The sequence below is a fragment of the Stenotrophomonas nematodicola genome (assembly GCF_009467805.1).
Taxonomy (GTDB): domain Bacteria; phylum Pseudomonadota; class Gammaproteobacteria; order Xanthomonadales; family Xanthomonadaceae; genus Stenotrophomonas; species Stenotrophomonas nematodicola.
In genome coordinates this window covers 1-57,180 of record NZ_WIAY01000008.1, presented here as the reverse complement: position 1 = coordinate 57,180, position 57,180 = coordinate 1, and the positions used below count along the sequence as shown (strand labels likewise).

General features: G+C 67.7%; 49 protein-coding genes (1 of these 49 only partly in view). 22 read left to right on the top strand and 27 right to left on the bottom strand.

Features of this window, described 5'->3' with window-relative positions:
• The 8 genes from GDJ08_RS18025 to GDJ08_RS17995 form a co-directional block, all read left to right on the top strand.
• Positions 1-374, top strand: partial view of a hypothetical protein gene (locus tag GDJ08_RS18025; protein WP_165699843.1) — the 3' portion only. Its footprint begins 1,249 nt before the window's first position; 374 of the gene's 1,623 nt are visible here — the last part of the coding sequence; its start codon lies beyond the left edge, outside the window; the stop codon is at positions 372-374.
• Positions 371-499 carry a hypothetical protein gene (locus GDJ08_RS20345; RefSeq protein ID WP_017355205.1) on the top strand — a complete coding sequence of 43 codons (129 nt, stop codon included), beginning with the start codon at positions 371-373 and terminating at the stop codon, positions 497-499. Before GDJ08_RS18025 ends, GDJ08_RS20345 begins: the two co-directional genes overlap by 4 nt.
• A gap of 18 nt (positions 500-517) precedes the next feature.
• The gene (locus GDJ08_RS18020) at positions 518-5,203 is read left to right on the top strand and encodes an RHS repeat-associated core domain-containing protein (protein WP_153165425.1); all 4,686 of its coding nucleotides are present in this window, start codon (positions 518-520) and stop codon (positions 5,201-5,203) included.
• 25 nt (positions 5,204-5,228) lie between these two features.
• Entirely contained in the window at positions 5,229-5,774 is a 546-nt protein-coding gene (locus tag GDJ08_RS18015) for a DUF4303 domain-containing protein (protein ID WP_165699842.1), read from the top strand.
• A 333-nt stretch (positions 5,775-6,107) separates the two neighbouring features.
• On the top strand, positions 6,108-6,581 hold the full coding sequence (locus GDJ08_RS18010; protein ID WP_324616689.1) for an SMI1/KNR4 family protein: 474 nt from the start codon (positions 6,108-6,110) through the stop codon (positions 6,579-6,581).
• A gap of 363 nt (positions 6,582-6,944) precedes the next feature.
• On the top strand, positions 6,945-7,394 hold the full coding sequence (locus GDJ08_RS18005; RefSeq protein ID WP_165699840.1) for an SMI1/KNR4 family protein: 450 nt from the start codon (positions 6,945-6,947) through the stop codon (positions 7,392-7,394).
• Positions 7,395-7,636: 242 nt separating this feature from the next.
• Positions 7,637-7,834: a hypothetical protein gene (locus tag GDJ08_RS18000; RefSeq protein ID WP_153165421.1), complete on the top strand. Its 198-nt coding sequence runs from the start codon at positions 7,637-7,639 to the stop codon at positions 7,832-7,834.
• Between the two features lie 202 nt (positions 7,835-8,036).
• Positions 8,037-8,609, top strand: coding sequence for an OmpO family porin (locus tag GDJ08_RS17995; protein WP_017355199.1), 573 nt, complete (start codon positions 8,037-8,039; stop codon positions 8,607-8,609).
• A 114-nt stretch (positions 8,610-8,723) separates the two neighbouring features.
• Here the strand turns inward: GDJ08_RS17995 and GDJ08_RS17990 are convergent, their stop codons facing one another.
• The 3 genes from GDJ08_RS17990 to GDJ08_RS17980 are packed head-to-tail and all read right to left on the bottom strand — an operon-like array spanning position 8,724 to position 11,601.
• A complete protein-coding gene (locus GDJ08_RS17990; RefSeq protein ID WP_153165420.1) occupies positions 8,724-9,656 on the bottom strand; it encodes an alpha/beta hydrolase in 933 nt (310 codons plus the stop codon).
• The gene (locus GDJ08_RS17985; protein WP_153165419.1) at positions 9,653-10,546 is read right to left on the bottom strand and encodes an alpha/beta fold hydrolase; all 894 of its coding nucleotides are present in this window, start codon (positions 10,544-10,546) and stop codon (positions 9,653-9,655) included. Before GDJ08_RS17985 ends, GDJ08_RS17990 begins: the two co-directional genes overlap by 4 nt.
• Positions 10,546-11,601 (bottom strand): sugar phosphate isomerase/epimerase family protein, encoded by a 1,056-nt coding sequence (locus GDJ08_RS17980; RefSeq protein ID WP_017355196.1) that lies wholly within the window; start codon positions 11,599-11,601, stop codon positions 10,546-10,548. Before GDJ08_RS17980 ends, GDJ08_RS17985 begins: the two co-directional genes overlap by 1 nt.
• A 112-nt stretch (positions 11,602-11,713) precedes the next feature.
• Between GDJ08_RS17980 and GDJ08_RS17975 the strand changes: the two genes are divergently transcribed.
• On the top strand, positions 11,714-12,310 hold the full coding sequence (locus tag GDJ08_RS17975) for a TetR/AcrR family transcriptional regulator (protein WP_136006780.1): 597 nt from the start codon (positions 11,714-11,716) through the stop codon (positions 12,308-12,310).
• A 15-nt stretch (positions 12,311-12,325) separates the two neighbouring features.
• Here the strand turns inward: GDJ08_RS17975 and GDJ08_RS17970 are convergent, their stop codons facing one another.
• From GDJ08_RS17970 to GDJ08_RS17945, 6 genes are read right to left on the bottom strand one after another with little or no spacing between them, the layout of a single operon-like run.
• On the bottom strand, positions 12,326-13,429 hold the full coding sequence (locus tag GDJ08_RS17970; RefSeq protein ID WP_153165418.1) for a sugar kinase: 1,104 nt from the start codon (positions 13,427-13,429) through the stop codon (positions 12,326-12,328).
• Positions 13,426-14,607 carry a GDSL-type esterase/lipase family protein gene (locus GDJ08_RS17965; RefSeq protein WP_153165417.1) on the bottom strand — a complete coding sequence of 394 codons (1,182 nt, stop codon included), beginning with the start codon at positions 14,605-14,607 and terminating at the stop codon, positions 13,426-13,428. Before GDJ08_RS17965 ends, GDJ08_RS17970 begins: the two co-directional genes overlap by 4 nt.
• Before the next feature lie 35 nt (positions 14,608-14,642).
• Positions 14,643-15,398: an SDR family NAD(P)-dependent oxidoreductase gene (locus GDJ08_RS17960; protein WP_017356893.1), complete on the bottom strand. Its 756-nt coding sequence runs from the start codon at positions 15,396-15,398 to the stop codon at positions 14,643-14,645.
• Positions 15,399-15,443: 45 nt separating this feature from the next.
• Positions 15,444-16,736, bottom strand: coding sequence for an MFS transporter (locus GDJ08_RS17955; RefSeq protein ID WP_153165416.1), 1,293 nt, complete (start codon positions 16,734-16,736; stop codon positions 15,444-15,446).
• Positions 16,733-18,973: an oligoalginate lyase gene (locus GDJ08_RS17950; protein WP_153165415.1), complete on the bottom strand. Its 2,241-nt coding sequence runs from the start codon at positions 18,971-18,973 to the stop codon at positions 16,733-16,735. Before GDJ08_RS17950 ends, GDJ08_RS17955 begins: the two co-directional genes overlap by 4 nt.
• Entirely contained in the window at positions 18,970-21,195 is a 2,226-nt protein-coding gene (locus GDJ08_RS17945) for a polysaccharide lyase 6 family protein (RefSeq protein WP_229296572.1), read from the bottom strand. Before GDJ08_RS17945 ends, GDJ08_RS17950 begins: the two co-directional genes overlap by 4 nt.
• Before the next feature lie 281 nt (positions 21,196-21,476).
• Here GDJ08_RS17945 and GDJ08_RS17940 point away from each other — a divergent pair, with 281 nt between their 5' ends.
• Both GDJ08_RS17940 and GDJ08_RS17935 read left to right on the top strand, forming a co-directional pair.
• Positions 21,477-24,368 (top strand): TonB-dependent receptor, encoded by a 2,892-nt coding sequence (locus tag GDJ08_RS17940; protein WP_153165414.1) that lies wholly within the window; start codon positions 21,477-21,479, stop codon positions 24,366-24,368.
• Positions 24,369-24,458: 90 nt separating this feature from the next.
• On the top strand, positions 24,459-25,202 hold the full coding sequence (locus tag GDJ08_RS17935; protein WP_136006792.1) for a FadR/GntR family transcriptional regulator: 744 nt from the start codon (positions 24,459-24,461) through the stop codon (positions 25,200-25,202).
• A 21-nt stretch (positions 25,203-25,223) separates the two neighbouring features.
• On the opposite strand, the gene GDJ08_RS17930 is transcribed toward GDJ08_RS17935, so the two are convergent.
• Entirely contained in the window at positions 25,224-25,613 is a 390-nt protein-coding gene (locus GDJ08_RS17930; protein ID WP_017357038.1) for a DUF6165 family protein, read from the bottom strand.
• A 174-nt stretch (positions 25,614-25,787) separates the two neighbouring features.
• Between GDJ08_RS17930 and GDJ08_RS17925 the strand changes: the two genes are divergently transcribed.
• Positions 25,788-26,492 (top strand): TorF family putative porin, encoded by a 705-nt coding sequence (locus GDJ08_RS17925; protein WP_423670052.1) that lies wholly within the window; start codon positions 25,788-25,790, stop codon positions 26,490-26,492.
• Between the two features lie 46 nt (positions 26,493-26,538).
• Here GDJ08_RS17925 and GDJ08_RS17920 read toward each other — a convergent pair whose 3' ends face one another.
• Positions 26,539-27,714, bottom strand: coding sequence for an MFS transporter (locus GDJ08_RS17920; RefSeq protein ID WP_017357040.1), 1,176 nt, complete (start codon positions 27,712-27,714; stop codon positions 26,539-26,541).
• Between the two features lie 112 nt (positions 27,715-27,826).
• Between GDJ08_RS17920 and GDJ08_RS17915 the strand changes: the two genes are divergently transcribed.
• Positions 27,827-28,762 carry a LysR family transcriptional regulator gene (locus GDJ08_RS17915; protein WP_136006796.1) on the top strand — a complete coding sequence of 312 codons (936 nt, stop codon included), beginning with the start codon at positions 27,827-27,829 and terminating at the stop codon, positions 28,760-28,762.
• Here GDJ08_RS17915 and GDJ08_RS17910 read toward each other — a convergent pair.
• Positions 28,728-29,198 (bottom strand): YehS family protein, encoded by a 471-nt coding sequence (locus GDJ08_RS17910; protein ID WP_017357042.1) that lies wholly within the window; start codon positions 29,196-29,198, stop codon positions 28,728-28,730. The two genes, GDJ08_RS17915 and GDJ08_RS17910, sit on opposite strands and share 35 nt — an antisense overlap.
• Before the next feature lie 102 nt (positions 29,199-29,300).
• On the opposite strand from GDJ08_RS17910, the gene GDJ08_RS17905 reads away from it, so the two are divergent.
• Together GDJ08_RS17905 and GDJ08_RS17900 are read left to right on the top strand one after the other, a co-directional pair.
• A complete protein-coding gene (locus GDJ08_RS17905) occupies positions 29,301-29,840 on the top strand; it encodes a hypothetical protein (RefSeq protein WP_229296571.1) in 540 nt (179 codons plus the stop codon).
• Positions 29,841-29,879: 39 nt separating this feature from the next.
• Positions 29,880-30,629, top strand: a complete 750-nt coding sequence (locus GDJ08_RS17900) for an SDR family NAD(P)-dependent oxidoreductase (RefSeq protein WP_153165413.1) — start codon at positions 29,880-29,882, stop codon at positions 30,627-30,629.
• Positions 30,630-30,701: 72 nt separating this feature from the next.
• On the opposite strand, the gene GDJ08_RS17895 is transcribed toward GDJ08_RS17900, so the two are convergent.
• The 5 genes from GDJ08_RS17895 to radC form a co-directional block, all read right to left on the bottom strand.
• On the bottom strand, positions 30,702-31,058 hold the full coding sequence (locus GDJ08_RS17895) for a VOC family protein (RefSeq protein ID WP_017357045.1): 357 nt from the start codon (positions 31,056-31,058) through the stop codon (positions 30,702-30,704).
• Between the two features lie 71 nt (positions 31,059-31,129).
• Positions 31,130-31,912 carry a helix-turn-helix domain-containing protein gene (locus GDJ08_RS17890; protein WP_153165412.1) on the bottom strand — a complete coding sequence of 261 codons (783 nt, stop codon included), beginning with the start codon at positions 31,910-31,912 and terminating at the stop codon, positions 31,130-31,132.
• Positions 31,913-32,021: 109 nt separating this feature from the next.
• Positions 32,022-32,903 (bottom strand): SPOR domain-containing protein, encoded by an 882-nt coding sequence (locus GDJ08_RS17885; RefSeq protein WP_136006801.1) that lies wholly within the window; start codon positions 32,901-32,903, stop codon positions 32,022-32,024.
• Between the two features lie 18 nt (positions 32,904-32,921).
• Complete coding sequence (argS, locus tag GDJ08_RS17880; protein WP_153165411.1) at positions 32,922-34,610, bottom strand: arginine--tRNA ligase; 1,689 nt, start codon at positions 34,608-34,610, stop codon at positions 32,922-32,924.
• Positions 34,611-34,757: 147 nt separating this feature from the next.
• Entirely contained in the window at positions 34,758-35,456 is a 699-nt protein-coding gene (gene radC / locus GDJ08_RS17875; protein WP_037591786.1) for a RadC family protein, read from the bottom strand.
• A gap of 342 nt (positions 35,457-35,798) precedes the next feature.
• On the opposite strand from radC, the gene coaBC reads away from it, so the two are divergent.
• From coaBC to GDJ08_RS20255, 3 genes are read left to right on the top strand one after another with little or no spacing between them, the layout of a single operon-like run.
• Positions 35,799-37,055 carry a bifunctional phosphopantothenoylcysteine decarboxylase/phosphopantothenate--cysteine ligase CoaBC gene (gene coaBC, locus GDJ08_RS17870; RefSeq protein WP_153165410.1) on the top strand — a complete coding sequence of 419 codons (1,257 nt, stop codon included), beginning with the start codon at positions 35,799-35,801 and terminating at the stop codon, positions 37,053-37,055.
• Positions 37,052-37,525: a dUTP diphosphatase gene (gene dut, locus GDJ08_RS17865; RefSeq protein WP_017357444.1), complete on the top strand. Its 474-nt coding sequence runs from the start codon at positions 37,052-37,054 to the stop codon at positions 37,523-37,525. Before coaBC ends, dut begins: the two co-directional genes overlap by 4 nt.
• 15 nt (positions 37,526-37,540) lie before the next feature.
• Positions 37,541-39,883, top strand: a complete 2,343-nt coding sequence (locus GDJ08_RS20255) for a phosphomannomutase/phosphoglucomutase (RefSeq protein WP_153165409.1) — start codon at positions 37,541-37,543, stop codon at positions 39,881-39,883.
• A 58-nt stretch (positions 39,884-39,941) separates the two neighbouring features.
• Here GDJ08_RS20255 and GDJ08_RS17855 read toward each other — a convergent pair whose 3' ends face one another.
• The 8 genes from GDJ08_RS17855 to pyrE all read right to left on the bottom strand — a co-directional run bounded on the left by GDJ08_RS17855 (position 39,942) and on the right by pyrE (position 49,510).
• The gene (locus GDJ08_RS17855; RefSeq protein WP_082316455.1) at positions 39,942-40,661 is read right to left on the bottom strand and encodes a response regulator transcription factor; all 720 of its coding nucleotides are present in this window, start codon (positions 40,659-40,661) and stop codon (positions 39,942-39,944) included.
• On the bottom strand, positions 40,642-43,302 hold the full coding sequence (locus tag GDJ08_RS17850) for a sensor histidine kinase (RefSeq protein ID WP_136006808.1): 2,661 nt from the start codon (positions 43,300-43,302) through the stop codon (positions 40,642-40,644). The genes GDJ08_RS17855 and GDJ08_RS17850 overlap by 20 nt, the downstream gene beginning before the upstream one ends.
• A gap of 37 nt (positions 43,303-43,339) precedes the next feature.
• A complete protein-coding gene (kdpC, locus tag GDJ08_RS17845; protein WP_017355705.1) occupies positions 43,340-43,990 on the bottom strand; it encodes a potassium-transporting ATPase subunit KdpC in 651 nt (216 codons plus the stop codon).
• Positions 43,987-46,038 (bottom strand): potassium-transporting ATPase subunit KdpB, encoded by a 2,052-nt coding sequence (gene kdpB / locus GDJ08_RS17840; RefSeq protein ID WP_153165408.1) that lies wholly within the window; start codon positions 46,036-46,038, stop codon positions 43,987-43,989. The genes kdpC and kdpB overlap by 4 nt, the downstream gene beginning before the upstream one ends.
• A gap of 11 nt (positions 46,039-46,049) precedes the next feature.
• A complete protein-coding gene (gene kdpA, locus GDJ08_RS17835; protein WP_017355707.1) occupies positions 46,050-47,768 on the bottom strand; it encodes a potassium-transporting ATPase subunit KdpA in 1,719 nt (572 codons plus the stop codon).
• A gap of 12 nt (positions 47,769-47,780) precedes the next feature.
• Positions 47,781-47,873, bottom strand: coding sequence for a potassium-transporting ATPase subunit F (locus GDJ08_RS17830; protein WP_017355708.1), 93 nt, complete (start codon positions 47,871-47,873; stop codon positions 47,781-47,783).
• A gap of 289 nt (positions 47,874-48,162) precedes the next feature.
• The gene (locus GDJ08_RS17825) at positions 48,163-48,831 is read right to left on the bottom strand and encodes a hypothetical protein (RefSeq protein WP_017355709.1); all 669 of its coding nucleotides are present in this window, start codon (positions 48,829-48,831) and stop codon (positions 48,163-48,165) included.
• Between the two features lie 19 nt (positions 48,832-48,850).
• Positions 48,851-49,510 (bottom strand): orotate phosphoribosyltransferase, encoded by a 660-nt coding sequence (gene pyrE, locus GDJ08_RS17820; RefSeq protein WP_017355710.1) that lies wholly within the window; start codon positions 49,508-49,510, stop codon positions 48,851-48,853.
• Positions 49,511-49,672: 162 nt separating this feature from the next.
• Here pyrE and GDJ08_RS17815 point away from each other — a divergent pair, with 162 nt between their 5' ends.
• From GDJ08_RS17815 to GDJ08_RS17805, 3 genes are all read left to right on the top strand, one after another.
• A complete protein-coding gene (locus GDJ08_RS17815) occupies positions 49,673-50,473 on the top strand; it encodes an exodeoxyribonuclease III (RefSeq protein WP_153165407.1) in 801 nt (266 codons plus the stop codon).
• A complete protein-coding gene (locus tag GDJ08_RS17810) occupies positions 50,470-52,002 on the top strand; it encodes an AmpG family muropeptide MFS transporter (RefSeq protein ID WP_017355712.1) in 1,533 nt (510 codons plus the stop codon). The genes GDJ08_RS17815 and GDJ08_RS17810 overlap by 4 nt, the downstream gene beginning before the upstream one ends.
• A gap of 102 nt (positions 52,003-52,104) precedes the next feature.
• A complete protein-coding gene (locus tag GDJ08_RS17805; RefSeq protein WP_017355713.1) occupies positions 52,105-52,329 on the top strand; it encodes a hypothetical protein in 225 nt (74 codons plus the stop codon).
• Positions 52,330-52,657: 328 nt separating this feature from the next.
• Here the strand turns inward: GDJ08_RS17805 and GDJ08_RS17800 are convergent, their stop codons facing one another.
• Together GDJ08_RS17800 and GDJ08_RS17795 are read right to left on the bottom strand one after the other, a co-directional pair.
• On the bottom strand, positions 52,658-53,782 hold the full coding sequence (locus GDJ08_RS17800) for an anhydro-N-acetylmuramic acid kinase (protein ID WP_136006815.1): 1,125 nt from the start codon (positions 53,780-53,782) through the stop codon (positions 52,658-52,660).
• Between the two features lie 96 nt (positions 53,783-53,878).
• Entirely contained in the window at positions 53,879-55,342 is a 1,464-nt protein-coding gene (locus GDJ08_RS17795; RefSeq protein WP_017356091.1) for a M23 family metallopeptidase, read from the bottom strand.
• A 168-nt stretch (positions 55,343-55,510) separates the two neighbouring features.
• Here GDJ08_RS17795 and tyrS point away from each other — a divergent pair, with 168 nt between their 5' ends.
• The gene (gene tyrS, locus GDJ08_RS17790; protein WP_017356090.1) at positions 55,511-56,722 is read left to right on the top strand and encodes a tyrosine--tRNA ligase; all 1,212 of its coding nucleotides are present in this window, start codon (positions 55,511-55,513) and stop codon (positions 56,720-56,722) included.
• The last annotated feature ends 458 nt before the right edge of the window (positions 56,723-57,180 follow it).

Here is a 57,180-nt window from a genome sequence, read left to right as displayed (position 1 = left end):
CCGCGCTGCACGGGCAGGCCGAGGATGCCGCCGCCCGCCTCGGCACGCAGCCGGCGCGACCGCCGCTGGACGTCATCCAGGCCCAGCTGCACAGCGCGCTGGAGCAGACCTTCCACCGCGTGCAGCGTGAGCGCGAGCGCCTGATCCAGGGCGGCGACGAGTTCTTCCGCCGCATCGTCGCGGTCGGCCGCGACTTCCTCGACCCGGGCTGGAACGGTCTGCCGGCGATCCAGCACCCGCTGGACCACGACATCCCGGTATGGAGCGAACCGCCGGCCATGCAGCCTCTGCCCGATCCCGCCCCGCTGCTGGATCCCCAGCATGCTCCCACCGTCGCTTCCGCTGCGGCACCCAACGGAGTTGTCGCCGCATGAATGCCAACAAGACCCTGCTGATGACCGTCGCTGTGCTGCTGGGCATGGCCATCGTGGTCTGGCTCGGCGTGGAGTACCGCGACGAGGTCAAGGCGTTCCTGCGCGCGCTGCTGCGCGCGCTGTAAAGGCCACGGAGGGCCGCCATGAGCATCGCCGCCAAACATTTCGATCCGCAGCTGGGCATCGACATCCATATGTACGCGGTGCCGCCGTGCCCGCTGCCCACCCCGCACATCGGCCTGGTGCTGGACCCGTTCGACTACATCCCCTTCATCGGCTCCACGGTCAAGGTCAACGGCGTTCACCGCGGCACTGCCGGGACCGGTGGCCTGGACATCCACATCCCGCTGGGCGTGTGGGGCCCGCCGCTGGCCGCGCCGATGGGCCCGCAGTTCGACGGCGAGGAGATCTTCATGGGCAGCCGCACCGTGTCGGCCGATGGCGAGCCGTTCTCGCGCCTGGCCATGCCCGTGCTGGACTGCAACCTGGCCGGCATGATCAACCCGTTCCGGGCCAAGAAGCCGAAGAAGCCGCTGCGCGCGATGTCGCTGCCCACCGGCTTGAACGTGGCCATTCCCACCAGCGTCAAGATCGGTGGCCCGCCCACCGTATCGTGGACCGCGCTGGCCTTCCGCGCCGCCTTTGCCGGTCTCGGCAAGCTGCGCAAAAGCGATTTCTTCCGCAAGAAGATGGATGCCTTCGCGCAATGGCGCCGTGCCCGTTGGGGGCACCTGCCCTCGGGCACGCTCAAGTGCAAGGTGCTGCGCGCCGAGCCGGTGGACATCCGCGACGGCAGTGTTTCGGTCACCCACGACGACTTCAGCATCCCCGGCCGCCTGCCGCTGGCCTGGCGGCGCGTCTACGCCTCGCGCCACGCACAGCGCCCCGGGGCCTGTGGCTTTGGCTGGCAGACCCCGGCCGACATCGCGCTGGCACTGGCCCCGGATGGCAGCGCCTGGCTGTCCGGCCCGGACCAGGTGGCCTTCTTCCCCGAGCTGCCGCGCCGCGACGGCGCCGACGTGGCGGTCCTGGACTTCGTCGATGGCGCGCGCCTGTGGCGGCAGCAGGGCCAGTGGATCGTGCGGTTCAAGGGCGGCCTGCACTACCGCTTCGACGGCGCTGCCGCGCCCGGCGTGGCCCAGCTGCCGCAGGAGCAGCACCTGCCGATCGAGCGCATCGAAGACAGCTGCGGCAACTTCTGGCGCTTCGAGCGCCGCGACGGCCATCTGGTGCGCATCGTCGAACGCGGCGTGGACGACCAGCAGGGCCGCTACATCGCCGTCACCGCGCGCCACGGGCGGATCGACGACCTGCAGCTGCACGATCCCGCCACCGGTCTCAACCACCCGCTGGTGAGCTACCGCTACGCCGACGGCGACCTGATCGCCGCCGTGGACCCGCTGGGCGCCCCGCGCACCTTCGGCTACACCCAGCACCACATGGTGCGCCACACCGACCGCGTCGGCCTGTCCTTCTACTACGCCTTCGACGCACACTGGCGTGTCGTGCATTCCTGGGGCGACGGTGGCCTGTACGACTACCACTTCGACTACGACGCGCTGCTGCGCGAAACCCGCATCACCGACTCGCTGGGCCACGTATCGCTGGTCAAGTTCGACGACAACCGCCTGCCGCTGTGCGAGATCGACCCGCTGGATGGCGTGACCATCTTCGAGTACGACGATGTTGGCCGCACCGTGGCGGTGACCGACCCGGAGGGACTGCGCACCGGCTTCGAGTACGACGAACGCGGGAACCTGGTGGTGCTGGTGCGGGCGGATGGAACCACGCTGCAGCAGCAGTTCGATGACCAGGACCAGCTGCTCGCCGTCACCGATCCGGAGGGCAACACCTGGCAGCAGCACTACGACACCCGCGGCCTGCTCATCGAGCAGACCGACCCACTGCAGGCCGCCACCCGCTACACGTACGATGCCTACGGCCTGCTGCAGGCCCAGACCAGCCCCCGCGGCGCCGTCACCGCCGTCGGCTACGACCGCCACGGCCTGGTGACCAGTGTGCTGGACCCGCTTGGCCACCAAAGCCGGTACCAGCACGACCCGCTGGGGCGTCTGCTGTACCAGACCGACCCGCTTGGCCAGACCACGGCCTACGAGTACGACGCCAAGGGCCGCCTGCTGGGCGTGCAGGCGCCCGACAGCAGCGGCGTGCGCTGTGAGTACGACGCCGAAGACCAGCTCATCACCTACCTGGACGAAGCGGGCGCGCGCACCCGCCTGCAGTACGTGGGCATCGGCCAGATCGGCAAGCGCGTGCAGGCCGATGGGCACGTGGTCGAGTACCGCTACGACACCGAAGAGCAGCTGATCGGCGTGGTCAACCAGCGCGGCGAGCACTACCTGCTCAACCGCGATCCGCTCGGCCGGATCGTCGAGGAAATCGACTACTGGGGCCAGTCGCGCCATTACAGCTACGATGCCGCTGGACGCCTCACCACCACCGTGGACCCGCTTGGCCAACGCATCGTCTTCGCCACCGACAAGCTCGGGCGCATCACCGCCAAGACCCTGCCGGACATCCGCCAGCCGGGTCGCCAGGTCAAGGAAACCTTCCAGTACGACGCGCGCGGCCAGCTTGTCGACCTGCGCAACGCGCACCGCCACGTCACCCGCCGCTTCGACCCGCTGGGCCAGTTGCTGGAGGAGATCCAGGATGGCTTCCGTGTCGGCTACGCCTACGACGAGGCCGGCAACCGCACCCAGCGACAGACCAGCGCCGGCAATGCCATCGCGTTCGCCTACGATCTGTGCGACCAGGTCAGCGAGATCGGCATCAACGACGAAGTGCCGATCACCCTCGAGCGCGACGCGCTGGGACGCACCACGCGCGAGCAGCTGAGCCCGCACCTTGAGCGACGCTTCGACTACGACGCGCGCAACCTGCTCACCGCGCAGACCGTACTGCGTGACGCCGCCCCGCTGTTCGACACCCGCTACGACTACGATCGCACCGGCAACCTCACCCGCCGCCAGGACAGTGCGCAAGGCGTGGACGAGTACCGCTACGACGCCATAGGGCGACTGCTCGCGCATACCGATCCGAAGGGCGTGCTGCACCCGTACTACAACGACCCGGCCGGCGATCGCCTGCGCACCGACATCCGCGAAGTGCGTATGCGCAAGGTGGCTGGCGGCGATGACCAGGCCGAGGTGCTGTGGACGCGCGAGGGCACCTACCAGGGCGTGCACTACGTGTTCGACCGCGCCGGCGACATGGTACGCAAGGGCAGCCCGGGGGGCGGGGATGCGAGCGACCTGGAGCTGATCTGGGATGCCAACCATCGTTTGGCCGAGAGCCGGCGGGACGGCAAGAGCACGTACTACGGCTACGACCCGCTGGGCCGCCGTGTGTTCAAGCGCAACCCGACGGAGACCACGTGGTTCTTCTGGGACGGCGATGCACTGCTGGGCGAGGTGAAGCAGGCCAACGACGCCGAGGACGCTGCACCGGTGTGGGTGGACAACGTGGCCAGCCTGATCGAAGTGAAGCGGCGGCAACGACGGTTGGAGAAGTTGCATGAGGGGGTGCGGGAGTATGTGTACTACCCGCGAAGCTTTGTGCCGTTGGCGATGCTGGAGAGGCGAGGTGATTCATCTGCCGGCACTGGTAGTGAACTGGAGTCAGAACCTTACTATCGAGTTGACACTGTTGGGCGTGACGCGCAGTCCCCGTCTGTTTCGCTTTCTAGCGTCGTAACGACAGCCGACGGCTCCGGTCAGCGTCCAGAACGTGACAGCTCTCCGCCTGGAAGACTACGCTCAGCGGACTACAGCGCAAACGGATTGGGTACGCTTGGCAACCTCTCGCTTGCGAATCAAGACGCGGCGATTGGCTTGCCTGTCGAAAGAGCTGGGCAAGCCAGTTTGCAGCCCGAGAGTGCTTGGGGTACCAGGCTGGGGGCTACTGGTCTTGGACCCGATAGAACGGTGGCATCGAACCCCAAAGATGCGGTTAAGCCTCTTGGGCACCAGACTCCTACGACTCACCGTAATCCGGCTCGTCCATTGTCCGAAAGCGGCACGGCACCCGATGAGTTGGTGCATACCGAATCAGATGGGCGACTACTAGATGTGGTCCATGCATCTACGGAGACGCTAAACGGAGCGAGCAATAGATTTTTCCTGTACCAGTGTGATCCCAATGGGTGCCCCAATCGAATTTTTACAGCTCAAGGCAGGGTAGCTTGGGTTGCTCCGTCTGAAGACACGCGTGATGACGGTTGCGATGACGAACTGAGCTGCGTTCGTTCGCTCGGTCAGTATCACGATGTGGAAACCGGATTGGTTTACAACCTTGCGCGCTACTTTGACCGGGAGTCGAGTCAGTTCTGTTCGGCCGATCCGATTGGGCTCAGTGGAGGAACAAATCTTTACGCTTACGGACTCAATTACATAAATTGGACAGATCCTTTGGGTCTGACTGGCGGCCGAACGACCGGGGAAAACGCCGACATCCTTCGCCGAAACATGAACCGAGAAGGGAGAGCGGTCGCTCCTGGGCAAGCCGCAGGTCACATCGTTGCGTCAACAGGATCCAAGGGACACTGGGCTGCAGCCGCAGACTCGAGAGATATCCTTTCGGCATATGACATTGAGATCAATGATGCCGCTAATGGTGTTCCAGTGGATCATCCGCGGCCGCACAATAAAATGCACACGAGGAAATTCCACATGGATGTGAAGGCGCGACTGACTGCGGTCGTCGACAGGATGTCTGCAGCTGGATATGGTCATCGTGCGACGAGGAGTGCCCTCCGAAGAGAGTTGCGGCAAATTGGTAGAGAGTTCACGGCTTCGTGCCGAGGTTAGCAAGACGACTCGCGGAGATTTGAGAATGGAAGATGTCAATATTTTGGTGAACTTGGTCGTCAAGGCATTTCGGCCTGCGTTACTCCACTTGTTTAGAAGTGGTGAGAACTTCTACTACTGCACCTTCGTCATGACGGAGGAAGGCCACGCGCCATTTCTTTCGGCGTGGTCTGAAGAGGCACTTGCAAGGGCAGTGGACGAAAGCGGCGAAGGCCCGGAAGTAGCTGCGGAACTGAAATGGTCGTATGCAGATTCTCCATACGTTGACTTTGGAAGCGAACACACTGAAGAGCTTCGCGCGCCCTTCCTCGCCAGGCCGAACCTACAAGACCTCAGTATCGATGAGTGGGAAAGGGAGATTGAGTTCCGCATGGCTGCTGTAGAGCAGGCCGCACGCCAGTTGGATGAAGAGGGTACATTCGGCACAGGGCAGCGTCGCAGCAAGCTACTTGTCGCAGTGGAGATCATGCCTCCAGTGCCTTCCAACGTAGACCGCGTGGCGCGGCTGAACGACACTGACTCGCAAATCTTCAAGCAGTGGTTGGAGGAGGCTGCAGAAGTGGACGATTGAGTTCGTTTGCATATTCCTTCTTGCTTTGGAGTGCGCATGAAGAGGCTCTAAGGAACCCGCCACTTCGACGGCGCTACCGGCGACCTCACCAGGAAAAGGGCGTTGTGCGTCGACACATGAACAAAGGAAATGCCGTGCTGATGGAAGTGATCACTGATTGCTAGGGTGATGAACTAGTTCCAAGGTCAGTAACTATGTACGTCATAGATGCTTGGGAAAATATTCTTGTGGATGCGACTGCTACGAATGGGTCTCGACACGTCAAGCAAAGCTGCAGGATTTGGGGTCTGAGATGGACGAAAGAATACTCAAACAATTGATCCTTCAAGTTCAGTGGCTGCTAGAAGCTCACTTGACCTAATTCGCGTGGAAGGTTTGAGGCTCCCGGGATCCTACTGCGAATTTGCAGCGACGTTCGGTTATGGCCGCTTTGGCGGCTTGGCCATCATCTATTCGGGCGTGCCCGAACACCAAGATTCAATTCTAGTTCAGGGCGCACGCGCCAAAGGGTTCATAAATGATGCTGTCGCCGATGACTACTTCGAGTTCGAGCCGGACGGAGATAATGAAATCGCCGCTCGCCTGTATCCCTTTGCAGCCAGCGAGAACGGTGAGTGCTTTGTTTGGGATCTCAATGAGAAACGCGCGGACGAGTATCCGATCTACTGTGTTGGCGCTCGAATGGCGGGTCTTCGGTATGCGGCAAAGTCACTGGACCAACTGCTTGAGAAGCTTTGTAGTGGATCCATCAAGGATGTGATGGGGCCTGGATACGCTCCTCTGCTTCCTACGTTTGAAGGCTTGTGATTGTTTAAATTCATGGGTGATTTTTGCCGGGCATCGACGTCTAGCGCTGGATGCCAGCGGCTGAGGTGGCGAAGAAGATCAAGTTTTCGGCTGGTGACGTGTCTATGATTCCGGACAACATTGGACGGCTTGATCGGGAGAGCTCATGGAGTGTCGTGTCGATGGCTTGATGCCATGAACTACAGCGGTAGCGATGGTGCGTATCTGACCAGCCACACGAGTGCGTGGTTTGTCGCAGGGAAAATCCCTGTCAGGATTGCGGTGAAGTGATGCCAGTTCGCAACATAGTTGCGTTGCGTATTGAGGAAGGTGCGTGCTGCGTTCTGACGCGTGGCGTGTCCATTGATGTTCGGGAGCGTGGCAATGTTCGATGTCATTGATGACGTGGTAGCCAAGTCTGCCCGGTTGAACGTGTTCCCAGGGCAGGGCGTGCCCCACGCCCTGATTGAGGATGCGGAGCGTGAGCTCGGCATCCCGTTGCCCGATACGTATAAGGCGTGGCTGCTCAGGTACGGGAATCTGAGTGTTGGCGACACGCAGGTGTTTACACTTGCGCCCATAGAGGACCGGGATATCGCCGATGATGATCTGGTGTACAACACCCGCCTTGCCGTGGAAAATGGATTTCCTCCGCTTGGTCTTCTCCCAGTTTTTATTCCGGGGTCAGATGAAGCGTTCTATTTTGATACAAGGGGAGGGTTGAAGGAGGGGGAGTACCCTGTCGTCAGGTTTGATCATGATGAAGGTGTGTTTCACTTTTTCTCTCCGTCCTTCCTCGAGTTCATGATCACGTTGGTGCACGTGTACCGATAGGGTCTTGCGCGGCGCCTTGCCCGCTATCCTGTGCACTTCTCAGTCCGGCAGGAGCCGATGATGGGAAGCGACAGATACTTTGATCTTGTTCCCGGGGGTGCGGGCAGTTCCAGGGTAGGCGGATGTTCGCCTGATGCGCTGGTGAAGTCCGGGCAGGCACGTCCCGGTGCACGGTTCTTCGTGTGCCTCGCGGGGTCCGACTTCCCGCAACCGGGGGCGGTGACATCGACGGGGCATGGTTCGTGAAGGTTGGCAGTGGGCGCCGACTGATCCAGGAAGAGGATTACTACGTACGCGCCTTGATTCGCGATGGCTGCGAGTTCCTCCTTCAGGTGGACGAGAACGGATTTCCGGAGGGGTTCGTGCTTGGCGACTATCCATTCGGTTATGGCGCTCTATGCGTGTATGGGAAGCGCGGCATCGGCGGTGAGGTGGTGTAGGTGGCAGCGGGCTTCACCCAGTTCTAGGGCGCCAGCAACGCACCTGCGCAGGCGCGCGTATGCCAGAGCGCGCCTGAACCGCCGCAGAAAATTCACGGTTCGCGCAGCGGCCGCTTTCAGGGCGGGTTCGGGCGAATAACGGAGAATTTACATTTCCAAGGCGGCACGCAGTGCGCCGCTGCAAGAACAGAGGTGTACCCCCATGAAGACTTCCCTGATTGCTCTGGCGCTCGCCGCCGCCCTGCCGTTCGCCGCGTCCGCTGCCGAAGGCCTGTCCTACAACTACGCTGAAGGCGATTACGTCAAGACCGACGCCGACGGCGGCAAGGCCGACGGTTGGGGCGTGAAGGGTTCCTACGGGTTCCTGCCGAACTTCCACGCCTTTGGCGAGTACAACCAGCAGAAGACCGACATCGGCAACTTCAAGGTTGATCAGTGGCGCGTGGGCGTGGGCTACAACCAGGAAATCGGCAACAGCACCGACTTCGTGGGCCGCGTGGCCTACAACAAGTTCGACCCGAAGGAAGGCCTGGACTTCAACGGCTACAGCGCTGAAGCCGGTATCCGTACCGCGTTCGGCCAGCACGCCGAAGTCTACGCAATGGCGGGCTACGAGGACTACAGCAAGAAGCACGGCATCAATCCGGATGGCCAGTTCTACGGCCGCCTGGGTGGCCAGGTGAAGCTGAACCAGAACTGGGGCATCAACGGCGATATCAAGATGGATCGCCACGGTGACAAGGAATGGTCGGTCGGCCCGCGCTTCAGCTGGTAAGCGCTGTCTGACGGCATCGCCACGCGCCGTACTGGTGTGGCAGAAAAGGCCCGGCACTGCCGGGCCTTTTTCGTGGGCGCTACCACCACGCCTGTGCGCACGCCGCAGGACCGCCTACATCACCTCGGCCAGCAGGGCCGCACTGCGGTCCAGCAGGATGCGCGATGCCGGTGCGGCGCCCAGCAGGTGCAGGCACGCATGCACCATGCCCGGCAACCGCTCGCACCGTACCGGTACCCCGGCCAGCTGCAGGCGGCGCGCGTAGTGCTCGCCCTCATCGCGCAGCGGGTCGTGGTCGCAGACCAGGATGCTGGCGGCGGGCAGCCCGGTCAGGTCCTGCGCGCGTGCAGGCACCGCGTACGGGCTGGCCAGGCTGTGGGCGCCCACATAGGCCTCCCAGCAGCGCTGCATCAGTGCGGTGGTGAGAAAGTGGCCTTCGCCGTAGCGGCGGTGGCTGTCGGTGTCCACCGCCGTATCCAGTGCCGGGTACAGCAGCAGCTGGTGATGGATGGGCGGGCCGCCGCGGTCGCGCGCCAGCAGCGCCACGCCGGCGGCGAGGTTGCCGCCGGCGCTGTCACCGCCGACCAGCAGGCGGGAAGGATCGACATCTAGGGCGGCGGCGGTGCGGTGGCTCCAGTCCAGCACCGCATACACGTCTTCCAGCGGCACCGGGAAGGGGTGCTCCGGTGCCAACCGGTAGGCCATCGCGATCACCACGCAGCCGCTCGCATTGGCCAAGGCACGGCACGGGTTGTCGTACACCGCCAGCGAGCCCTGGAACCAGCCACCGCCATGCGCGAACACCAGGCCTGGCCGCGCGCGGCCAGGCCTGTGTCCGGCGGGCCAGTACACCCGTACGCCGATGGCGTGGCCATCGGTGGCGGCCACGAGGACGTCGCGGACTGCCGCGACGTCCTCGAGTGGGCCCTGCAGTGCCGGCAGTGCCGTCTCGCTGGCCGCGCGGAGGTCCAGCAGCGATGCCTCGGCCACTGCCGACGGCGGTGGCAGTGCAGCCAGGAAGCGCGCGATATCCGGGTCCAGGCTCATGCCTGGCACGCCGGCAGCAGGAACGGCAGCAGCTGGGCCAGGAAGGCCTCGGGCGCTTCTTCCATGACGAAGTGGCCGCAGTCGGCAATCATCGCCCCGCGCAGGTCCCTGGCATGGGCGCGCATGGTGTCCATCGGCATGTCGGCGGTGGCGTGCTCGGCCCCGATCGCCAGGACCGGCATCGCCAGCGGGGTGAGCGCACGTTGACGGTTCTGGCGGATCGTTTCGGGAATGGCGCGGTAGTAGCCGAAGCCACCGCTGAGCCCGCCCGGTGCCGAGTACGCGCGGATGTACACCTCGCAGGCCACCGCTTCGCGGCGATGCGCCCAGCGGTCGAACATGAAGGTCAGGTACGCACGCTCGCGGCCGGCGATCAGCGCCTCGGGCAGGTCGCGTACCTGGTTGAACATGAAGTGCCACAGGAAGATGTTGTCTTCCGGTGCCACGAACACCGGCGGCGCCTCGGCCAGGCCGGGAATCACCGCTTCGGTGATCGCCAGCCGCTGCACGGCGTCGGGCTGGTCGCTGGCCAGCGCATAGGCCACCCACATGCCTACATCGTGGCCCACCACCTGGTAGCGCGCGTGGCCGAGCTGCTGCATCAGCACGTGCAGGGTGGCGGCGGTGGCGCCGGTGTCGTAGCCGTGCGCCGGCGTGTCCGAATCGCCGGTGCCAGGCGGGTCCACGGCAATCGCCTGGAACCCTTGTGCGGCGAGCGCCTGCATGATGTGCCGCCAGGCATACCAGGTCTGCGGCCAGCTGGGGATCAGCAGCACCGGCCGCCCCTGGCCGAGGATCGCGCAGTGCACGCTGCGCCCCTCGATGCGGACATGGCGGTGCACCACGCCGTCCAGCGCGGCGGAGGTGGAATGGTCGTGTACGGTCTTCATCAGTGGATCCCCAGCATGCCGTGGATCTGCGCACGGCTGACCGGGGCACCGGCGAAGTCGTCGAAGATGCGATCGGTGACCTTGATGATGTGTGCATTGATGAACGCCACGCCCTCGCGCGCGCCGTCCTCCTGGTTTTTCAGGCAGCACTCCCATTCCAGCGTGGCCCAGCCGTCGTAGTCGTACTGGGCCAGCTTGGAGAAGATGCCCTTGAAGTCCACCTGGCCGTCGCCGAGGGAGCGGAAACGTCCGGCGCGTTCGGTCCAGCCGCTGTAGCCGCCGTAGATGCCCTGGCGCCCGCTCGGATTGAATTCGGCATCCTTGATGTGGACCATGCCGATGAAATCGCGGTAGATGTCCAGGAAGCTCAGGTAGTCCAGCTGCTGCAGGACGAAGTGGCTGGGATCGAACAGGATACGGCAGCGACGGTGCATGCCCACGGCGGCATGGAAGCGCTCGAAGCTGGTGCCGTCGTGCAGGTCTTCGCTGGGATGGATCTCGTAGCAGAGGTCGATGCCGTGCGCGTCGCAGACATCCAGGATCGGCAACCAGCGCCGCGCCAGTTCCTCGAACGCGGCGTCGATGAGCCCTTCCGGCCGCTGCGGGAACGGGAACAGGTACGGCCAGGCGAAGGCGCCGGAGAAGGTGCCCATGCGGTCCAGGCCCAGCCGCTGCGAGGCTTTCGCGGCCAGTTTGAGCCGTTCCACCGCCCACGCGGTGCGTGCGGCCGGGTCGCCGTGCAGGGCGGCCGGCGCGAAGCTGTCGCAGAGCGCGTCATAGGCAGGGTGCACCGCCACCAGCTGGCCGAAGATGTGGGTGGTGAGTTCGCTGATCACCAGCCCGTGGCTGGCCAGCATCGCGATCAGGTCGTCGCAGTACTGCTGGCTGTGCGCGGCCTGTTCCACATCGAACAGACGTTCGTCCCACGCCGGAATCTGCAGGGCCTTGAAGCCCTGGCCGGCGGCCCACGCGGCGATGGAAGGCAGGTCATTGAAGGGAGCCTGATCGGCGCTGAACTGGGCCAGATGCAGGCTGGGGCCTTTAAGGGTACGCATGAAGGTGTTGCCTTATTATTTGTCTAGCGACAAAGAATAGGCCGCAGATTCGTTCCGGTCAACGCCCGGTTTGGATAGAATCGCCGCACCGCTTCAATCCGTAGTGATGCTCATGGCCGGCCGCCCCCGCGAATTCGACAAGGACCACGCCCTCAAGCAGGCGATGCTGCTGTTCTGGGAGCGCGGGTATGAGGGCACCTCGATGTCGGCGCTGGTGGAGGCGCTGGGCATCGCCTCGGCGCGTATCTATGCGGCCTTCGGCAGCAAGGAGCAGTTGTTCCGCGAGGCGGTGGCGCTTTACGAAGCGGGCGATGGCGGCTTTGCCGACCGGGCACTGCGCGAGCAGGCGGTGCGCCCGGCGATCGAGCGCATGCTGCACGATGCCGTGCTGACCTACACGCGGCGCGGCCGCGCGCAGGGCTGCCTGGTGGTGTCGGCGGCCACCAGCACGGCACCCGAGAACGAGGCGGTGATGGACTGGCTGGCCGAGCACCGCCGCCAGCGCACCGCGCAGATCATCACGCGCCTGCGGCAGGCGGCCAGCGCCGGCGAACTGCCCGACGGCAGCGACGTACAGGCGCTGGGTGACTACTACGCCACCGTACTGCACGGCATTTCCACCCAGGCACGCGATGGCGCCAGCCGCGCGCGCCTGCTGGCCGCCGTGAGCGTGGCGATGCAGGCGTTGCCGGTGCGGCCAACGGCCTGATGAACCCGGCGCGGCTCAGCGCCGCGCCGCCGCGCCGTCGCCGCGGGCCACCGCCTCCACTTCCTGCAGGCTGGCGCACGCGGTGTCACCCGGCGTGGACATGGCCAGTGCGCCATGCGCCGCGCCCAGGTCCACGGCGGCCTGTTCGCCCTTGCCGCTGATCAGGGCGTGGACCACGCCGGCCACGAATGCATCGCCGCCGCCCACCCGGTCCAACAGGTCCACCTCGCGCGTGCGCGAGAGGAACAGCCGCTCGCGGGTGCGCAGCGCACCGGCCCAGCCGTGGCGCGCGGCCGTGGCGGCATCGCGCAGGGTGAACGCCACCGCCTGCAGATTCGGGAAGCGCGTCAGCGCCCGCAGCGCGGCGGCATCGGCCGGGCCCACGTCCATCGGTGTGGTCCGCTTGCCCAGGTCGTCCAGGTCCATGCCCAGGCACGCGGCAAAGGAATACTCGTCGCCCACCAGCAGGTCGCACTCGGCGGCGATCGCGCAGTTGGCATGGCGCGCCGCGTCCGGATCGGGATGGCTTTCCCACAGGCTGGCGCGGTAGTTGAGGTCGTAGGACACTGCTACCCCGTGCCGGCGCGCGGCCCGCACGGCGGTGATCGCGGTCTGCGCGCTGTGTTCGGAGAGGGCCGCGAAGATGCCGCCGGTATGCAGCCAACGTGCGCCATCGCGACCGAACACCGTCTCCCAGTCGATCTCGTGCGGCTGCAGCTGCGCGGCAGCCGAACCCGCGCGGTCGGATACCCCCAGCGGCGCGCGCACGCCGAAGCCGCGTTCGGTGAAGTTGAGCCCCATGCGCGTGTTGCGGCCGATGCCGTCGTAATCGCGCCAGAGGATCTGGCTGGCATCCACGCCACCGGCCTGGATCAACTGCCGGGCCAATTCGCCCAGCTCGTTGCGCGGCAACGCGGTCAGGACCGCACTGCGATGGCCGAAGGTGCTGCACAGGCCGCGCGCCACGTTGTACTCGCCGCCGCCTTCCCACACGCTGAACTGGCGCGCGTTGCGCACGCGGCCTTCGCCCGGATCGAAGCGCAGCATCACCTCGCCCAGTGCCAGGGCATCCCAGCGCTGGCCGGTCGATGCCGCCACCGCGAACTGCTGCGCGCTCATCGTGCCTTGCACCCGAGCAGGCCCAGGTCGATGCCGGCAGCCATGCGCCGGTAGCCCTCGTCGTTGGGGTGCAGGTGATCGCGGGTGATGTCCTCGGGCAGGTTCTCCGGGGTGGACGGATCGCGCAGGACCGCATCGAAGTCGATCAGCGCGTCGTAGCCGCTGCGGCCGCCGCGCATCCAGGTGTTGAGCGTGGTGCGGGTCGCCGCCGACAGCGGTTCGTAGCGGTCCGAGCCGCCGAACGGGGTGATGGTGGCGGCGATCGCGCCGATGCCGTTGCCGTGCAGGCGCTCGGCGATCTGGCGGTAGCCCAGCACCATGTCCTCGGCGTTGCGGCCGGCCTTGGGCGGGGTGCCGCCATCGTGGCGGATGTCGTTGATGCCTTCGAACACGATCACCTTGCTCACGTTGGGCAGGGCGATCACATCGCGGTCCAGCCGCGCCAGCGCGCTGTGGCTGCGGCCGTGGTCCATGACCTTGTTGCCGCTGATGCCGGCGTTGACCACCACCACCTGGTCCGGGCAGGCCTGCTGCAGGCGGGTGGCCAGCAGTGCCGGCCAGTCGCCGTTGCTGCCGCGCGTGGCGGTGGCGCCTTCGGTGATCGAATCGCCCAGGGCGACCACCACCACCGGCCTGGTGGCGCGCTCGGCCAGCACCGCCGATACGACGTTCTGCCGGTAGGCCAGTTTCACCTTGTCGCCCACCTCGGCCTGGCGGCCGTCGGCGATGCGCAGCGCGGTGCGCCGCACCGCAGGCCGGGTCGGCTCGGGGAAGTACACGGTCAGCGATACATCGGCCAAGGCCGGCACCGTCATCGCGACCGGGTCACTGAGCAGCGCGGCACCCACCGGCACCACCACTGCGTTGCGACCGTTGAAGGTGACCAGTTTGGCCGGCGTGGCCGTGCCGGTACGGTGCGCGGTGACCCCGCCGATGGCCAGCGGCGCATCGCCGAGTTCGTTGCTGATGCGGAAGCGCAGTGCGGTGGCGGAACTGGCCAGGCGCATGTCCTGGCGTACGGTCTGGTTGGCGAACTGTACGGGTGCGTCGGGCGTACCGTCCTTTCGGTCGGGTGCCGGAGAGGCAGTCCACGCCGGCACCCAGACCTGGGCATGGGCGGGCAGCGCAGCGGCGCTGGTGGCAAGTGCAATCGACAATGCAGTGATCCAGCGCAGCATGGCGGCCCTCCCAGGCGGTCAGCGGAACGTGTCTATCAGGAGAAGTAGGTGCCGCCGTTGACGTCGACGTTGGCACCGGTGATGAAGCCGGCGGCGTCCGAGGCCAGGTACACGGCGGTATCGGCCGCTTCCTGCGGGCGACCCTGGCGGCGCAGCGGGGTGTTGCCGGCCACGGCGGTACGCACTTCCGGCTTGGTGAATTCATCGTGGAAGCGGGTGGCGATCATGCCGCAGCACAGCGCGTTGACGCGGATGCCGCGCGGGCCGAGTTCCTTGGCCATCGCACGGGTGAAGGTCATCACTGCCGCCTTGGCGGTGGCGTAGATCGACGCACCCGGGCCACCGCCATCACGGCCTGCCTGCGACGCGAAGTTCACGATCGCGCCGCCCTCGGGCATGTGCGGCACCACCGCGTGGGTGGTGAGGAAGACCGAGCTCATGTTGAGGTCCATCACCTTGTGGAAGAACGCTTCGTCGATCTCGGCCAGCGGGCGGCGCTGCACCATGCCGCCGGCAACGTTGACCAGCACGTCGATGCGCTCGCCGAACGCGGCCTGGGTGGCCGCGACCATGCCGGCAACGGCGGCGGCGTCGGTAACGTCGGCGCGGTGCACGATCGCGGTGCCGCCAGCGGCCTGGATCTGCGCCAGGGTGTCCTGCGCGCTGGCTTCGTCGTTGGCGTAGTTGATGCAGACCTTGGCGCCGGCAGCGGCCAGCTTGAGCGAGATCTCGCGGCCGATGTCGCGGCCGCCACCGGTGACGATGGCCACCTTGTCGTTGAATTGGGTCATGGAAAAGCTCCAGTAGTGCGTTGGGGGAAAAGGAAGGGGTGGGGCTCAGCGCGGCGTGGCCGGCCCATCGAGTTTTTCGACGCGGCCGGTGACCAGCCACAGCGCCAGCAGCGAGGCCGGCACCAGCGCCGCCACCAGGATGAAAATGGGGGCATAGGACTGGTGGGTCATGGCCGGTACCAGCCAGGTGGTGATCAGCGTGCCGGCCACCGCGGCCATGCCGCCCAGGCCGGCCACCGAGCCGACGGACTTGCCGCTGAAGATGTCGCCCGGCAGGGTCTGGATGTTGCCGATGGCGATCTGGAAGCCGAACAGCACGAAGGCGATGGTCACCACGGCCCACACCGGGTCGGTGGCGAGCACGGCGCCGAGCAGCGCCGGGGCCATGATCGCGCCCCCCAGGGTGATGACCACTTTGCGCGCCTTGTCCACGCCCCAGCCGGCGCCGATCAGGCGGCCGGACAACCAGCCGCCACCCAGGCTGCCGATCATCGCGCCCACATAGGGCACCCAGGCGAAGATGCCGATCTGCTTGATGTCGAAGCCGAAGGTGTCGGCCAGGTAGATCGGCAGCCACGATACGAACAGCCACCAGATCGGGTCCAGGAAGAACCGCGAGATCAGGATGCCCCAGGTCTGCCGATGGCCCAGCAGCTGGCGCACGTTGGGCACGTACTCCGCCTTGGGCACGGCCGGCGTTTCGGTGGGGGCATCCAGGATCAGCGCACGCTCGGCCGCGCTCACCCACGGGTGCTTGTCGGGGCCGGCGCGGTAGATGATCAGCCAGGGCAGCAGCCACACAAAGCCGATCGCGCCGATCAGGATGAAGGTGCCGCGCCAGCCCAGCCACAGGAACAGCACGGCAATCAGCGGTGCCGACACGATTGCGCCGATCGACGCGCCGGCATTGAACACGCCCTGCGCCAGCGCCCGCTCACGTGCCGGGAACCACTCTGCGTTGGCTTTCACCGCACCCGGCCATGCGCCGGCTTCGCTGATGCCGAGCAGGGCGCGGACCAGGCTGAAGGACAGGATCGAATGGGTCACCGAATGCAGGGCGATGGAGATCGACCACACCGCGATCGACAGGGCGAAGCCCAGCCGGGTACCGATGATGTCGAACAGCCGCCCGAACACGAACTGCCCGGCCGCGTAGAACAGCATGAACACGGTGACCAGCAGCGCGTAGTCTTCCTTGGTCGCGCCGACGTCCTTGGAGATCTGCGGCCACATCACGGCCAGGGCATTGCGGTCGATGTAGTTGATCACCGTGGCCACGGCGATCAAACCCACGATCAGCCAGCGGACGTAGGTACGGGCCTGCGTGGTGACCTTCATTTGCTGTCCTTGCCGGTAGCGGTGCCGGTGTCGAAGCGCTTCCAGCCGCCCTCCCAGCGCCAGCGCTGTCCGTCGCCGCTGACCTCATGGCTGCCGGCCTTGCCCGGTTCGTCGGCGATGCCCAGCGCGATGCGCTGGCCGCCGGCCAGGTCGAGCACCAGCACGTCGGCATCCTTGCCGCGGTAGTGGGCGATACGGTCGATGCGGCTGTTGGCGCCGCGCACGGTTTCGGCGGTGCCGTCGTACCTGCCGTGCGGTTCCAGCACGCCGTAGAAGGTGGTGGCGGCCTGGCCGTCCACGCGCTGCAGCAGCATCGGTTCGCGGCGCAGGTTGAACGCGGGGTCGTTGGCGCCGCTCTCGCCGATCAGCGCACGCGAGGGCGCGGTGCTGGCGAAGCGGTAGGTGTAGAAGCGGCCGCCAAGCAGCCAGGTGAGGCTGCGCGCCTCGCTCGTGGGCTCGCTGGCCGCATCGATCCAAACATGCTGGTAACCGTTGGCCTTGCCCAGCACCGGCCGCGCCGTCACTGCGGACTGGGTCTTGAACCCGACCTCCATGATGTGGCCATTGAAATGCAGCGGCAGGTCGTAGCGTGCCGCCTTGCTGCCGGTGACACGCAGCAGGTCCAGCACCACCGGTTCGCCCAGTGCCGGGTGCGACAGCAGCGCTTGTGTGCGGGTGAAGGCGACGCCGTCGTAGGCACCCACCATGCGCGCCGAGGCGATCTGCGTATCGTGGCCGGTGGCGAACAGCAGCGGCGTCGGTGCCAGCGCCTGGCCCTTCTTCCAGTCGCCGCCGAAATGGCTCTGCTCGTTCACCACCAGCGTGTTGTGGGCGATGGTCTGGCGTGCCCAACTGGTGTTCTCCGGCAGGTAGATGCCGCCGGACTTGGCCTCGATGTTGAGGAAGCGCGCCGCGCCGTAATCGGTGACCACGCGCTGGCCGTTGTCGTAGAACAGCCAGTTGAGCTTGTCGAAGTGGCCGTGGCCCATGCCCTGCTTGGTGTTCTTCATCACCAGCGCCTGGCCATCGGCACCGCCCATGCGCAGGATCGCCAGCGCGCCTTCAGTACCCTCCGGTCCGTCGCGCAGCAGGGTGGGGACGAAGTCGAACGGCGTGGCCTTGTCCTGCGCCAGCGCCTGGGCCACCTGCAGGCCCTCGGGCGAGAGCAGTACGCGCTTCTGTGCCTTGGCCACCGAGAGCAGGCGCGCATCGGCGGTCTGCGCGTAGGCGATGTCGATGCCGGCCACCAGTTCCTCGGTGTCCAGGCCCTTGTCCAGGATGGCGTCGTTGATCGGGAAGAAGTAGCCGCCGTAGCTGGTCTGCACCAGTGCATCCACCGCCTTCAGCAGCACCCCGTCGCGCCGCTTGAAAATGCCCTGCTGCGGCGCGTTGCGCTCGATGGCGTTGGCGAACAGGATGAACGGTGCGAGCGCATAGCGCTGGTAGTAGGGGCCTTCTTCGTAATAGCCGTCCGGCGAGAACAGCTGGTCCACCTGTTTGAGGAAACCGGCGCTGCCATCGCGCCGGCTGCCCTTCAGCGCCTTGTCCACGTAGCTGGGGTCGCGCAGCACGTAGCCGGTCATGCCCACCGCGGCAACTGCCCAGGTGGCGTGGTTGTGGATCTTGTCGAAGTTCTCCGGCGTACCGCTCAGGAAGTCGGCCATCGGGCGGAACACGTTGTTGTCGATGGTGGCGCGGTCGGCAGCGCTGAGGGTGTCGCGGATCGCGTCGTAGCCCTGCACCGCGCTGACCAGCCACACCGAATCGTTGAGGGTCTGCCAGAACAGCCGGCCGGGGATCTGGCCGCGTCCCTGCGGGTGCGCGCCCAGCCCGGGATAGAGCGCGGCGTAGCCCAGCAGCAGGTCGCGCGCGTAGTCGGCATAGGCCGTGTCGCCGGTCAGCCGGTACAGCGCCCCGGCAGCCTGGATGGCCTGGTAATTGCGCTTGTGCTGCTCATGGGTGTAGCCGCCGCCCTTGTCCTTGGGAGCGGGTACGTCGATGCCCGCCTTCATCATCGCGCGCACGCGCTGTTCGGCACGCTGCTGTTCCCGCGCGAACAGGGGGAAGCGCGCGCCGTCCTGGCGCATCTGTGTCCATTGGGCGGGCGTCACCAGCACCGGGGTGGTGGCATCGGCCGCCGGTTGCTGGGCGCGGGCCGGTGCGGCGTGCGCGGGGGGCAGCACCGCCGCACCAAGGGAAGCGGCCAGCAGCAGCAACAGGGGCGTGGAACGCGTCATGGCAGGGTCTCGGCAGGAGTATCGGACTGCATTGCCGCCGTGGCGGTAAGCACGTTGTTGCGCACGCGCAGGCGGGGTTCGCCCACGCGGTGGCTGAAGCGCACGCGGCCGCTGTGCGCGAACTGGTTGTCCACCAGGGTGGCCTGCTGCACGCCATGCAGGCGCAGGCTGGTGTCGTCGGCCACGCCTACGGCCTGCAGCTGGTTGCCCTGCACACGCAGGGAGGGGCCGAAGGTGCTCTCGTCGGTGCCGCCGCGATACAGGTCCAGCAGCGGCCCGCCGATGCGGGTGAAGCGCGAATCGACGATGTCCACCTGTTCGGCGTTGTAGGTGCCCAGGTCATCGGTTTCGGCGGCGGCGGCGATCACGCTGCCGCTGATGTCGTCCACCGTGGTGTTGCTGATGCCGATGCGCGCGGCGAGGCTGCCTTTGCCGGCATTGACCACATCGAACGCCTTGTTGGCGGTGAGCCCGTGGATGCGGCTGTCCTCGATCAGCAGGGTGTAGTTGAACGCCTGGCTGCCCGGGGCGATGCGGACCACCGCATTGCCGGCGGTGTCCGGGGCGAGTGCGCCGTCGATGTCCAGTCGCGACAACTTCAGCGAGCCACCGGCACGGATCTCGAACAGGGAGGGGCGGGTGAACTGCAGGCGCGCCTGGCCGCGCGCCGGTCCAATCACGCTCAGCGGGTGGTTCACGCCCAGCACCTGGTCCACCCGGTACTGGCCGCGCTGCAGCTGCAGGCGGTCGCCCGGTGCGCTGGCCGCGATGGCGCGGGTGAGGGTGTCCTCGCCCGGCGCCACCTGGCGCAGGCTGCCGCTGCCCAGTGCGGTGGTGTCCAGCGCCTTCGGGTACCACGCCACCCCGACCTGGTCGCGGGCGATCGGTGCCAGGTCGCGCGGTGCACCGGCAGCGATGGGGTCCACCGGGTACTGCAGGCCGTTGGGCGCGCGCTGCAGGGTCACGTTGGCCGCGCTCACCCCGCCCGGGAAGCCGTCCGAAACGGCGGGGCTCTGCACGTTGGCGCTGAAGGCGATGCCCGACAGGTCGCCCTGGCTGCGCAGCAGGGTCTGCTTGCCGTCTCCGATGAACAGGTTGGCCGTCATGCGGCTGTTGACCGGCATCGCGTTGCGCTCGTCATCCAGCCCGGCACCCAGGAACAGCTGGCGCACGTTGATGAAACTGTTGCGCTCGATCACCGCATCGGCCACCTGCTCGTAGCGGTTCAGCGGCGCGTCGCGGGTGCCGGCCATCACTGCCAGCGCGGCGGCGAAGTTGTCGCCGGCCAGGTTTTCGAAATAGTTGTCGCGCACGATCTGGCCGCGGTTGATCACCCGCACGCCGCCGGTATGCGCCTTGTTGTTGCCCAGGAACACATTGCGCTCCACCACGTTGCCGTGGCCGTGGCGCAGCACCATCGAGCCGCGCGACGCGAAGAACACGTTGCCGCGGTACAGGTTGCCGCCGGACTTGTTGGAGACGATCTCCACCTCGCCGTCGCAGTGGTCGAACCAGTTGTTCTCCACCACCGTGTGCGAATCGGACTGCGAATCGTGGCTGGTGCCCACGCGCAGGGTTTCCCCGCCGTTGCTGCCCAGGTTGGGGCGCGGGCCGAACCAGTTGTGGTCGATGCGGTGGCGGTTGTCGAGGCCGCTGGTGGCGTTGCGCACCACCACGAGGGTGGTGCCGGCATTGGTCTTGCCCACCAGCTGGTTGTGGTCGAAGCGGTTGTGCTGGCCGTACATCCCCACCCAGTTGTCCGACTGCTGACGGTCCGGCTTGTTGTAGCGGTCGATCACCACCCCGGTCACCCGGCTGTGGTTGGCCCACTCCTTCGACGAGGCGCGGAAGGAGACCACCTCGCCACCCGGCGCCCAGCCATCGCGGAACACCAGGTTGGACACCTCCAGGTACGCGCCGGCAAGCCGGAGCTGCGACTGGCCGCTGAGGATCACCTGGCCCGGCGTCTGTGCCGTCAATCTAATTGGTTGACCAATTTTGCCGGTTCCGCGCAGCAACAGGTCAATATCACGCCAGACGCCGTTGGCCAGGATCACGGTATCACCCGGCTGCAGCCGGCCGGCCACCTGCGCATAGCCGGCGGCGTCGTGGACCAGATGATCTGCCGCGACCGCTGGCAGGGCGCCGAGCAGCAGGCCTGTGGCCAATGTCGCCGCAAGCGGGCGCAGCGCCCGTGGCGCATGCGAATGGTGCAAAGTCACAGGCTTACCCTCCCAGATCAACCGTGGCGTCCAACGCGAGTCCGGATCGTAACAGGTCTCGCGTGGCGCACGTCAACCACAATTGCATACCACTTTAGGTGCATGTGGTTGGCCTGTTGCGCATATTTCTGCTGCATCCGCACATTAAATGTCGCCAAAGTGGTCTGGGTGGATCACAGGGGTAGACTTTAGTACCAATTCATTGACATTGGTCCAGCAACCGTGAATTGTCCGGATCGAATCCGTGTAGTCGGACGATCCATCCTGGGAGGGAGATCACGATGTTGCATGACCGCCGTACGGCCTCGCCACGAGGCCTTCGCCACACCGCGCTGCATGGCGCACTGCTCTACGCCCTGTGCGCCACCGCGGCCCTGCCGCTGGCCCGCGCACAGGATGCCGATGCCCCGGCGACCCCGCCGGCGCAGGCCACCACCCTGGACCAGGTCCAGGTGACGGGCATCCGCGGCACGATCCAGACCTCGATCGACAAGAAGCGCGAGGAGACCGTGGTCTCCGATGTGCTGGCGGCCGAGGACATCGGCGACCTGCCCGCGCTGTCGATCGGTGAGGCCATCGAAACCATCACCGGCGCCTCCACGCACCGCGAGAAGGGCGGCGCGTCGGAAATTTCGATCCGCGGGCTGGGGCCGTTCCTCGGCTCGTCCACCTTCAATGGCCGCGAGGCGACCAACGGCAGCGGCGACCGCTCGGTGAACTTCAACCAGTTCCCGTCCGAACTGATCAACACCGTGGCCATCTACAAGACCCAGCGCGCCGACTTCGTCGAAGGCGGCGTGGCCGGTACGGTCAACATGGAAACGGTCAAACCGCTGGAGTACGGCAAGCGCACCTTCCAGGTGGATGGCCGCGGCACATGGCAGGAGTACGACGACCGGCTCAAGGACAAGGACGGTGTGGGCTGGCGCGGCACGGCCAGCTACATCGACCAGTTCGACATGGGCGCAGCGGGCAAGCTCGGCGTGTCCATCGGCGTGCAGGCGCTGGAAGGCAGCAACCCGGAAGAAATGCTCTCCAGCAGTTCCACCTGGGTGGCCTGCGATGGCCGCGAAGTGGTGGGCGCTACCCGCAACTGCACCCAGGTCAACGGCAACCAGGTGGCCAACGGCGTGCCGTACTACCTGGTGCCCGGCAGCCGCATCTACCGCCAGTTCATCGAGCACGACAAGCGCGACTCGCAGTTCGCCGCGCTGCAGTGGCGGCCCAACGATGCGGTCGAGGTGAACCTGGACTACCAGTTCTCCAAGCGCGACTACACCGAAGACCGCTCGGACCTGTCGCTGTCCTCGATGATGCGCAACCTCAACAACCGCGTGGTCAGTGACGACGGCGCGCTGCTGCACCACACCGGCAGCACCACGGTCGATTCCACCGGCAACTTCCTGGAGCGCAAAGAGGAGTACACCGGCGGCGGCCTCAACGTGATCTTCCGGCCGACCCCGGCGTGGACGCTCTCCACCGACCTGTCCTACTCCAACACGCGCCGCGACCAGATCGAACGCTCCACCCGCCTGCGCGCCGGCCGCACCGACGTCAACGGCAAGCCGGTGGGTGGCATCAAGAACACGCGTTATGTGGACTACACCTACGACTACAGCGGCGATGTGCCGAGCATCACCCTGGACCCGGCGTTCGATGTGAACAACCCGGACAACTTCACCGACTCGGCCCTGGTGCGCCGCCGCCAGCAGCATCGCGAACACACCATCCGCGCCGGCCGCTTCGATGCCGCGTTCACCCCGGAAAGCGGCTTCTTCACCGCGATCAAGGGTGGCCTGCGCCGCTCCGAGGCGACCTACACCGACTACACCGACACGGTGGACGTGACCACCACCAATGTCGCCGCGATCCGCGCCGCGAACCTCGCCTGCCGCCAGGACTTCCCGCAGGACGACTTCCTGGCCAATGCCAGCGGCAACACCATCGACCGCTGGGCCAGCTTCGACAGCCGCTGCCTGTTCAAGGCCTTCACCGGCCAGGACGACACCGGCCTGAGCGCCGACCTGCGCAACCCGGCCAACAACGATGTGACCGAGAAAACCAGCGCGCTGTACCTGATGGGCGACTACAGCGCCGAGTGGTTCGGCCTGCCGGTCACCGGCAACATCGGCGTGCGCGGGGTGCGTACCGAGGTGCGTTCGGTGGGACTGCGCAGCGGCCTGGACGTGGTCAACAACCCCGATGGCACCGTGACCCTGCAGCCCACCGGCGATTTCACCTCGCAGGTGCTCAAGTCCAGCAATACCGAGTGGCTGCCCAGCTTCAATGCCGCCTTCGAACTGCACCCGGACCTGCTGCTGCGCGTGGGTGCCTACCGGGCGATGTCGCGCCCGGACCTGGCCGCCGAAGGCTTCGGCCGCACGTTCAACCTGGGCGAAGTGGACGCCGAATTCAGCAGCGTCGCCGACGCGCTGCGCAGCATCACCGCCACCGGCAACCCGCGCGCCACGCCGCTGATGTCGTGGAATGCCGACGTGTCGCTGGAGTGGTACGCCAATGCGGACACGATGGTGTCCACGGCGGTGTACTACAAGCAGTTCAACGGCGGCTCGATGCCGGTGATCGTCGATGAGACCTTCGACATCGACGGCCAGCGCGTGACCGTGCCGGTGGAACAGCTGGCCACCAGCGACCAGAAGAGCGATCTGTTCGGCGTGGAGTTCACCGCCTCGCACAGCTTCTCCTACCTGCCGGGCATCTTCTCCGGGCTGGGTGTGAAGGCCAGCTACAACTATGCCGATTCCAACTTCAGGACCGAAGACCTGCGACTGGGCGAGTCCACCAACCCCGCCACCGGGGTGGTCACCCCGGGTATCGTCGAGCCGGCCAACATCTTCGGCCTGTCCAGGCATGTGGCGTCGGCGCAGGTTTACTGGGGTCTGGGCAAGCTGGATCTGCAGGCGATCTACAAGTACCGCTCGGACTACTACCAGCAGTTCGTCGGCGACCCGTCGCAGAACCGCTACGTGCGGGACAATGGCGCGCTGGACTTCCGCGCCACCTACAAGGTGAACAAGCACCTGTCGGTATCGCTGTCGGCCAGCAACCTCACCGACGAGCCGCGGGTGTCGGATATGCCCATCCTCGGCAGCTTCCGCGAGTACACCACCTACGGGCGGCGCTATTATCTGGGGGTGCGCTACCGCTTCTGAGGTCAGTGGCGCGGTTCCAGGACCGCGCCGCTCTCTGAGGGCGCGGCCCGCGTGTCGGTCCCCAGCCACCTGTCAGCCAGGCCTTTGATGATGTCCGAACCCCGTCTGTACCAGTCCATTGCCGCCGAAATCGTCGCGCTGATCGAGAAAGGCGAATTCCCGCCGGGCTCGCGCCTGCCGGGCGAACGCGACCTGGCCGAACGCCTGGGCGTCAGCCGGGTGACGGTGCGCGAGGCGGAAATCGCGCTGGAAGCGCAGGGGCTGATCACCATCAAGACCGGCTCGGGCGTCTATGTGAAGGCCCGTCCGTCGCAGGCACCGGGCGCATTGCCGGATGTCTCGGCCTTCGACCTCACCGCCGCCCGCGCGGTGATCGAGGCCGAAGCGGCGGCGATGGCGGCCAGCCGCATCACCGATGAGGAACTGCAGGATCTGGCCGGCCTGATCGCCGCGATGGTCGACCCGGCTTCGGGCGAGGCCGCCGCCAGCGAGGCCGACCGGCAGTTCCACCTGTCCATCGCCCGCATCGCCGGCAACCCGGTGGTGGAGCATTGCGTGCAGTTGATCTGGCGGATGCGCAACGAGCTGCCGCGCGTCAAGCAGGTCTATGCCAACGTCTGCCACAACGACGACGACACCCGCGACGAAGAACACACCGCCATTCTCGACGCCCTGCGCCAGCGCGACCCGGCTGCGGCCCGGCTGGCCATGCGCAACCACTTCCAGCGGCTGTTCGAGTCGATGCTGGAAGCCACCGAGAACGAGGCGCTCGCCGAGATCCGGCGGCGTACCCAGCAGGATCGCGAACGCTTCATGGCCGCCACCGGGCTGTAGGCCCGGCGTCGGGCCGAGGGTCTACTCGCCCTGGTACTGCTTTTCCTCGACCAGCTGCGAGCCGGCGATGCGGTTGATCTCGTTCTTCACTTTGACGCGTTCACCATTGGTGCCGTAAACACCGCGCGCGAGCTGGATGAACACCGCATCGAAGTCCTGGGCCGCTTCCTTGTCGCGGAGCTGGTCCTGGATGTCCCACATGCGGGCATTGATCACTTTCAGCGCCGACTTCAGCGCCTCCAGGCCCGGCTGCGCGGCCAGCAGTTCCTGCCACAGCGGCAACAGCCCCTCCAGTTCCAGGCGCACGTTGGCGTTCTTGGCCGCATCGGTGATGCGCTCGGCCTTGATTTCCAGGATGGTGATCTTGTCGATCAGCTCGCCAATCGATACCGGGGTCAGGATCGCGTCCACGTGATTACTCGCAGCAGGTCGGAGCGGCCATGATACCGCGCGCCCCTCGCGCCATCCCGAAACAGAGGATTTACAGCGATTTTGCGCCGATCCGGCCGGTGCGCCATAGCGGCTTTACGGCCGCCCCGGGAACACTGCACGCCTCGACGGCGCCGCCGTCCCTGGAGTGGAAACGTGGTGGTTGAACAAGTGAAAGGGCGCCTGGTGCGCTGCTGCAGCGGCCTGCTGGTGGGCCTGGCGATGAGTGGTGCGGCGGCGGCCGCAGTGGAGGGCAACGCCAGCCTGACCTCCGATTACGTCTGGCGCGGCAGTTCGCAGAGCGATGGCGATCCGGCGGCGCAGGCCGGCGTGAAGCTGACCAGTTCGCGCGGCTGGTATGCCTCGGCCTGGGGCTCGGGCGTGTCGTTCCAGCCCGACAACGGTGCACGCAGCGAATTCGATCTGGTGGCCGGGTGGAGCGGTGCCGTGGCCGACGACTGGGCGGTGGACGTCAACCTGACCCGCTACCTGTACCCGTCGGCCAACGTGGACCTGGACTGGACCGAGCTCAACGGCACGCTGACCTGGCAGCAGCGCTACTGGCTGCAGGTGGGCGTATCGGACAACGCATTGGCCGGCGGCCACGGGGGCACGTATGCCCAGCTCGGCGCACGCCTGCCGCTGGGCGAGGCGTGGCGGCTTGAAGGTGCCATCGGCCACTATTGGCTCGACAGCGCACAGAGCGATGACTACCTGCATGGCCAGCTCAGCGCCGTCTGGCGCGTCCACGGCCCGTGGGAGCTGCGCCTGACCGCGCACGACACCGACCGCGCCGCCCAACGCCTGTTCCCCGGCAACGCCGGCTCCCGCGTCGAGTTCGCGCTGCAGACCACCTTCTGACACCAACAGGCAGCGCCGACCGTGGGTCGGCTGCTGCCCTCGGGTGCTACCCGCGCCCGCGGGCCATCGCCCATACCGCCATCGCCATCGCCGCCACACCGGCGCCGGTCACGCACACGCCGGTCCACCCGTATGCGCCGTATACCTGCGCCGACACCAGCGAGCCCACCGAACCGCCGATGAAGTACCCGGTCATGTAGCCCGCGTTGAGCCGGTTGCGCGCCTCCGGGCGCAACGCGAACACCACGTTCTGGTTGCTCACGTGCAGCAGTTGCGCCGCCAGGTCCAGCAGCAGCACGCCCACCACCAGCGCCACCAGCGACTGCGTCGAGAAGCCCAGCGGCAGCCACGACGCGGCCAGCAGCACCAGCGCCAGCGTCGTCGCCAGGGCCGCCTTGCCACGGTCGGCCATCCGGCCTGCCACGCCTGCCGCCAACGTACCCGCCGCGCCCACCAGGCCGAACAGCCCGATCGTCGCATCGCTGTAGTGGTACGGCGCACCCGCCAGCAGGAAGGCCAGTGGTGTCCAGAACATCGCGAACATCGCAAAGCTCAGCGCGCCGAGCAGTGTGCGCAGGCGGAACACCGGCTCCTCCACGAACAGCGTGCCGATCGAGCGCAGCAGCGCGCCATAGCCCAGGCCCGCGTGCTGATGGAAGCGCGGCAGCACGCGATACAGCACCCACGTGGTGAGCACCAGCGTGCCCGCCGCCATCCAGTACACCCAGCGCCAGTCGCCCAGCGACGACAGTGCGCCGGCCACCGTGCGTGCCAGCAGGATGCCCAGCAGCAGCCCGCTCATCACCGTGCCCACCACCCGGCCACGCTCTTCCGGCCGCGCCAGCGTTGCCGCGAACGGGACCAGCACCTGCGCCACCACCGAGAACAGGCCGGTGATCGCCGTACCCACCACCAGCCAGACAAACGTATGGCTCACTGCGCTCACCACCAGCCCGGCCGCCGACAACAGCGACATCACCACGATCAACCGCCGCCGCTCGAACATGTCGCCCAGCGGCACCAGCAGCACCACGCCCAGGCCATAGCTCAACTGCGCGGCCGTCACCAGCATCCCGGCGCGCCCGAACGACACCCCGAACTCACTGGCGATGGTGTGCAGCAGTGGCTGGGCGTAGTAGTTGCTGGCCACCGCCACGCCCGTGGCAAAGGCCATCAGCAGCACCTGCCAGCGGCTCAGGGGGGTGTGGACATCGGCGGTCATGCGGCTTCCAGACTTCAGGGGGACGCCAGTGTCCGCCTCCCTGCGTGATGATGGAAATGAATAGTTATCATCCAACGCATCTGAAAATGAGATGGGTAGTGGAGATGCCGGCGTGAACCTCAAACAGCTCGAATTCTGCGTGGCCCTGGCCGAAGAGCGCAGCTTCACCCGGGCCGCCGCGCGTTGCCATGTGGTGCAGTCCGCCCTCAGCCACCAGATCGCGCACCTCGAAGAAGAGCTGCAGGCGACCCTGTTCGAACGCCTGCCGCGCCAGGTACGGGTCACCCCGGCCGGTGAGGTCCTGCTCACTCACGCGCGCCAGGTGCTCGACGCGCTGCGCCATTTGCGCGAAGACGTCGCGGCCGTGGCGGGCCAGGTGCGCGGCACGCTCACCATCGGCCAGATCACCTCGCTCACCGCCGTGGACCTGGTCGCCTGCCTCGCGGCCTTCCACACGCGCTACCCGCAGGTGGAATTCCGTCTGCGCATGGACAGGAGCGAAGTGCTGATGGACGACGTACGCGAGCGTCGCGTGGATGTCGCCCTGGTCGGCCTGTCGCCGGGCACCGCCATCGACGGCGCCTGCCATCGCCTGCTGGCCGAGGAATCGATGGTGGCCGTGCTGCCGCCCGCGCACCCGCTGGCCAACCGCAGACGGCTGTCGCTGGCCGCGCTGGCCGAGCTGCCGCTGGTGGATTTCCAGTACGGCAGCGGCGCGCGCCGGCAGACCGACGAAGCCTTTGCCGCGGCCGGGTTGCCACACCGGGTGCCGTTCGAGATCAACCACATGTCGCTGATCGAGCGCTTCGTGCAGCAGGGCCTGGCGGTGGGCATCGTGCCCGCGCAGATCGCCGCCGGCTTTACCGGCGTGGCCTGTGTCGCCATCCAGGATGCGCCGGTGCGGCGCGTGCATGCGGTGTGGTCGAAACTGCCCACACCGGCGGCGCGGGCGTTCATGGACGAACTGCTGCAGCACGTGGCGCCGCAGGCGGAGCCACGTACCGGCGTGGGGCTCAGGCGCCGCGCACGCGCAGGGTCAGGCCCTTGAGGAAGTTGCGCAGCAGCTGGTCGCCGCAGGCACGGTAGTTCTTGTGGTCCGGCTGGCGGAACAGCGCCGACAGCTCCGGCTTGGACACCGGGAAACCGGCCTGCTGGAAGATCTCGTGCATGTCCACGTCCTTCAGCTGGAAGGCCACGCGCAGCTTCTTCAGCACCAGGTTGTTGGTGATGCGCTTTTCCACGGGGCGCAGCGGCTGGCTCTCGTCGCGGCCACGGAAGTGCACGATCAGTCCGTCCAGGAAGTGCGCCAGTGTGCGGTCGTCGCAGGCCACGAAGCCTTCCTCGTCTTCCTTGCGCAGCCACCCGGCCACGTCGGCCTTGTCGACCACGAAGGCCGGATCGGCCAGGGCACAGGTGTCGACGATCATGCCGTCGCTGAGGTCGAGCATGTAGCGGATGCTGCGCAGTACATCGTTGTTGATCATGTGACGTCCAATACCGCCGGCGCGGCTGCGCGGCTGGCCGCCATTTTACCCCCTGCCGGCCTCTGTGCCCGGCGCGACCGGCGTGGCTGTCATCTGGCTGCCATGAAAGTGAAGCACAGTGCCGCCATCGAGCCCGTACAGGCAGTGGAGCAGGCAATGCGCAGGTGGCAGTCGGTGGCGGGTGTGGGGATGCTGTGGCTGGCCGGAACGGCCGCCGCCCAGGTCCCGTATGTGGCAATTGAAGCGCGCGTGGACCCGCAGGAACTGGCGCAGGTGGGGCTCAGCCCGGCTCAGCTGGAGGCCCTGAACCGCCTGCTGCGCGAGGCCGATGCCCGCACCCCGGCGGTGCCGGTGGCTGCGGCGCCGATGGCTGCCGCGGGAGGTCCGGCACCGGGTGCGATGTTCCCCGGCCTGGATGACGGGCCGATCAAGGCCAAGGTCACCGGCCAGGTGGATGGCTGGGCGCCCGGTACCGTGTTCACCCTGGACAACGGCCAGCAGTGGCAGGTGCTCAAGGGCGAGATCACACTCAAGGCCAGTCGCAGCAACCCCGACATCGTGGTGGTACCTGGCATCGCCGGGCGCTGGTTCCTGCAGGTGGATGAAGACCTGCCCAAGGCGCGCGTGTTCCGCATCCGCTGATCGGTGCGAAAATGCAGGGGATTCCCACGGAGTACCCCGATGACCCGTACCGCTCTGATTACCGGCGCCACCTCCGGCTTTGGCGCTGCCACCGTCCATCGCTTCGCCCAGGCCGGTTGGCGCGTCATCGCCACCGGGCGACGTGCCGAACGGCTGCAGCCGCTGGTTGACGCCTATGGTGCCGAGCGCGTACATGCCGCCGTCTTCGACGTGCGCGACACCGCCGCGATGGAGGCCGCGCTGGCCGCCCTGCCGGCGGACTTCGCCGCCATCGACCTGCTGGTCAACAATGCCGGCCTGGCCCAGGGCACCGCTCCGGCACAGAGCGCCTCGCTGGACGACTGGCGCACCATGATCGACACCAATGTCACCGCCCTGGTCACCCTGACCCACCGCCTGCTGCCGCAGCTGGTGGCGCGCAAGGGCGCGATCATCAACATCAGCTCGGTGGCGGGGGTGTATCCGTACCCCGGCGGCAATGCCTACGGCGGCACCAAGGCGTTCGTCAGCCAGTTCTCGCTGGGTCTGCGTTCGGACCTGCACGGCACCGGCGTGCGTGTGACCACCATCGAACCGGGCATGGCCGAAACCGAGTTCACCCTGGTGCGCACCCACGGCAACCAGGCCGCCTCGGACACGCTCTACACCGGGGCAAACCCCATGACCGCCGACGATATCGCCGAGCAGATCCTGTGGGTTGCCAACCTCCCGGCACACCTCAACATCAACCGCCTCGAGGTGATGCCGGTCAGCCAGTCGTTCGCCGGCTTCCAGGTCGCGCGCGACTGAGGATGCCAGGGCACCTGCGCGCTCCTCCGGGAGAGCCGACCAACGGTCGGCTCTACCCGTGGCGGGCTGGCGTCATGCTGCCGTCCACACCGCCAGCTCGTAGCCGTCCGGGTCGCGGAAATGGAAGCGTCGCCCGCCGGGGAAGGCGAATACCGGTTTGCTGATGATGGCGCCGGCCGCTTCCAGGCGCTGCTGGGTGGCTGCCAGATCGTCGGCGTACAGAATCACCAGCGGGCCACCGGGCACCACCGGCTCGCCGGTGGTGAAACCACCGCACAGGCGCCCATCGTTGAACTCGGTGTAGGCCGGGCCGTAGTCGGTGAATGTCCAGCCGAATACGGTGCCGTAAAACGCCTTGCTGCGGGCGATATCGCCGACGTTGAATTCGATGTTGTCGATGCGGCGGTCGTTGCCGTGTGTATTACTCATGGAGGGTCTCGTGGTGAAGGAAGGTCCAGCATCGCCGGTCGCAGCGTAGCGGTATTGAACAAAACGGCCAGTCAGTCACGCCACCGGGCGCAGAGCGCGGCCGCCCCGATCCCGGTCAGGGCGCGTACCTCCCGGCTCAAGTGCGACTGGTCGGCGTAGCCGCCCTCCAGCGCCAGCATCGCCAGTCCATCGCGTGGTCGCGCGCGTGCCAGGGCCAGCAGCCGCTGCAGGCGCAGGATGCGTTCCAGCATCTTCGGCCCATAGCCGAACTGCGCGTGGCACAGACGGCGCAGGCTGCGCGTGCTCAGCTGCAGCGTCGTCGCCAAGGCGGACAGATCCGTGCCACCGCCCCGCACCTGCGCGAATACCGCCGCCGCCGTTGGATGGGGAGCGCGCGCGCTGCGCGGCAGCAGCGCCAGTTCCCGTGCAAACAGGGGCTGGCGGGCGTCGGCGTCGCCGACCGCATTCAACCGCGTCGCCATCCGCCGTGCCCGTACGCCCAGCACGGCATCCAGTTCCACCGCCGTTCCCACGATCTCCGACAACGGCAGCCCCAGCCAGGCACATGCGGCGCCCGGCCGGAAGCGTGCGCCCAGCACCTGCGCACCGGGCGTCAGCTGCGGGTGGGCGGTCACCACATCCGGCCCCACCACGTACAGCCGGCCATCGCGCCACAGCACGTCCACGCAGCCGTCGGGCAGCACCGCCACGTCACCGCCGTGATCCACCGGCAGATCGCTGCGCCACAGTTGGCCGAAGTCGCCCTGCAGCCCGGCCGGCGGCGTCCATTCACGGTAGCGGCCAGTGGCGCCGGCAATGCCGGGAGGGTCAGCAGGGTCAGAAGTAAATGGCATGTGCCGACGATAGCGCAGCGGCGCGTGCGGGCCATCGTTCGCCTCGCACAAAAAGAAACGCCGACCTGCGGCCGGCGTTTCGAATGCCCGTGGGAACACCCGCGCGCGGTTACTGCGCCTTGATCGCCATCGCCTGCAGCCCGGTGCCATCCAGCTTCTGCTTGGCCTCGGCCAACTCGCCGGCGCTGCCATACGGCCCCATGCGCACGCGATAGACGGTTTTGCCGTTGATCTGCGCCGATTCCACGCGTGCCGCCAATCCGATCATCGCCAGCTTGGCCTTCGTCGCCTCGGCATCGCCGGAGGCCCCGAACGCGCCCGCCTGCAGGATGTAGCGCACGTTGCTGTTGGCCGGTTCGGCGGCGGCCGTCGCCGGGGCGGTGGCCGTCGGTTTCGGTGCGGCCGGGGTCGTGCTTGCCACTGGCGCGGGCGCGGTGGCCGGCGCGGTGCTGGCCGCCGGACGCTCGCTGACCGGCGCCGGCAGCGGGGCCGGGCTGGTCGTGGCCGGTGCGGTGGTGGCCACGGCAGCCGCTGCAGGAGACGCCGTCGTGGTCGCCGGCGCAGCCGGCACCGGACGGCCTTCCAGCGCCGCCTGTGCGCGCTGCGCTTCAGCTTTCGCGCGGCGCTGGTCTTCGGCGCGCGCGCTGGCAGCCAGCTCCGCATCGGACATTTCCACTTCCTTGCCGGGTAGCAGGGTGTAGAAGTCGTACTGCGTGGCCGGCGGCTTGGCCGGTTCCGCAGGCTTGGCCGCACCCGGCTTGGGCAGTTCGCTGCCCACGTCGGTCTCGGCATCGCTCACCGGCGCCGGCTGCGCCGCCGGGTTGGGCTGCGGGCCCACCCGCAGGAAGCCGTCGCCGTCGCTCTTGAACAGGTTCGGTGCCGCCAGGAACACCACGGCCGCAATCGCCACACCGGCGACCAGCCACACCCATCCCGGCGTGCCCTGATTGCTGTTGCGTCGTGCCTGGCTCTTGCCGCGTCGTGCTGCCATTTACTGCTTCTCCACTGCTTACATTTTTTCCGGGGCGGAAACGCCCAGGATGTTCAGGCCATTGGCCAGGACCTGGCGCGCGGCGCAGGCCAGCGTCAGCTTGGCATTGCGCTCGGCATCGTCGGCTACCAATACCTGCGTGCCGTGATACCACGTGTGGAACGCGTGCGCCAATTCACGCAGATACTGCGCGATCAAGTGCGGTTCCAGTGCCAGACCGGCCGCTTCCACCACTTCCGCGAAGCGCGACATTTCGATCATCAGCCACAGCGACGCGTCGTCGTTGAGCGTGGTCAGCCCGGCCAGTCCCTCGCTCGCCGTGTAGGCCAGACCCTTTTCCTGCGCCTGGCGCAGCAGGCTGCAGACGCGGGCATGCGCGTACTGCACATAGAACACCGGGTTGTCGTTGCTCTGCTGGCGCGCCAGGTCGATATCGAAGGTCAGCTGCGAATCGGGCTTGCGCGCGATCAGGAACCAGCGGGTCGCGTCGCGCCCGGCTTCCTCGATCAGGTCGCGCAGGGTCAGGTAGCTGCCGGCACGCTTGGACAGTTTCACTTCCTCGCCGCCGCGCATCACCGTCACCATCTGGTGCAGCACGTACTCCGGCCAGCCCTTGGGAATGCCCACGTCCAGCGCCTGCAGGCCCGCGCGCACGCGCGCCAGCGAACCGTGGTGGTCTGCGCCCAGCTCGGTGATCGCGCGCTCGTAGCCGCGCTGCCACTTGCTCAGGTGGTAGGCCACGTCCGGCAGGAAGTAGGTGTAGGTGCCGTCGGACTTGCGCATCACGCGGTCCTTGTCGTCACCGAAGTCGGTGGAGCGAAGCCACAGCGCGCCGCCTTCCTCATACGTGTGTCCGGCGGCATTGAGCCGGGCCACGGTCTCTTCGACCTTGCCATCCTTGTACAGCGAGCTTTCCAGGAAGTAGATGTCGAAATCCACCCCGAACGCGGCCAGGTCCTGGTTCTGCTCGTTGCGCAGGTAGGCCACCGCGAAGCGGCGGATCGCGTCCAGGTTGTCCGGGTCGCGCTCGCCCACCACCGAATGGCCTTCCAGCTCCACCGTGGCGCCGGCCAGATAGGCCTTGGCCACGTCTTCGATGTAGTCGCCGCGGTAGCCCGCTTCCGGCCAGCCGGCGTCATCGGGCTTCAGCCCCTTGGCGCGGGCCTGGGTCGACAGCGCCAAGTTCTCGATCTGCACACCGGCGTCGTTGTAGTAGAACTCGCGCTTGGCGTTCCAGCCGTTCACTTCCAGCAGGCGGGCCAGGCAGTCGCCGATCGCCGCCGCGCGGCCGTGGCCCACATGCAGCGGGCCGGTCGGGTTGGCCGAGACGTATTCCACGCCCACGGTGCGGCCGTTGCCGCTCAGGTTGTGGCCGTAATCGGCCCCTTCCTTCAGCACGCTGGCCGCTTCGCGCTGGTAGGCGCTGGGGGCGAGGTGGAAATTGATGAAGCCCGGGCCGGCGATCTCAACGCGCAGCACATCGGCGCTCTGGGGCAGCGCATCGAGCAGCGCCTGGGCCAGGGCGCGCGGATTGCTGCGCGCCGGCTTGGCCAGCAGCATCGCGGCATTGGTGGCGAAATCGCCGTGCTCACGGGTCTTCGGGCGTTCCACCACGAATTCCGGGGTCAGGGTATCGGGCGGCAGAGTGCCGTTGGCGCGCAAGGCTTCGATGCCTTGGCTGATCAGGGCGCGGAGGAGATTTTTCACAAGGCCTGCTTTGAGACTGGAGCGGCGGAATCGGTAATTTTAGCCCAGAAGCCGCCCCGATCCATTGAACGGGGACAGAGCAGGGCGGGGAACGTCCCACGCAACCGGTTCGACCGCCTGGCAGGGCGGCCCCGCGCAGCGGTCCGTTCAGCTCCCCCGGCGCCGGCCCGACGTGATCCAGCCGCGCTCGGCCATCGACACCGGCGGCCCGTCCCCCACCACCACATGGTCCAGCAGCCGCACCCCCACCACGCCCAATGCCTGCTGCAGTTCGGCAGTGATGAGCTGGTCGGCCGAGGAGGGCTCGGCATGCCCGGACGGGTGGTTGTGCGCCACGATCACGGCCGCGGCGTTGTGAAGCAGGGCACGGCGGACCACTTCACGGGGGTAGACGGCTGCTGCATCGATGGTGCCGGAGAACAGCTCTTCGTACGCCACCGTCCGGTTGCGCGTGTCCAGGAACAGGACGGCGAACACTTCGTGCGGACGTGAGCGCAGCCGGTGCTGAAAGTAGCGCCCCGCCGACGCCGGGTCGCACAGACTGTCGCCCCGCTCGAGCTGGGCAAGAAGATGGCGGCTCGCCAGCTCAAGCGCGGCGATCAGTCTGCAGGCGCTGGCGGGGCCGAGGGCCGGCAGCTTCTTGAGCGTGTTGGCATCCAGGTCCATCAGGCGCCGCAAGGGGCCGTGTACGTCCAGCAGCAGACGGGCGCTCTCGACCGCGTTCGAGCCCTTCGGGCCCTTGCCGATGAACAGTGCCAGGAGCTCCGAATCCGACAGCGCCGCCGGGCCACGCGTCAGCAGCTTTTCACGGGGCCGATCCTGTTCGAGCCAATCTTTGATTGCCATGTGGGCAGTGTCCGCCCGAACACGGCGGGAGCCCATAAGCGGCGGCCCCGCGCTCGCGTAGGAAATGCCGGCAATCCGCTGCCGCAGCACTGCGTCACTGCCCGTGTACTCGCCCGCTTGGGCCCCGGTCTGTTCCATCCGCAGGCGCGCATCCCGCGCATGGCGTCCTTCATCACCGTGCGCCTTGGCCACGCGCCCCCAGCCAAGGAAGGCCAGCCAGCTGACCACCACGTCAACGTCCTTCCCTCATGACCATAAACACCCCTCTCATGCCCCTGGGGCATGAGCCCCCCACACCCCATCGGGTAAGCTAAACGCCTCAGTTCGACAGGAAATCCGCAGGTGGCTGACTCCCCCCAGGCTTCTCCGGCGTCCGCGCGCCCGCTGCAAGGCCAGAAGCTGTTGTTGTGCGTGGGTGGCGGCATCGCTGCCTACAAATCGCTTGAGCTGGTGAGACGCCTGCGCGATGCCGGTGCCCTGGTGCAGGTGGCAATGACCACCGGTGCCCAGCAGTTCGTGACGCCGCTGAGCTTCCAGGCGCTGTCCGGCCAACCCACCCGCACCACGCTGTGGGACAGCGCGGCCGAGCAGGCGATGGGCCACATCGAGCTGGCCCGCTGGGCCGATCGCGTCGTGGTCGCCCCGGCCACCGCCGACCTGCTGGCACGCCTGGCGCACGGCCATGCCGACGATCTGGTCACCACGCTGTGCCTGGCCACCACCGCGCCACTGACGGTGTGCCCGGCGATGAACCACCGGATGTGGCAGCACCCGGCCACCCAGGCCAACATCGGCCTGCTGCGCGAGCGCGGCGCCCAGGTGATCGGCCCGGAAGACGGCCCGCTGGCGGAAGGCGAATCCGGCCCGGGACGGCTGAGCGAAGCGCACGCCATTGTGGCCGCGTTGGCGCAGGTGCAGGCGCCTGCCGCCGCCGATCCGGAAACCGCCGGATTGAAGGGCCTGCGTGTGCTGATCAGCGCCGGCCCGACCTATGAAGATCTGGACCCGGTGCGCTACGTGGGCAACCGCAGCAGCGGCAAGATGGGCTATGCGCTTGCCGCCGCCGCCGCGCGCCTCGGCGCGCAGGTGGTGCTGGTCAGCGGCCCGGTGCACCTGGCCACGCCGCCGGGCGTGCAGCGCGTGGACGTACGCTCGGCCGCGCAGATGCGCGAGGCCGTGCTGGGCGCGCTGCCGGCCGACATCTATATCGGTGCGGCGGCGGTGTCCGATTACACCCCGCGCCAGGTGGCCCCGCAGAAACTGAAGAAGACCGCCGGTACCCAGACGTTGACGCTGGAGCTGGTGCGCACGCCGGACATCCTGGCCGAGGTGGCCGCGCAGACCAATGCACTCAAGCTGGTGGTCGGCTTTGCCGCCGAAACCCACGACGTGGAGAAGTACGCGCGCGGCAAGCTCGTGGACAAGCGCCTGGACCTGGTGATCGCCAACCAGGTGGGCATCAGCAACGGTGGCTTTGAAAGCGATGAAAACGCCGCCACCGCGTACTGGCAGGGTGGGGAGCAGGCGTTCCCCGGTACCTCCAAGGCCCGGCTGGCCGAACAACTGTTGTCCCTGATTGCCCAGAGGTTGCACGCATGACCATCGATTCCACCCTGCAGCCGCTGCAGGTGAAGTTGCTCGACCCGCGCTTCGGCGATACCTGGCCGCTGCCGGCCTACGCCACCGAACACAGCGCCGGCCTGGATCTGCGTGCGGCGCTGGAAACCGAGCTGACCCTGCAACCGGGCGACACGGCGCTGATTCCCAGCGGCATCGCCATCCACATCGCCGATCCGAACCTGGCCGCCGTGGTGCTGCCGCGCTCCGGGCTGGGCCATCGCCACGGCATCGTGCTGGGCAACGGTACCGGGCTGATCGATGCCGATTACCAGGGCCCGCTGCTGATCAGCGCCTGGAACCGGGGGCGCGAACCCTTCACCCTGCAGCCGGGCGATCGCATCGCGCAGCTGGTGGTGCTGCCGATTGCACGCGTGGGCCTGCAGGTAGTGGATACTTTCAGCGACAGCGCCAGGGGAACGGGTGGATTCGGCCATACCGGGGTGCGCTGACAGGGGAAAGCATCCATGAGCAAGGCGAAGGCGGAAGGACAGTCACCGTTGGCGATCGGACGCTCGGCACCGTTGCTGGCCGGTGCGCTGGTGCTGCTGGCGATCTGGTTCGGCTACAGCGGTGTGCGGCAGTGGCGGCAGGCCTCGGTGGGCCAGACGCTGGAGGCATCGCGCGATGCCGTGGTGCAGGGCCTGCAGGCAGCACTGACCTCGCAGGCGGCGCAGCTGCAGAAGGTGCTCAAGAGCGAGCGCGTGGGTGCGGCCCTGGCCAGCGGCGATGCCGAGGCCAGCGCCGTGGCCATCCGCGAAGGCTGGCCGGGCGTGGAAGAGGTGCAGGTGCTGGACGCCGGCCTGGATGCGGCCTACGCCGACCCGAAGGCCTTTGGCTACTCGCGCCTGGCGCTGCTTGAAGCGGCCCTTGCCGACGATGATGGCAAGACCGTGCTGCGCGTGGTGCGCGATGCCGGCGGCCAGCGGCTGGGCCTGGCCAGCAGGGTCACGCTGGGCCAGCAGACGCCGGCGGTGGTGTACGTGCGCCAGCCGCTGCTGCGCCTGACCAGCGCCTTCGATGCCGTGCAGGTGCCGTCGGCCGGCTACCTGGCGCTGCGCCAGGGCACCTTCAACGTGATCGAGCAGGGCGCCAGCGAGATGGCGGGCGGTGCCGAAGCGTTGGCACGGCCGATCGGCGCAAGCGGGTTCCGCCTGGCCGCCGCCGTGCCGGATGTGGAGCCGGGCCCGATGGGCCTGGGCCCGATCCCGAGCGGGGTGGTGGCGCTGCTGTTGCTGGCGATGGCCGGCCTGCTGCTGCTCGGCAAGGGCAAGGTGCAGCTGCCGCGACGCCGCGTTGCCGGCACCGATGAGCAGGGCGAGGGCCCCACGCTGCGCGAGAGCCTGGAACAGGCGCCGCTCGTCCCGGCTGCCGGCAGCGGAACGCCGCCGCCGCCGGTGCCGCAGGTACCGGCCGAGGACATTGCCGCGGAGATCTTCCGCGCCTACGACATCCGTGGCGTGGTCGGCCGCGACCTGACACCGAAGGTGGCGGCGCTGATCGGCCAGGCGATCGGCTCGGTGCTGCAGGTACAGGGGCTGCGCGAGATCGTGGTCGGCCGCGATGGCCGTCTGTCCGGACCGGATCTGACCGCCGGGCTGATCGAAGGCCTGCGCCGCGCCGGTTGCGATGTCATCGACATCGGCCTGGCGCCCACGCCGGTGGTGTACTTCGCCAGCTACCACCTGCGCGCCGGCAGCTGCGTGGCGGTTACCGGCAGCCACAACCCGCCGGACTACAACGGGTTCAAGATCGTGGTGGGCGGCGAGACGCTGTCCGGCGATGCGATCACCGAGCTGTACCAGCGCATCCGCGAGGGCCAGCTGCATGTCGCCGCCGAGCCGGGCAGTTTCCAGACCCGCGAGGTCAATGCCGACTATATCCAGCGCATCGCCGACGATGTGCAGCTGGACCGCCCGCTCAAAGTCGTGGCCGATGCCGGCAACGGTGTGGCCGGTGAGCTGGCCCAGCCGCTGCTGGAGGCGATCGGTGCCGACGTCATTCCCCTGTACTGCGATGTGGATGGCACCTTCCCGAATCATCACCCTGATCCGAGCGACCCGCGCAATCTGGATGACCTGATCCAGACCGTGAAGCGGTTTGACGCGGACATCGGCCTGGCCTTCGATGGCGATGGCGACCGCCTGGGCGTGGTCACCCGTGAAGGAAAGATCATCTACGCAGATCGCCTGCTGATGCTGTTCGCCGCCGATGTGCTGATGCGCAACCCGGGTGCGCTGGTGATCTACGACGTGAAGTGCAGCGGCAAGCTGTCCGACTACGTGCTGCGCAATGGCGGCAGCCCGCTGATGTGGAAGACCGGCCATTCGCTGATGAAGGCCAAAATGCGCGAGACCGACGCCGAACTGGCCGGCGAGATGAGCGGGCACTTCTTCTTCAAGGAACGCTGGTTCGGCTTCGATGACGGCCTGTATGCGGCCGCGCGTCTGTTGGAAATCCTGGCCCAGCGCGATGAGTCGCCGTCGGAGGTATTCGAGGAACTGCCCGACAGCGTGTCCACGCCGGAACTGAAGGTGCCGGTCGAATCGGGCACGCCGCATGCGCTGGTGTCGCTGTTCGTATCGGCCGCGCAGGGGGAGGAGTCGCCGTTCATCGGTGCGCGCCTGTCCACCATCGATGGCCTGCGCGCGGACTTCCCGGACGGGTGGGGCCTGGTGCGCGCATCCAACACCACGCCGGTGCTGGTGCTGCGTTTCGAGGCCGACGACGAGGCGGCGCTGGAGCGGATCAAGGCCCTGTTCCGCGCCCAGCTGCAGCCGCTGCTGCCGGGTGTGGAGCTGGGTTTCTAGACGGTGTACCGGCCGGCGGTCGGTACCTGCCGGGTGATGCCCGACCTGTGGTCGGCCATCACCCTTTGAACCGCAGACCCACGCCCGGTTCGGTAAACAGATAGCGCGAGTCCAGTGCGGAATCGCCCAGCTTGTGGCGCAGCTTGCCGACCAGAATGCGCAGGTAGTGCGTGTCGTGCTGGTGGGTGGGTCCCCAGATCTCCGCCAGGATCTGGGGCTGGGTCACCACGCGCCCGGCATTGCGCAGCAGCAGCGACAGCAGCGCGTATTCCTTGCGCGTCAGCGCCACCGGCACGCCGTCCAGGTGCACCTCGCGGCGCGCCAGGTCGATGTGCAGGTGCCCGTCGTCGAAATGCGGGAGGGCGCCGTCGCCGGATACCGTGCGCGAACGCAGCAGTGCCCGCACGCGGGCCATCAGCTCCTGGGTGCCGAACGGCTTGGTCACGTAGTCATTGGCGCCGTTGTCCAGCGCCCGCACCTTCTCCGCCTCACCGGCGCGCACGGTCAGCATGATCACCGGCACCTGGCTCCACTGGCGCAGCTCGGCCAGCACCTCGTGGCCTTCCATGTCCGGCAGGCCGATGTCCAGGATCACCAGGTCGCTGCCGCCGGTGGCCAGCAACGCCAGCCCATCCTGGCCGGTCGCGGCCTGCTGGACCACATACCCTTGAGCGCGCAGGCTGATGTCGAGGAAGCGGCGGATCTGCGCTTCGTCGTCGATCACCAGCACACGTGCGGGCGGCACGCCGGAAGAGGGGTCAGGAGTCGTCGTTGTCATCGGCAGGGTGAGGTTGCAGCAGCGGCAGCGTGATGCGGATCAGGGTACCGCGTCCATCGCGCCCCGGCAGCGCCTGCACGCTCCCACCATGCGCGCCGATCATGCCCTGGCAGATGGTCAGGCCCAGCCCGGTGCCGTGGCGCCCCCGGTCGCCGCGTTCCACGCTGTAGAACATGTCGAAGATGCGCGCGCGTTCCTCGTCGGGAATGCCCGGTCCGGCATCGAGCACATCGATGCGCAGCTCGCCCTCCACCAGCCGTGCCTGCACCTCCACCGCCGCACCGGGCGGGGAGAACTTGGCCGCGTTTTCCATCACGTTGAACACCGCCTGCTCAACCAGCGCCGGATGTACCCAGATCGGCGCGAGCGTGGCGGGAATGTCCAGTTTCAGCTGCACCTCGGGCTGGTAGCGCTGCAGGCGGCGTGCGGCCGAGCCGACCAGTTCATCCACGCCGATCCAGTCGCGATTGATCTTCAGGCCATCGTGGCCGAGCCGGGTCATGTCCAGAAGGTTCTGGATGTACCGGTCCAGCCGCTCGCCTTCGATCAGGATGGTGTCCAGCAGCGCGCGGCGGTCGGTGGCGTCCATCGCGTCGGCATAGCTGGAGAGACTGTCGGCCGAGCCGATCATCGCGGCCAGTGGCGAGCGCAGGTCATGGGATACCGACGACAGCAGCGCCGAGCGCAGGCGCTCGGTCTCGTTGCTGACATGCGCGGTTTCCAGGTCGGCCACCAGCTGCGTGCGCAGCGCTGCCTGGGCGATGTCGTCCACCATCGCCGCCGCCAGCTGGCGTTGCTCGGGCGCCAGCCGCGCGGTGGTGCGCGGAAAACGCATGCCGGCCACGCCAATCGCGCGGTCCTCGCCATCCAGCAGCGGCAGGAACCACCACTCCGCGCCGGCCAGGGTATTGGTGAAGCGGCCGCTGGGCTGTCCGTGGCGGAAAGCCCAGTCCGCGGCGGCCAGGTCGGTGTCACCGGGCGCGGCGCTGCCACTGGTGCTGGTGTCCTGGCCGATGCGCAGCCACGCCGGCGCATCCAGGGCCTGCTCCAGCGCTTCCCGGCCGGCCTGGGCAACCTGCTCGTTGCTCGGTGCGCGGGTCAGCTCGCGTCCCAGCGCCTGCCGCGCATGGGCATGCCGGTTGGCCGCGCGCAACGCCACGACCTGCATGCGCAGGCGCGAGGCCAGGCGGCCGGCGACCAGCGCGGCGGCAAGGAACAGGAAGACGGTGATCACGCCCTGTCGCGCGCTGATGGCGAACGTGAAGCGCGGGGCGATGAAGAAGAAGTTGTACGCCAGGAAACACAGCGCCGCGGCGATCACTGCTGCACTGGTGCGGCTGCGCGCGGCCACCATCACCACCGCCACGATGAACACCATCGACAGGTCATACAGGCCCACCCAGCGCTCGGCGAACAGCGCCACCAGGCACGCCAGCGTGGTGGCGCCCACCGCCAGCAGCATGTCCTGGCCGGCGCTGCGGTTGGCGATGGCCAGCCCGGAGCGGCGTGCGCGGGCACGGGCCTGCGGCGTGCCGATGATGGTGATCTCGTAATGCGCGCCGCGCTGGATCAACTGCTGGGTGAGGGTGCGGTTGAGCATCCGTGCCACCGGCCGCTCGCGGGTGCGGCCCAGCACCAGGGTGGACACGCTGTTGTGCGCGGCATGGTCGAGCAGCGCATCGGCAATGCTGTTGCCGTGCAGCAGCTCGGCCTCGCCTCCCAGCCGGCGCGCGAGCGCGAACGCGGCATCGATTTCGCGCCGCGTCTCCTCATCCTGGCGGCGGCCCTGTACGGTCACTACCGTCCAGGGCGCATCGCGGCGCTCGGCGATGCGTCGCCCGACCCGCACCAGGTACTCGCTCTGGCCGCCGCCATCGATTGCCACCAGCACGCGGCGACGCAGCGGCAGGTTGCCTTCGCCGCGCGCGGCGCGGGTCTCGCGCAGGCTGCTGTCGACCCGGTCGGCCGCCTCCTGCATGGCCAGCTCGCGCAATGCGGTCAGGTTGGCCGGAGAGAAGAAAGCCTGCAGTGCCTGCGCCGCCTGTTCGGGCACGTACACCTTGCCCTGCTGCAGGCGCTCGATCAGCTCGCGCGGCGGCAGGTCCACCAGCACGATGTCATGCAGGCGGTCCAGCACCGCATCGGGAACGGTCTCGCCGACCCGCACGCCGGTGATGCGCATGACCACGTCGTTGAGGCTTTCCAGATGCTGGATGTTGACCGTGGTCCAGACGTCGATGCCCGCTTCCAGCAGTTCCATCACGTCCTGCCAGCGCCGTTCGTGGCGGCTGCCCGGCGCGTTGCGGTGGGCAAGCTCGTCCACCAGCACCAGCGCCGGACGGCGCGCGAGGATCGCATCCAGGTCCATCTCCAGCAGCGCGACGTGCTGGTATTCGCACTGCCTCAGCGGCACCTGCGGCAGCCCGTCCAGCAGCGCCGAGGTCTCGGCGCGCCCGTGGGTTTCCACCAGCCCGATCACCACGTCCACGCCGCGACGCAACTGTTCGTGCGCGCGGCTGAGCATGCTGAACGTCTTGCCCACGCCGGGCGCGGCACCCAGGAACACGGTGAGTTTGCCGCCGGCTTCGCGTTGCAGGCCTTCGACCAGGGCATCGGCCTGGCGGGTACGGGAGTCGCTCATGGGTGGCGATTGTGCGCCTGCAACGGTACGCAGCGCATCAAGGCGTGCCGCGCGGCGGCTGCGCATCCAGCGCTGCGTTCAAGGTCATCACGTTGACCCGCGGCTGCCCGAACACGCCCCACTGCGGGCCTTGGGTATGGGCCTTCACCAGCGCCTGCACCTGGTCGAGGGGCAGGCCGCGGCTGCGTGCCACGCGTGCCACCTGTACGGCGGCAGCCGCCGGCGACAGCTCCGGGTCCATGCCCGCGCCGGACTGGGTCACCAGATCGCCTGGCACCTGGGCCACGGTGATGCCTTCGCGCAGGGCGACGGCCTGGGTCGCCTCGTGCACGCGTTCCTCCAGGGCCGGGTTGCTGCGCGCCAGGTTGCTGCCCGCGGCGGCCATCGGGTCGTAATTGGCTGCCGAGGGGCGCGCCTGGAAGTAGCCGTCGCCCACGAACGGCTGGGCGATCAGCTGCGAGCCGCGCACCTGGCCATCGCGAAGCAGCAGGCTGCCATCGGCCTGCGCCGGGAACAGCAGCCGGCTGGCGCTGGTGGCGGCCACCGCGTAGGCCAGCCCGAGCAGCAGCAGGCTGCCCAGGCCCAGCACGATCGCCGGACGCCACGCGCCGTCCTGCTGCAGGGTGGAGGTGGCGGTCGCGCGGGACGGCGACGCGGGAGAGAGGGACGAAGCGAGCGAGCGGTTCATACGCCGAATACCGAGACGAGGAGGAGGTCGATCAACTTGATGGCCGCGAACGGCAGCAGCACGCCGCCCAGCCCATACACCAGCATGTTCCGGCGCAGCAGCGTGGTCGCCGTGGCCGGGCGGAAGCGCACGCCGCGCAGGGCCAGCGGAATCAGCGCGGGGATCACCAGCGCGTTGAAGATCAGCGCCGCCAGCACCGCGTTGCGCGGGCTGGACAGGTGCATCACGTTCAACGTGGCCATTGCCGGCAGCGTTGCGGCGAACAGCGCCGGCAGGATCGCGAAGTACTTGGACACATCGTTGGCCAGCGAGAAGGTGGTCAGCGCGCCGCGCGTGATCAGCTGCTGCTTGCCCACTTCCACCACCGCCAGCAGCTTGGCCGGGTCCGAATCGAGGTCGACCATGTTGCCGGCCTCTTTGGCGGCCTGCGTGCCCGAGTTCATCGCCAGGCCGATGTCGGCCTGGGCCAGCGCGGGGGCGTCGTTGGTGCCATCGCCGACCATCGCCACCAGCCGTCCGCCGGCCTGCTCGGCACGGATGCGCGCCAGCTTGTCCTCGGGGCGGGCCTCGGCGATGTAGTCGTCGACGCCGGCTTCGGCCGCAATCGCTGCGGCGGTGAGCGGGTTGTCACCGGTGATCATCACCGTGCGGATGCCCATCGCACGAAGTTGGGCGAACTTTTCGCGCATGCCGTGCTTGACCACGTCCGACAGCTCGATCACGCCCAGCACGTGCCGCCCTTCGCACACCACCAGCGGGGTGGCGCCGTTGCGCGCCACCTGTTCCACGCGTCCGGGCAGTTCAGCCGGCACCGTGCCGCCAAGCTCGCGCACGTAGGCGGTGATCGCATCGGCAGCGCCCTTGCGGATACGCCGGCCGCCGTCCAGGTCCACGCCGGACATGCGGGTCTGCGCGGTGAAGGCCAGGTACTGCGCCTGGGCCGGCTCGGCCGTGGTGCAGCCCTGTTCGCGTGCCAGGCGCACGACCGATTTGCCTTCCGGGGTCGGGTCGGCCAGCGAGGACAGCAACGCGGCCTCGCGCAGTTGGGACGCATCGATGCCGGCCAGCGCATGGAAGTGGGTGGCCTGGCGGTCGCCGTGGGTGATGGTGCCGGTCTTGTCCAGCAGCAGCACGTCCACGTCACCGGCCACTTCGACCGCCTTGCCGGACTTGGCCAGCACATTGGCCGCCAGCGCACGGTTCATGCCGGCGATGCCGATGGCCGGCAGCAGCCCGCCGATGGTGGTGGGGATAAGGCACACCAGCAGCGCGATCAGCAGCAGCGGGTCGACCTTCACGCCAACGAACGCACCGATCGCCGGCAGGGTCGCCACCACCACCAGGAACGTCAGCGTCATCGCCGCCAGCAGCAGGGTCAGCGCGATCTCGTTGGGGGTCTTCTGGCGGTTGGCGCCTTCGACCAGCGCGATCATGCGGTCCAGGAAGCTGTGGCCGGGCTCGGCGGTGATGCGCACCACGATCTGGTCGGACAGCACCTTGGTGCCGCCGATCACGCCGCTGCGGTCGGTGCCGGCCTCGCGCAGCACCGGCGCCGATTCGCCGGTCACGGCCGCTTCGTTGATGGTGGCCAGCCCCTGCACGATCTCGCCATCGGCCGGCACCAGTTCACCAGAGCTGACGATCACATGGTCGCCGGGACGCAGCTCGGCGGCCGGGACATGCGTTTCGGCCGCACCGGCATGCGCGGCGGCCAGGCGCCGCGCGGTCAGGTCCTGGCGGGCACGGCGCAGCGATGCGGCCTGGCCACGGCCGCGCGCCTCGGCGACGGCCTCGGCGAAGTTGCCGAACAGCACGGTCAGCAGCAGGATGCCGGTGACCGCCAGGCCGAAGCCCAGCGGCGCGTTGCCGGTCAGGGTCACCAGCAGGCTGACCACGGTGCCGACCATCACCACGGCCATCACCGGGCTGTGCAGCAGGTGCCGGGGCGAGAGCTTGATGACCGCATCGCGCAGGGCGCGCCGCCAGCCGGCGCCGTCGAGCAGGCGCGGGTGGCGGTGGGTGGAAGCATTCAACGGATAGGTACTCATGGGGTCATGTCTCAGTGCAGCGTCAGCGACAGGTGGTCGGCCACCGGGCCAAGGACCAGCGCCGGCATGAACTGCAGTACGGTCAGGATGGCGATCAGCGCGATCAGGGTCAGCGCGAACGTCGGGGTTTCGATCTGCAACGTGCCGGCCGATTCGGGAGCACGGCGCTTGGCGGCCAGCTGCGCGGCCACGATCAGCGGAATCACCAGCACCGGGTAGCGGCCCAGCAGCAGCACCAGCGTGCAGCTCAGGTTCCACCACACCGTCGCATCGCCCAGCCCCTCGAAGCCCGAACCGTTGTTGGCATATGCCGAGGTGTACTCATAGAACACCTGGCTGATGCCGTGGAAGCCTGGATTGGAGGTGCCGGTGATCGAAGGGATCGCCAGCGTCACCGCGGTCAGGGTCAGCAGCGTGATCGGCTGCAGCAGCACCAGCAGGGCGAGCAGGCGGATCTGCGGCGTTTCCAGCTTGCGTCCGAACAGTTCCGGGGTGCGCCCGGTCATCAGGCCGGCCAGGAACACGCCCAGCAGCAGGTACACCAGGAACTGCTGCAGGCCGCAGCCGATGCCGCCCCAGATGGCGCTGATCAGCATGTTGACCATCGGCACGGCGCCGGCCAGCGGGCTGAGCGAGTCGTGCATGCCGTTGACCGAGCCGTTGGAGACCTGGGTGGTCACTGCGGCCCACAAGGCGGTTCCATCAGCGCCGAAGCGCACTTCTTTGCCTTCCATCAGCAGCGGGCTGGCGGCGGTCGCCGAATGGCCTTCCAGCCACACCGTGGCCGCCACCGACAGGCTGGACATCGCCAGCATGCAACCGAACACCAGCCCGGCCAGGCGCCGGCGCCCGGTGAACGCGCCCAGCATGAAAATCACGCTGATCGGGATCAGCAGGATGCCGATCAGTTCGAGCGCATTGGACAGCGGGGTCGGGTTTTCATACGGCATGCTGCTGTTGGGACCATACCAGCCACCGCCATTGGCACCGAGCTGTTTGGCCGCAACCATCGCCGCGACCGGGCCCAGCGGCAGCTTCTGCGAGTCCATGCCCGACGCTGCATCGATCGGCGTGGCCTGTGGGCCGCCGGCCAGCGTGGACGGTACGCCCTGGCTGGTCAGCAGCACCGCCCAAAGCAGGCACAGCGGCAGCATGAAGCGCACGCATGCACGCACCACGTCGGCGTAGTAGTTGCCCACGTCCACGCGGCGGTCGCCACTGAGCTGGGCCGCCTGTTGCGCATCCACCTCGTCCGGGCGGGCGCCGAACAGCGCACGCAGGGTAGCCACCGCCAGGGCCAGCCCCATCATCGGGGTCACCACCTGCAGGCCGGTGATCGCGGTCATCTGCGCGAAGTAGGACAGCTGCGCCTGGCCCGAATAGTGCTGCTGGTTGGTGTTGGTCAGGAACGACACCATCGTGTGCAGCGCCGTGTCCCAGCGCATGTTGGGAATCTGGTCGGGATTGAACGGCAGCCAGGCCTGGGTCATGAACACGGTCTGCACCAGCGCGGCGATGACCACGTTGCTCAGCAGGAACGCGCCCACGTACCCGCGCCAGGACATGCCGCGCGCGGGGTTCACCCCGAGCAGCCGGTACAGCGGTTTCTCCACCCACGCGAATACGGCGTCGCCGCGCATCGGCGCGCCACGCATCACCCGGGCCAGGTACAGCCCGAGCGGGAAGGCCAGCGCGATGCTGGCCAGCAGGATCAACAGGATCTCGGTCATGATCGGCTCCGGTCAGAACGCTTCGGGCCGAAGCACGACATACAGCAGGTAGGCGGCGGCGACGAGCACCAGCACGCCGCACACCAGGGAAAGCCAGGCAGGCATGGTCGTGGCCTCAGAGGGGGGAAAGGGAGGGCGCGGTGCGGGGTGCACCGGCAGCACGCGCACGCGATCGGCGCCGGTCGGCGCTCGCGGCGGGGAACACAATCGGATACAGGCTCATGGGACGTCCAGGTGGAACCACTCCACGTCAGGCGAGCATGGTGGTCCTCCAGGGCGTAAACGCTCCACGCCCCCCAGGCGGGCAGCGCGTAAAGAGTGCATAAAAAAAGGGCGGATGCCGTCGCATCCGCCCCTTTTGTCCTGGCCTCAGCGCCGGGCGCGACCCGGTCGCCTACCCGCGAGGATCGCTCGCCGCACCCTTCAACAACCGGTACCGCTGCAGCGTTTCCTCGATCTCCGCATCCAGCGCGATGCGCTGCTGTTCGAACGAGGCCTGCATTCGCTTCTGCGCCAGCAGTTCGGTGTGGCGCTGGCGGATCTCCGCGGCCTGCTTGTCGGCCACCGGCGATCCGGCCAGCTCGCGGTTGCCCGCCGTCGACAGCAGCGTCACCAGCGCATCGCGCAGGCTGGCCACGTTGTAGTGGGCGGTCTGGATGTTGTTGTCCAGGATGCCGGTGCGTTCGACGAACACCCGGCGCAGGTCCGCCTCGTTCTCATACGTGGACAGCATCGCCTGCTCGGTGCGCTGGCGGGTCTGCTCGGCGGCCAGGTCCAGCCGGCGCTGGGCGGCCTCCACCGCGGCGCCGGCGCGTTCCTCTTCGGTCATCGCGCGCTGCACCTCACCGCGACGCAGGCCGCTGTTGACGCTGAACTCCTCGCGTGCGGCGTTCACCGCGTCCTGGGGCAGCGCATCGCTGCAGATCCGCTCGTTGCCCTGGTTCCAGCAGAACAGCTTCTTCGGCTTGACGGACACATCGCTGCGCGCCTTCTGGGCCTGCGCCCACGACGCTGGCAATGCCAGCAGCAGGCCGGTCACGACAATGGCGGAAACCCTGGACATGGTGGACAGCCCCCTGCTGTCAGCGCGTAGGACGGCTGCCGTAGCGGGACCGATAGTCCTCCAGCGGCTGCCTGTAGCCGACAAGTTCCGGATTTCCGGAGGCAAAATCAAGCAGGTCTGCCAGCGTGGCCACGGCCACTACCGGAATGCCGGCTTCCTCGGCCACGGCCTGGGCGGCCGATCGCTGGTCGGTCTCCGACGCGATCTCCTGGCGGTCCAGCGCCACCACGATCCCGGCCGGGGTGCCGCCGGCGCCCTTGATGATGGCCAGGGCCTCGCGGATCGCGGTACCGGCAGTGATCACGTCATCGACGATCAGCACGCGCTTGCCGTTCATGTCCGCGCCGATCAGGTTGCCGCCCTCGCCGTGGGCCTTGGCTTCCTTGCGGTTGAAGCTCAGCGGCAGGTCGCGCCCGCGCTGGGCGAACTCGCAGGCGGTCGCGGTGGCCAGCGGGATGCCCTTGTAGGCCGGCCCGAAGACCACGTCGAATTTCAGCCCGGTGGCTTCCACCGCATCGGCATAGCAGGCCGCCAGCTGGACCATGCGGGCGCCGGAATCGAAACGGCCGGCGTTGAAGAAGTAGGGGCTCAGGCGGCCGGACTTCAGGGTGAACTGGCCGAAGCGCAGGGCATCGGCGGTCAGGGCAAGTTGCAGAAAACGGTGGCGATGGTCGCTCATCTAGACTCTATTCAATTCATTTGGAGCGCAAATCCTAATGCATGGGCGGCAATTCAGGCTCGCGGCAGACGGTCGCGGGGCCTGCAGCGGCCGGATCCGGCCAGCCGGGCCGGGGGTCAACCCGGTATGCTTTGCCGGTTACCGCTCCAGACCCGGGTCAGCATGCGCATCATCAGCTTCAACGCCAACGGCATCCGTTCCGCTGCCACCAAGGGCTTCCTCGACTGGTTCCGCGCCCAGCACGCCGACGTGCTGTGCATCCAGGAGACCAAGGCCCAGGAAGACCAGCTGACCGACCCGATGTTCCGCCCGGACGGCCACCACTGTTTCTACCGCGACGCCATCACCAAGAAGGGCTACAGCGGCGTGGCCATCTACAGCAGGCGCGAGCCCGATCAGGTGATCACCTCGCTGGGCTGGGCGCCGTTTGACGATGAAGGCCGCTACATCGAGGCCCGCTATGGCAACCTCAGCGTGGTCTCGTTCTATATCCCCTCCGGCAGCTCGGGCGACCTGCGCCAGGGCTTCAAGTTCGAGGTGATGGAGTGGCTGCGCCCGATCCTGGCCGAATGGCTGGCCAGCGGCCGCGACTACGTCCTGTGCGGCGACTGGAACATCGTGCGCTCGGCGCTGGACATCAAGAACTGGAAGTCCAACCAGAAGAACTCCGGCTGCCTGCCGCCCGAGCGCGACTGGCTCAACGGCCAGTGCGTGGACGCCGGCCAGGCGCTGGACATCGCCGCCGGCCAGGGCTGGACCGATGCCTACCGCCTGCTCCACCCCGACGGCGAGGACTACACCTGGTGGAGCAACCGCGGCGCGGCCCGCGCCAACAACGTGGGTTGGCGTATCGACTACCAGTTTGTCAGCCCCGGCCTGCGCGAGCGCCTGCGCAGCTGCTCGATCTACCGCGATGAGCGCTTCTCCGACCATGCCCCGTTCACGGTGGACTACGCCCCATGAATGAAGCGGCGGCGGTGTCGGTGCCGCATACCCCCCTGCAGCGGGCACGACGCCTGTTCGTGATCCTGCTGCTGGGCTTCGCCTCCGGCTTGCCGCTGGCGCTGACCGGCGGGGCCATGCAGGCCTGGCTGACCGTGGACGGGCTGGACCTGGTCACGCTCGGTTTCCTGTCCCTGATCGGCATCCCGTACACCTTCAAGTTCCTGTGGGCGCCGCTGATCGACCGTTTCGACATCCCGCTGCTGGGCCGTCGCCGCGGCTGGATCGTCCTGCTGCTGTTCGCGCTGGCCGCCGCTCTGGTGTTGATGAGCAGTCTGTCGCCGTCGCGCAACCTGCCCCTGTTCGCCGGGGTCGCGGTACTGGTGGCCTGCCTGTCGGCCACCCTGGACGTGGTGATCGACGCCTACCGCACCGACCTGCTGGAACCGGCCGAACGCGGCCTGGGCGGCTCGTTCACCGTGCTGGGCTACCGCCTGGCGATGGTCCTGTCCGGTGGCATCACCCTGATCTGGGCCGAGCAGTGGCAGAGTTGGCCGCAGGTGTACCGGGTGATGGCGGGGCTGGCGGTCGGGGTAGGGGTGCTGGCCCTGCTGCTGATGCCGCGCCTGCCCGCGCGCTTCACCGCGCCGGTGTCCCGTGCCGGTGGCGAGCTGCGCGGGTTCGTGGCCCTGGTGGCCGGTGTCGCGGTCGGCGCGTGGGTGGTGCACTACCTGCTGGTGCTGGTCGGCCTGGACCCGGACAGCAGCGACCGCTGGACCCGGCTCACCTTCGTGGTCAGCCAGATCGCCGGCGCAATGACCGTCGGCCTCGGCGTGACCCGCTGGATTCCCTTCCAGACCCTCAACGCCTCGCTGCGCAGCTATTTCGGCATGCGCGGGGCCGGTGCGTTCCTCGCGCTGGTGGTGCTGTACAAGATCGGTGATGCATTCGCCCTCAGCCTGTCCACGCCGTTCCTGCTGAAGGGCATGGGCTTCAGCCAGGCCGAAGTGGGCCTGGCCAACAAGACCATCGGTCTGTTGATGACCATCGTGGGCGCCATCGTGGGCGGCTTCTTCCTGTTGCGCCTGCGCTTGTCGCAGGCCCTGCTGGGCTTTGGCGTACTGCAGCTGGTGTCCAACCTGGGCTTCTACGCGCTGGCCCGCGAAGGTGCCGGGGCATGGGGCTCGGTCACCGTCCCGGCCTTCAACCTGCTGATCGTGCACCTTGAGCACGCCACGCTGATGGACAGCCTGCTGCTGTTTGCCCTCAGCCTGGACAACTTCGCGGGCGGCATGGGCACGGCAGCCTTCGTGGCCCTGCTCAGCGGGTTGTGCGGCACGCGCTTCTCGGCCACCCACTACGCGCTGCTGTCGGCGTTCGCCACGCTGGGGCGGGTGTTCGTGGGGCCGTTCGCAGGCGTGCTGGCCGATGCCTATGGCTGGCAGACCTTCTTCCTGGTCTCGGTGCTGGTCGGCGTTCCCGGCCTGCTGATGGCCTGGTGGCTGCGCCGGGAAGTGGATGCCACCACCCAGACCGCCGCCACCGGCTGACCGCCGGCGGGGGCCGGCCGCCCCGGTTTGCCACCCGCAGTGTGCTGTTGGATGATGGGGACTGTTGTGCCGTGGGGGCGGTGCTTGCCGACGGGGAGAACAATGGTCGATCTGCTGCTGCGGGATCTGGACCCGCTGTTGAACGAGCGTATCCGGCGCGTCGCCGTGGCGCGCGGCTGGACCCGTGAACACACCTGCATGGTGCTGCTCGAACAGGGCCTGTTCACCAGCGAACTGGACGTCCGCAGCGGCTTCCACGACCCCGAAGTGAATGCTCTCGCAGACGCCATCGCCGCCCTCCAGGCCCTCCCCGACGCCCCCCCGTAGAGCCGGGCTCTGCCCGGCTGCGCGCCGCGCCATGCCGCCGGCTGTTCTCCGCACCACGCCCCGTAGAGCCGGGCTCTGCCCGGCTGCGCGCCGCACCATGCCACCGGCTGTTCTCCGCACCACGCCCCCGTAGAGCCGGGCTCTGCCCGGCTGCGCGCCGCGCCATGCCCCCCGGCCGTTCTCCGCACCACGCCCCCGTAGAGCCGGGCTCTGCCCGGCTGCGCGCCGCGCCATGCCGCCGGCCATTCCCCGCACCACGCCCCCGTAGAGCCGGGCTCTGCCCGGCTGCTCCAGGCGCAATACCCACCTGCCAACCCGAAACCCGGCACTACGCCGGATGGATCGCACCCAGTATCCGCGGCCCGCGTGCGCCGCTTACGCTCGGCAGATTGCCCGGCAGGCCGTCCAGCGTCCGCTGCGCCAGCCACGCAAACCCCATCGCCTCCAGGTAATCCGGGTCCAGCCCATGCACCGCGCTGGATTCGATGACCACGCCCGGCAGGCGCGCCCCCAGTCGCCGCAGCAGCGCCGGATTGCGCACGCCGCCCCCGCACACCAGCAGCCGCGCCGCGCCCGGCAGGTGGGCCAGCAGCGCGTCGGCCACGGTGGCGGCGGTCAGCTCCAGCAGCGTGGCCTGTACATCGGCCGGTGACCGGGCCTCCCCGTCCATCGCCGCCTCGGCCCAGGCCAGGTGGAACTGCTCGCGTCCGGTGCTCTTCGGCGGCGGCAGCGCGAACCAGGGATCGGCCCGCCAGTGCGCCAGCAAGGGTTCGTCCACCTGCCCGCTGGCCGCGAACGCACCATCGGCATCGAACGGCACCCCGCGATGGCGCTGGCACCACGCATCCATCAGCGCGTTGGCGGGCCCGGTATCGAAGCCGCGCGGAACGCCCTCACGGGGAATCAGGGTCAGGTTGGCGATGCCACCCAGGTTGAGGATCGCCCGGTCTTCGCCGGTGGTGCCGAGCATCGCCAGGTGGAACGCCGGCATCAGCGGCGCGCCATGCCCGCCGGCGGCCACGTCGCGTCGGCGGAAATCGGCCACCGTGGTGATCCCGGTCAGCTCGGCGATGCGGTTGGCATCGCCCAGCTGCCAGGTGAAGGCCGGATCGCCCAGCGGGCGGTGGCGCACCGTCTGGCCGTGCGAGCCGATCGCACGGACCTGCGCGCGCTGTACCCCGCTGGCGAGCAGCAGGGCATTGGCGGCGGCGGCGAACTGGATGCCGACCTCGGCGTCGATCCGCCCCAGCGCATCCAGCGAGGTGATGTCGCCGCCTTCGCCCAACGCGATCAGGTCGGCACGCAGCGTCGGGTCCCAGGGATGGGTATGCCCGTGCACAAAGCGGCAGCCGCCCTCGGCGGGAAACTGCACCAGCGCGGCATCGATGCCATCGGCGCTGGTGCCGGACATCAGGCCCAGGTAAAGCGGAGTATGCGGATCGACAGCAGTCATGGCAGGCGCTTGAACGGAGTGCGGCCAGCTTCCGCGCAAGCAGCGGCCGTCGTCAATGCGCGCGTGGTCGCGCGCATCGAACCGGCGGCGCGACGGTCAACCGCGGCTGGGCTTGGCCGGTTTGGCCGCGCTGGCGGTGGCCGTCGCGGCCTTGTCCGCCACCGGTGCCGGCGACGCGTCGGCGTAGATCAGCTTCTCCATGCCCTGGATGCGGGCCAGCGCCGGCGCGGTCTGCGCGCGGAACGCGGCCAACTCGCTGCCCTGCAGCGGCTCCGGCGGCGGCATCGTCACCGACAGCGGATTGCGATGCACGCCGTTGACGCGGAATTCGTAGTGCAGGTGCGGGCCGGTGGCCAGGCCGGTCGAGCCGACATAGCCGATCACCGTGCCCTGCGCCACGCGCTGGCCGGTCTTGATCGCACCGAAGCGCGACATGTGCCCGTACAGCGTGGTGTGGCCGCGGCCGTGGTCCAGGATCACCACATTGCCGTAGCCGCGCTGCGTGCCGGCGAACTGCACGCGGGCATCGCCGGCGGCCATGATCGGCGTGCCGGTGCGCGCGGCGTAGTCCACGCCCTTGTGCATGCGCATCTTGCCCAGCACCGGGTGCTTGCGCGCGCCAAAGCTGGAGCTCAGCCGCGCGAACGGGATCGGCATGCGGATGAAGCTCTTCTTCAGCGGCCGGCCGCTGGCATCGAAATACTCGGACTTGCCGTTGCGGTCGAAGCGGAACCCGCTGTAGGTCTTGCCACCCGAGGTGAAGGTCGCCGCCAGGATCTTGCTGGTGTCCACCTTCTCGCCCTCGCGCCAGGTCTCATCCAGCACCACGCTGAAGCGGTCGCCCGGCTGCAGGTCCTTGGAGAAGTCGATGTCGTACTTGAAGATCTCGTCGGTCATCGTGGCGATCGCCGACGGCGACAGCCCGGCCTTGCGCGCCGCGGCGTACAGCGAACTGGTGATTTCCCCGCTGGCGACCACGCGCCGGGTCGAGGACTCGCGCTTGATCACCTTCTCGGTGATCTGGTTGTCCTTCAATGACAGTTCGACGCGGTTGTCGGCATCGCGGTCGAAGCGGATCGTGCGCAGGTCGCCGGACAGGGGCAGGTCGAAGGCGATCTCCGCGCCGGGACGCAGCTTGGTCAGGGCCTGCCGCGCGCCAGGATGCTCCAGCACCTGGTGCATCACCGTGGCCGGGATGCCGGCCTCGTCGAACAGGTTGCTGAGGGTCTGGCCGCGCTGCACGCGCAGCACCTGCCAGCTGTCGCCCGGCGTCTGCAGGCGGCGTTCCTGCGAGAGCGGCGGCAACGGCAGGGCCAGCGTGGCATGGCCCTCGGAGTAGGGGGATTCGATGGTGTGCGAGAAGCCGGGGACGATGGTGGCCACCAGCGCGCCAATGGTGGCGAAGAGACTGGCATGCATCCAGTGGCGGCGGGTCCAGCGCTGGTTGAAGGCTGCGGGCAGATGCTGCTTGAGCTTCCGATGGAGGGCGGTGTCGTGAAGGACGTGAAGGCGTTCCTTGAAGCGCTGCTTGCGCGCGCGGCCTTGATCGGAGTTCAGCATCGTGGGTCTGTTCCTGGCTGGCCCGGGAGCGCGGGCCCAAACGTCGGTAACATAGACAGGTATAAATAGTGCGTCAAACCCTTGTGCCTATTGGCTTTTGTGAAGCGCTTGCGGTTAACTTGTAATTAACGTCATTCATGTAAATAAGGCATTGCCGGGAGTTGTCACGTGTCCTCGATTGAAGAAGCCATTGCCCTGATCGGTCGCGGCGCCGATGAGATCCTCAAGTCCGAGGAGCTGCGTCAGCGTCTGGAAAGCGGCCGTCCCCTGCGGATCAAGGCCGGCTTCGACCCCACCGCGCCGGATCTGCACCTGGGCCACACCGTGCTGTTGAACAAGCTGCGCCAGTTCCAGGACCTTGGCCACCAGGTCATCTTCCTGATCGGCGACTTCACCGGCATGATCGGCGACCCCTCCGGCAAGAACGTCACGCGCAAGCCGCTCAGCAAGGACGACGTGCTGGCCAATGCACGTACCTATGAGGACCAGGTCTTCAAGGTACTGGACCGCGACAGGACCGAAGTCCGCTTCAACTCGGAGTGGTTCGGCAAGATGGGCGCGGCGGACATGATCCGCCTGGCCGGCCAGCACACCGTGGCCCGCATGCTCGAGCGCGACGACTTCGCCAAGCGCTACGCCGCCCAGCAGTCGATCGCCCTGCATGAATTCCTGTACCCGCTGGTGCAGGGCTACGACTCGGTGGCCCTGGAGGCCGACGTCGAACTGGGCGGCACCGACCAGAAGTTCAACCTGCTGATGGGCCGGGGCCTGCAGGAGCACTACGGCCAGAAGCCGCAGATCGTCTTGACCATGCCGCTGCTGGAAGGCCTGGACGGCGTGGCCAAGATGTCCAAGTCGCTCAACAACTACATTGGTATCAGTGAACCGGCCATCGACATCGTCACCAAGACCATGAAGATCGGTGACGACCTCATGTGGCGCTGGATCGAGCTGCTCTCCTTCGATATCAGCGAAGCCGAGGCCAGGAACCTGCGTGCGCAGGTCGAGGCGGGCGGTTTGAACCCGCGCGAGGTGAAGCTGCGTCTCGCCCGGGAGCTGACCACCCGCTTCCATGACGCGGCCGCTGCCGACCAGGCCATCGCCGGCTGGAACGCGGCCGTGACCGGGCAGGGCGACGTGACCCTGCTGCCGCTGCAGGAAGTGGCGATTCCGGCCGAAGGCCTGCGGATCGGTGCACTGCTGACCGCCGCCGGGCTCACCCCGAGCAACTCCGAGGCGTCCCGCAAGCTCAAGGAGCGGGCGGTGAAGGTGGATGGCGAGGTCGTGGACGACGCCCAGACGCTGTTCGCGCCCGGTTTTGAAGGCCTGCTGCAGGTCGGCAAGCGCACGTTCGCGCGCGTTCTGCTCGTCGCGGCCTAAGCGTCACAAGGCGTTTCCGGCCGCGGTGACGCGGCCGGACCTGAATCGGAAGAAGAAGACGTCAAAAAAAGTGACGATCCCCCTTCACAAATGCCGCCGATAGGGACATACTTTCCCTCCCCCGACGCAGGGGCCACCGCAAGGCGGCAACCGCACCGGAACAGGACGGCAACCACTTCGAAAGAAGGTGTTGACGGAAACGAAAAGCCTGACATAATAGGCGGCTCGCTTCGACGAAAAGACCTCCGGGTCACACGACGAAGCAGCATCGGCAACAACGTCCACTTCGGTGAGACGGCCTTGAAAAAAGGTGTTGACGAGGCGGAAAAGCCGGCTATAATGGGCGGCTCGCAACGACGGAAACGTCGGGGCACACGGAGGAAGGCGCTGAGGCCGACTCCAAGGTTCTTTGACAGTATGCGCAGGTATCTTGTGAAGGCGCCTGCAGGAAGGATGAT

Bases quoted from the DNA above. Each gene is read 5' to 3' on its own strand.
- GDJ08_RS17960 (WP_017356893.1), bottom strand. From the start codon at position 15,398: ATGACCCAATTCAACGACAAGGTGGCCATCGTCACCGGTGGCGGCCGC.
- kdpB (WP_153165408.1), bottom strand. From the start codon at position 46,038: ATGAGTACCTATCCGTTGAATGCTTCCACCCACCGCCACCCGCGCCTG.
- GDJ08_RS17890 (WP_153165412.1), bottom strand. From the start codon at position 31,912: ATGCCATTTACTTCTGACCCTGCTGACCCTCCCGGCATTGCCGGCGCC.
- GDJ08_RS17995 (WP_017355199.1), top strand. From the start codon at position 8,037: ATGAAGACTTCCCTGATTGCTCTGGCGCTCGCCGCCGCCCTGCCGTTC.
- GDJ08_RS17950 (WP_153165415.1), bottom strand. From the start codon at position 18,973: ATGACGCGTTCCACGCCCCTGTTGCTGCTGCTGGCCGCTTCCCTTGGT.
- GDJ08_RS18005 (WP_165699840.1), top strand. From the start codon at position 6,945: ATGTTCGATGTCATTGATGACGTGGTAGCCAAGTCTGCCCGGTTGAAC.
- radC (WP_037591786.1), bottom strand. From the start codon at position 35,456: ATGGCAATCAAAGATTGGCTCGAACAGGATCGGCCCCGTGAAAAGCTG.
- GDJ08_RS17800 (WP_136006815.1), bottom strand. From the start codon at position 53,782: ATGACTGCTGTCGATCCGCATACTCCGCTTTACCTGGGCCTGATGTCC.
- pyrE (WP_017355710.1), bottom strand. From the start codon at position 49,510: ATGAGCGACCATCGCCACCGTTTTCTGCAACTTGCCCTGACCGCCGAT.
- GDJ08_RS17970 (WP_153165418.1), bottom strand. From the start codon at position 13,429: ATGAGCGCGCAGCAGTTCGCGGTGGCGGCATCGACCGGCCAGCGCTGG.
- kdpC (WP_017355705.1), bottom strand. From the start codon at position 43,990: ATGAACCGCTCGCTCGCTTCGTCCCTCTCTCCCGCGTCGCCGTCCCGC.
- GDJ08_RS17895 (WP_017357045.1), bottom strand. From the start codon at position 31,058: ATGAGTAATACACACGGCAACGACCGCCGCATCGACAACATCGAATTC.
- GDJ08_RS20255 (WP_153165409.1), top strand. From the start codon at position 37,541: ATGAGCAAGGCGAAGGCGGAAGGACAGTCACCGTTGGCGATCGGACGC.
- GDJ08_RS17850 (WP_136006808.1), bottom strand. From the start codon at position 43,302: ATGAGCGACTCCCGTACCCGCCAGGCCGATGCCCTGGTCGAAGGCCTG.
- GDJ08_RS20345 (WP_017355205.1), top strand. From the start codon at position 371: ATGAATGCCAACAAGACCCTGCTGATGACCGTCGCTGTGCTGCTGGGC.
- GDJ08_RS17935 (WP_136006792.1), top strand. From the start codon at position 24,459: ATGTCCGAACCCCGTCTGTACCAGTCCATTGCCGCCGAAATCGTCGCG.
- GDJ08_RS17830 (WP_017355708.1), bottom strand. From the start codon at position 47,873: ATGCCTGCCTGGCTTTCCCTGGTGTGCGGCGTGCTGGTGCTCGTCGCC.
- GDJ08_RS17815 (WP_153165407.1), top strand. From the start codon at position 49,673: ATGCGCATCATCAGCTTCAACGCCAACGGCATCCGTTCCGCTGCCACC.
- GDJ08_RS18015 (WP_165699842.1), top strand. From the start codon at position 5,229: ATGGAAGATGTCAATATTTTGGTGAACTTGGTCGTCAAGGCATTTCGG.
- GDJ08_RS17975 (WP_136006780.1), top strand. From the start codon at position 11,714: ATGGCCGGCCGCCCCCGCGAATTCGACAAGGACCACGCCCTCAAGCAG.
- GDJ08_RS17900 (WP_153165413.1), top strand. From the start codon at position 29,880: ATGACCCGTACCGCTCTGATTACCGGCGCCACCTCCGGCTTTGGCGCT.
- GDJ08_RS17940 (WP_153165414.1), top strand. From the start codon at position 21,477: ATGTTGCATGACCGCCGTACGGCCTCGCCACGAGGCCTTCGCCACACC.
- GDJ08_RS17980 (WP_017355196.1), bottom strand. From the start codon at position 11,601: ATGCGTACCCTTAAAGGCCCCAGCCTGCATCTGGCCCAGTTCAGCGCC.
- GDJ08_RS17990 (WP_153165420.1), bottom strand. From the start codon at position 9,656: ATGAGCCTGGACCCGGATATCGCGCGCTTCCTGGCTGCACTGCCACCG.
- GDJ08_RS18020 (WP_153165425.1), top strand. From the start codon at position 518: ATGAGCATCGCCGCCAAACATTTCGATCCGCAGCTGGGCATCGACATC.
- GDJ08_RS17965 (WP_153165417.1), bottom strand. From the start codon at position 14,607: ATGCTGCGCTGGATCACTGCATTGTCGATTGCACTTGCCACCAGCGCC.
- GDJ08_RS17795 (WP_017356091.1), bottom strand. From the start codon at position 55,342: ATGCTGAACTCCGATCAAGGCCGCGCGCGCAAGCAGCGCTTCAAGGAA.
- GDJ08_RS17885 (WP_136006801.1), bottom strand. From the start codon at position 32,903: ATGGCAGCACGACGCGGCAAGAGCCAGGCACGACGCAACAGCAATCAG.
- GDJ08_RS17920 (WP_017357040.1), bottom strand. From the start codon at position 27,714: ATGACCGCCGATGTCCACACCCCCCTGAGCCGCTGGCAGGTGCTGCTG.
- GDJ08_RS17855 (WP_082316455.1), bottom strand. From the start codon at position 40,661: ATGACAACGACGACTCCTGACCCCTCTTCCGGCGTGCCGCCCGCACGT.
- kdpA (WP_017355707.1), bottom strand. From the start codon at position 47,768: ATGACCGAGATCCTGTTGATCCTGCTGGCCAGCATCGCGCTGGCCTTC.
- GDJ08_RS17810 (WP_017355712.1), top strand. From the start codon at position 50,470: ATGAATGAAGCGGCGGCGGTGTCGGTGCCGCATACCCCCCTGCAGCGG.
- GDJ08_RS17955 (WP_153165416.1), bottom strand. From the start codon at position 16,736: ATGAAGGTCACCACGCAGGCCCGTACCTACGTCCGCTGGCTGATCGTG.
- GDJ08_RS17905 (WP_229296571.1), top strand. From the start codon at position 29,301: ATGAAAGTGAAGCACAGTGCCGCCATCGAGCCCGTACAGGCAGTGGAG.
- GDJ08_RS17910 (WP_017357042.1), bottom strand. From the start codon at position 29,198: ATGATCAACAACGATGTACTGCGCAGCATCCGCTACATGCTCGACCTC.
- GDJ08_RS17825 (WP_017355709.1), bottom strand. From the start codon at position 48,831: ATGTCCAGGGTTTCCGCCATTGTCGTGACCGGCCTGCTGCTGGCATTG.
- GDJ08_RS17985 (WP_153165419.1), bottom strand. From the start codon at position 10,546: ATGAAGACCGTACACGACCATTCCACCTCCGCCGCGCTGGACGGCGTG.
- GDJ08_RS17805 (WP_017355713.1), top strand. From the start codon at position 52,105: ATGGTCGATCTGCTGCTGCGGGATCTGGACCCGCTGTTGAACGAGCGT.
- dut (WP_017357444.1), top strand. From the start codon at position 37,052: ATGACCATCGATTCCACCCTGCAGCCGCTGCAGGTGAAGTTGCTCGAC.